We start from the raw sequence: 57,671 nt of genomic DNA on the forward strand, positions 1-57,671 counted from the left end.
GCCGCGGAGCAAGGCAAGGGCGTCGGAGCGCAGGTCGCGCTGGCCAGGCGGGAATCCCCCGCCAAAGGCTCCCGCCTCCTGGGCCTGGCGAAGGCGCTGGTGGTGGAGATGCCCCGGACCCTGGCCGCCCTGGACACCGGACAGCTCAACGAATGGCGCGCCACACTGCTGGTGAAGGAAACCGCCTGCCTCAGCGCGGAGGACCGGGCCGGTGTCGACGCCGAACTCGCCCCGGACACCGGAACCCTGCACGGCGCCGGAGACCGTGCCGTGACCGCCGCCGCACGGGCGGCCGCGTACCGGCGTGACCCGGGCACGGTCACCCGCCGCGCGGCCCGGGCCGTGACCGAGAGGCACGTCAGCCTGCGCCCGGCCCCGGACACCATGACGTACCTGACCGCGCTGCTGCCCGTGGCCCAGGGCGTGGCCGTGCACGCCGCCCTGACCCGGCACGCAGACACCCTGCGCGCCGGCGGGGAGACCCGCTCCCGCGGACAGGTCATGGCCGACACCCTCGTCGAACGCACCACCGGCACCCGGGCCGGGATCACCGGCATCGACCTCCACCTCGTCATGACCGACCGCACCCTCCTGCAAGGCGACAGCGAACCGGCACGGATCCCCGGCTACGGCATCGTCCCCGCCACCTGGGCCAGAACCCTCCTCACCACCAACCCCGGACCCACCAAAACCAACCCCGAACCCGAACACCCCGGCGACACCGGACCCGACGGAACCGGGTCTGATGCAGGAGGCGACACCGGACCCGACCATGGAGACGACCGTGGAGACAACGGAGCGGGCCACCGGACCGGAGCGGATCGACGCGACGGGCAAGGGCCCGGAGGAGCTAACGACCACCTCGGCGGAGACAGCCGATCCAGGCAGGCCCGGCCGGGCGGCCGATCCAGAAGGGACGAGCAGGAACCCGGTGCCGGCAAAAACGGACCGCAGCACGGAACCGGGCACGACGGCCAGCAACCCGGCACCGAAGCCGGGCAGGCCGGGCAAGCTCGCTGGGACAAGCACGAACCCGGCCCCGGACGAAGAAACCGGACCGGAACCGGGAAAGACGGTCCGGACCACCGGAGCAGACGCAGCCACCGGGCAGGCCAGCAACACAGCGCCGGTTACGGACACAGCGCCGGCCGGCAACGCGGCGCGGGGGCCGGGCACGCCGCGGTCGCCGGGGCGCGCCGCCCCGGGCCGGGTAACCACCAGCCCGGGGATGCAGAGTTCAGGGTCTGGTTGCGGCGGCTCTTCACCGCGCCCGGAAGCGGGGAACTCGTCGCCGCCGATTCGAAGGCCAGGCTCTTCCCGCCCGGGCTCAGGCGCCTCATCCAGGTCCGGGACAACACCTGCCGCACCCCCTACTGCGACGCGCCCATCCGGCACCTGGACCACATCCTGGCCTGGCACCTGGGCGGAACCACCAGCCAAACCAACGGCGCAGGACTCTGCGAAGCCTGCAACCACACCAAAGAACTCCCCGGCTGGAGAACCCGCACCCGAAAACCACACCCCGGACACCGGCATGCCTTCGAACTCCTCACCCCCACCGGGCACAGCTACCAATCAACAGCCCCGCCCCTGCCCGGCACACCCCACACCCCGGACACGGACCCGGACATCGAAATCTCACCCTTCGAAACCACCGCCCTCTACCACTGGGACGACCGGACCCACCAACACAAACCAAACCACCAACCACAACTCCGCAAACCCGCCTAAAAACAGCCGGCCCGCCTAAAAGAACAGAACAGCCGGCCAGAAAACAACCAGCACGCCCAAAAACAGCGTGCGCCGCACGCTCCCGCACTGCATCAAGCTGCCTGATAAGTGCTTTGGAAACAGCCGGCACAGTAGAAAGAACAGCCGGCCAGCTTAGAAAGCACGGACCCGCCTAGACATGCACGCGCCACGAACGCCGCCAGCGCCAAACCCGACAAACCCGACAAACCCGACAAACTCAAGCACCTCTGCACGCAGGGCAAGCACATCCAGGCTGCCCAACGAAAAAGGGCTGCTTCCCGAAAACCGGGAAGCAGCCCTTTTCATAAGTTTCTTGGTTTTTAGCTCTCGCCAGCCGAGTCGGAACGGCCGAGGACAGTCTGGGGGATCCAGAACGCGAGGGCGAACAGGCCCAGGCAAACCGCCATCGGCCAGGGGTTGTCCAGCGTCAGGAAGGCAAGCGAGTAGATGGCGCCGAGGAACAGGGCCATCATGATCACGAAGAGCAGGATGCTCGTGCCCAGGGGGTTCTCTTTCTCGACGACCTTGCTGTTGGCGTTCTGGGACATGCTTTCCTCCTTGGCCCCGGAGGGCTCAAAAACTAAGGCGGCTGCTGGCGCCCGTCAGTATTTCAGTACGCGGATGAACCCTGTTCACCCTTGACGATGGCAATTCCGGAGCTCGCACCAATACGTGTTGCACCAGCAGCAATCATAGCCTGTGCATCAGCCAAGGAGCGCACTCCGCCGGAAGCCTTGACCCCGAGGTCCGGGCCAACCGTTTTGCGCATGAGGGCCACATCCTCAACGGTGGCGCCACCACCATTGAAACCGGTGGAGGTCTTGACGAAATCCGCTCCAGCCTCGACGGCTGCCTGGCACGCCAGGACCTTCTGCTCATCGGTCAGGAGTGACGTTTCGATGATGACCTTCAGGATGGCTTCGCCGCCATGGACAGCTTCGGCAACCTTAGCTATGTCGTCCACGAGTGCGCCTTTGTCACCGGCGCGCGCTGCCGCGATATCGATCACCATGTCGATCTCGTCCGCGCCGTCCAGGACCGCGCCGCGAGCCTCGAAGGCTTTGACGTCGCTCGGCGTGGCACCCAAAGGGAACCCAACTACCGAACACGTGAGGACTCCGGACTGCTTGAGTGCCTTTTTCACGGTCTTGACCCAGATCGGGTTGACGCAGACCGACTTGAATTTGTAGTCGACAGCTTCTGCACAGACCCTCAGCACCTCGGCTTCGCTGGCCTCAGGCTTGAGGAGGGTGTGGTCGATGTAAGTCGCGATGCTTGCCGTGTTGTTGGCGGCAGCCGGGGCTTCGTTGCTCATTGCGGTCCTTCCGTGGCGGGCCGGTGGCTTTACGGCCGCGCTTCCGCGGCTCGTCAAATGACCATCTTGCCACACCGTCCGGGCAGTGCGGCGGCTGCCCGGACGGTGGCGAAGGACACGGAGCGGCACCGGTCAGACAGCGGTCAGGCTGCGGTGTCGGCTGCTTGTTCCGGCAGCATTTTCCCCACGATCCGGATCCTCGCGTCGTCCACGAGTCGGGTTGCACAAGAGGCCGCCGCGGCTTCCGAGGACAACACGAGGCCAAGGCGCAGGCCGTCACGTGAGGCGGCGTCGCCGATCGCCCAAATGCCCGGGACCGAGGTGGCGAAATCGCGCCCGACCCGAATGCCGCCGTCGGGAGCTGTCTGCACTCCGGCGGTGCCCGCGAGGCTGCCACGGGGAATCCGTTCTTCCGCGAGGACAATGAGGTCGGCGTTCATGGTGCTGCCGTCATCGAACACGATTCCTGTTGCCGGCAAGGCGGAACCCGCGACGGAGGGCATGACGGCGGCCGGGCGCAACGTGGTGCGGATCGGCCGGACACCGCGGGTACGCAACACCGCCTCGGCCTGCCCTGCCGCCGGTCCGGTCCCCACGAGTATGCCCAAGGGTCGACGACCAAGCTGCTTGGTGATGTCCGTCACCGCGGTGCCGATCTGTTCGGCGTCGTCGATTGTGGAATAGCTCAGGCCGCTGGAGGCGCCCTCGACCGGCGGGAGCACCGGAGCGGACCCCGTGGCGATCACCAATTGGTCATATGCGAACTCGAGGCCTTCATCAGTGGTCACTGTGCGGGCCTCCGCATCGATGAACGCTGCGGCCTGACCGAAACGGATGGACATGCCGGGGGTGGCTGCCAGGCTGAGGAGGGCTTCCGGGCAATCGTCCCGGTTGCTCAGGATGGTGATGGCGAACACCGGTTCGTGGACGCCGTGTGGTGCATCGGGCGCCGTAAGGCCTCGCATGGTGAATTGCCGGATGAGCGACTGGGCCGCGGGTCCGGCCCCGACGATGACGAGGTGGATTGGGTTCGCAGGCGGGGTGATGGGCATGATGTTCCCTTCGCTGAGGTAGTGCTGTTGCCCAGCGTAGGCCAACGGTTTTTCGGCCGTGTTTCCCCGTTGTTGCGGGACAGCGGGCGTCCGTTCCCTGCTGGTTACCCGGTGGTAATGAGTTGGATCACGTTAGACACGAATGCGGTAACCCCGCTTCACCACGGTTTCCACAAGTTTCCCGTCAGGCAACGAGGACCGCAGGCGGCTCACAGTCATGTCGAGGGCGTGGACGGATCCGCGCAGCTCCAGCAGGTCCGAAAGTGCCTCGCGCGACAATACCGCGCCACCCGCCCCGAGGAGGGCGCGCAGCAGGAGCAGCGGAGCAGGGGCCAGTTCCACCACGTTGCCGTCGATCCGCAGGCAACGGCCACGCAGTTCGATATTTCCTGCGGGCGTCTCAAGCCGGCGCACATGGTTCAGGGACAAATGTTCGGTGACCAGGCGGATCAAGGCACCCATACGGTACCGGTCCGGGATCAGCGGCGACAGTCCGGCGTCGACCAGCGGCTGGGCGGTAACGGGCCCGACGGCGGCAACCGTCACCTGGGTCTTGAGCGCCTCGATCAGTTGGCGGTACATGCCCATCTCGTGGGCCGTGCTCCACATGGCGTCCACCGCGGGCGCGCTCGTGAAGGTGAGCACATCCAAGTCTCCACTGCACACCGCCTCGATGAGGCGCGGAAGCTTGTCCTCGCCGTCGGGCTTGACCCAGCGGTACGGGGTGACGGTGAGGACGGTCGCGCCGGACATGCGGAGCCGCTCCAGCTGCCGCACGTCGGTGTACCCGTGGAGCTGCACGGCAACGGTCTTCCCCCGCACGCCTTCGTGGAGAAGCATGTCCACGAGCGTGGCGGTGGTCTCGTCGCTGCTGATCCCGACGTCGGCGAGGCCGGCCGCGCGGACGGCACCCCGGGCCTTCGGTCCCCGCACGAACATCCGGCAGGCTCCGAGGACCTCGAGGAGCTGTTCCCCGATGCCGAAGGAATCAGCCGCTTCGCACCAGCGACGCATGCCGTACGCCGTGGTGGCGACGCAGATATCCGGCTTGGCTTCGATGATTTTCCGGGTGTCCTCGATGAGCAGGAGGTCTTCCTGCACGGGAGCGATCTTCAGGGCGGGGGCATGCAGCACTGAGGCGCCGCGCCGTTCGAGCGCTTCAATGAGGTCGCTCGAACGTCGGTGGGAAGTCACGCCGATCCGGAAACCGTCAAGCGGCGCCTCTTCGTTGGGGCCGGGCGTGGCCGATGGCGAGCCGGCGTCGACTGGCTCAAGGGCATTCAGGGTGGGCATGGGGGTCCCTTCAGGCTTCAAGGAGCGAAGCCGCGAGGCGGTCTAGTTCTGCGGTGGATTCGGCTTGATTACGGTTGGCTTCAGCCACCCGGACCACCTCGCCGATGACCAAGACAGCCGGGTTGGAGCAGCCGGAGGCCGCGTTGACGATAGTACCGAGATCGGCGATGGTGGTGCGTTGCCCCGGGCGGTAACCGCGTTCGACGACGGCCATGGGCATCGCGGGGTCCATCCCGGCCCGGCTCAGGCCGGCAACCAATTGCGGGAGGGTGCCGATGCCCATAAGGACCACGATAGTGCCGCCGAGGCCCGCAAGATGCGTGTGTTCCTTCTCCGTCAAAGGCGCATGGCCGGAGACGACGGTGAACAGGTGGCTGACTTCGCGGTGGGTGACCGGGATGCCGGCGGCCGCGGGGACCGAGATGGCGCTCGTGACGCCGGAAATGACCTTCACGGGAACGTTGGCGGCCACGCAAGCGGCGACTTCCTCCCCGCCGCGGCCGAAGACATAAGGATCGCCGCCTTTGAGCCGCGCCACGTTCTTGCCCGCGAGGGCGGCGTCCACCATCAATTGTTCGATATCGCCTTGGGCGACCTTGTGGTGGCCGGGACGCTTGCCGACGTCGATGAGTTCCGCGGAGGTTAATGCAGGCAGCTCCTGGTAGGGGGCGAGGCGGTCGTAGAAGACGACGTCGGCATCGCGCAGTGCGGCAAGCGCCCCGGCCGTCAGGAGATCCGGAGTGCCAGGGCCGCCGCCGATGAGGGTGACGTGTCCTGCCGGCCCGGCGGCGGGTTCAGTGGCGACCGGTATTCCGGCGTCCCGGCAGCGCTGGAGCAGGGGCTCCCAGCCGGGCTGGCCGTCGTCGACGGCGGCAACCAGGAAGGGGTTCTCGGGCAACGGGCCGTCGGACTCAAGTCCCTCCGGGGAGCTCAAGCGGTAGACGACCGCGCCCGCGGCTTCATAGCGGCGGAGCGCTTGGCGGGCTGCCGTTGCCGAGCCGAGGACGAGGACATCGCGGCCCGTGAGGTCGATGGTGAGCTGCATGGTGGTCATTTCCCTTCACCTGCGGAGTCAAGGCCGGAACGGACGGGGATGGCGGCGGAGGAGATCAGGACGCTGCCTTTTTCCTCCCGGGTGGCAGGGCGGATCTGGCCGCGTTCGGGAACGAAGGCGATGGCATCGTCCTTCTGGTCGGGAGCGTTGACGAAGGAACGGAAGCGGCGGAGGCGCTCCGGATCCTTGAGGGTCTCCGCCCATTCGTCCTGGTACGTGTCGATGTGGCGAGCCATGGCGGCTTCGAGGTCCGCGGCGATGCCGAGGGAATCGTTGACCACCACGTCCTGCACATGCTGCAGGCCGCCGTCGAGCTCTTCCTGCCAGCGCGCGGTGCGCTGCAGCCGGTCGGCGGTGCGGATGTAGTACATCAGGTAACGGTCGATGTAGGCGATGAGGGTGTCGTCATCGAGGTCCTGGGCGAGGAGTTGGGCGTGGGCGGGCTGGAAGCCGCCATTGCCGCCCACGTAGAGGTTCCAGCCCTTGTCTGTGGCGATCACGCCGACGTCCTTGCCCCGGGCTTCGGCGCATTCGCGGGCGCAGCCGGAAACGCCCATCTTCAGCTTGTGCGGGCTCCGCAGCCCGCGGTACCGCAGCTCCAGGTTGATGGCCATCGCCACGGAATCCTGGACACCGTAGCGGCACCAGGTGGAACCGACGCAGGATTTCACCGTGCGCAGGCTCTTGCCGTATGCCTGGCCGGACTCGAACCCGGCATCGACCAATTCCTTCCAGATGTCCGGAAGTTGCTCCAGGCGGGCACCGAACATGTCGATGCGCTGACCACCCGTGATCTTCGTGTACAGCCCGTACTTTTCGGCCACCGCTGCAATCACGCCCAAACCCTTGGGGGTGATTTCACCGCCGGCGATGCGGGGGACCACCGAGTAGGTCCCGTCTTTTTGCATGTTGGCCAGGGCGCGGTCGTTGGTGTCCTGCAAGGTGCCGCGCCCGGCGCCGAGGACGTATTCGCTGTTCTGCGAAGCGAGGATGGAGGCGATGGTGGGTTTGCAGATGTCGCAGCCGGCACCGGTGCCGTATTTGGCCAGGATCTCTTCGAAGGAGTCCAGTTCCAGGACGCGGATGGCGTCGAAGAGTTCCTGGCGGGAGAGCGCGAAGTGTTCGCACAGGGCCTTGGAGACCTCGATGCCGGACTTCTTCAGTTCCCCTTCGAGGAGCTTCTTGAGCATCGGCACGCAGGACCCGCACTGGGTCCCGGCCCGGGAGCAGGCCTTCAGTTCGCCCAGTTCCCGCACCGGGGCGTTGCCCTCGCAGGACCCGCAGCCGTTGATCGCGTCCCGGATGGACCCGGCGGCGACGTTGTTGCACGAGCACAGGATCGCGTCGTCGGGCAGTTCGGTTTCGGGGGCGTCCCCGCCGCCGGCGGCGGTGAGGTACGCGCCGGGTTCGGCCGGGAGTTCCCGGCCCAGGAGCGGGCGCAGGCTCATGTACGGGGTGGCGTCGCCGACGAAGATGCCGCCCAGGAGGGTCTTGGCGTCGTCGGTGGTGACGATTTTCTGGTAGACGCCGCGGGCGGGGTCGGCGTAGACGATTTCCAGGGCGTGTTCGGTCTTGGCGAACGCGTCCCCGAAGCTGGCCACGTCCACGCCGGAGAGCTTGAGCTTGGTGGCGGTGTCAAAGCCCGGGAAGGTCGCTTCCCCGCCGTGCAGGCGGTCCGCGACGATCTCGGCCATCGTGTTCGCCGGGGCCACCAGGCCCAGGCACATCCCGCCGAAGTTCGCCACCTCACCAATCGCCCACACCCCGGGGACAGACGTCGCACAGTGGTCATTGATGACCACTCCGCCCTTTTCGCCCAGTTCGAACAGGGATACCTCGCCTTCCGGTGCGCGGAAGAGTTCATCGCGCGGACGGATGCCGATCGATGCGATGACCATGTCGGCCGGGATGGTCCGCCCGTCCTTCATCAGGACGCCGGTGACCTGGCCGTCGTCGTCGGAAAGCACTTCGGCAGGGTAGGTGCCGGTCAGGACCTCGAGCCCCTTCGCCCTGACGAGCCTGCCAAGCGCCTGGCCCGCGCCTTCGTCCAACTGGGCGTTCATGAGCCAGCGGGAGCCGTTGATGACCGCGGCTTCGGCGCCGAGTTCCACGGTGCCTGCCGCCGCTTCGAGGCCAAGGAGCCCGCCACCGATGGTGACCGTCTTCGCCGGACGACCGAGCCTTTCGGTGAGTTCGGCAACGGCTTTGTTGATGCCCCACACGTCTTCCAGCGTCCGGTACACATGGGCGAGTTCGCTGCCCGGGAAGGGAAGTTGCGCGGCGTCGGAACCCGTGGCGACGACCAGGTGGTCATAGGCGTAGCTGTTTCCAGCGGACGTTTCCACTGTCTTCTCACCAGTGTTGATCTTGGTGACGCGCTCACCGGTGCGCAGGTCCAGCGAAGCGTGGTCCCACATGGACATGTCGCCCAAAGTGAGGTCGTGGTCCGTCTGCGTGAGGGCCTTGCTCAACGCGACGCGGTCGTAGGGGAGGTGTGCCTCTTCCGTCAGGACCGTCACGTGCCAGCCCTCAAGACCGCGGGTGTGCATTGCGTCGGCAAAACGGTGGGCGGCTGGGCCTCCACCGGCGACGACAATACGGCGCTGGTTGTCTGGGATGGATGTGTGTCCGGTCACTGGTGGCCTTTCGCGTACGCCGCAGAACGTGCTCCGCAACTTGTCACTTCAGCGTACGAAGGGGCAGTTTCACCTCAGTTTCCCGTTTGTTTCGTGACTTTAACTTCTGGGTCACGATTAGATTTCCCAGCGTGTGAGGACTCTTTTACGAGCCGGACACATTGCTTTCAGAGCCCCAAAGCCTCGCGCACGTCGGCCAGGATGTGGTCCAGCGTGGTCCGCGCCGCACTCCGGGTTTCCGCGAGCTCGGCCGCGGAACCCACCGGTTTGATGACTTCGAGGTAGCACTTCAGCTTTGGCTCCGTGCCGCTCGGCCGGATGATGACGCGGCTCTGGTCCCGGGTCAAGTAGAGGAGCCCGTCCGTTGGCGGGAGGTGCCCGCTTCCCTCCGCCAGGTCGGTCACGGCCTCGATCGCGGACCCGCCGAAAGACTCGGGAGGATCTGCCCGGAGCCGGTTCATCATGGCGTCCAGCAAGCCAAGGTCCGCCACCCGGATGCTGAGTTGGTCGCTCGCGTGCAGGCCGTGCACGAGGTAGATCTCGTCCAGGGTGTCGAAGATCGTCTTCCCTTCGGCCTTGGCCGCAGCGGCGAGTTCGGCGATGAGCAAGGAAGCGGAGATGCCGTCTTTGTCCCTCACCAAGTCCGGGGCGACGCAGTATCCCAAGGCCTCTTCGTAACCGTAGACGAGTCCGGGAACCCGAGAAATCCACTTGAATCCGGTCAGGGTTTCCTCATGGGCAAAGCCGGCGCCCGCGGCAATGCGGGAGAGGAGCCTGGAGGAGACGATGGAATTGGCGAAAACACCCTTCCTGGGCGCGAGGCCCGGGGTTACATCGGTTTGGCCGGCTTCGCCGGCGGCGTGCCGGGCCACGGCATGCGCGCCAAGCAATGCTCCCACCTCGTCGCCGCGCAGCATCCGCCATGCCCCAGAATCGGGGTCCTGCGCCGCCACAGCCGCCCGGTCGGCGTCGGGGTCGTTGGCCAGCACGATGTCCGCACCTGTACGGGCGGCGGCTTCAAGGGCCAGGTCCAACGCACCGGGTTCTTCGGGGTTGGGGAAGCTGACGGTGGGAAAATCCGGATCCGGCGTTGCTTGTTCCTCCACCAAGGTGACGTCTTTGAAACCCGCGGCTTCCAGCACAGACACGGCCGTTTCGCCGCCCACGCCGTGCATGGGCGTCAGCACGATCTTCACGTCCCGCGCGGGGAATTTCGCGGTGTCGGCGAGGCCCGCGATGGCGGCCTCGTAGTCTTTCCTGATGGAATCGGAAAGCACGGTCCACCCCGATTCCGCAAGGGCGATGGACTCCAAAGGGCCCACTGCCGCGATGGCCGCGGCGATCCGGGCATCGTCGGGTGACACGATTTGGGAACCCTTCCCGCTTTCTTCCACTGCGCGGCCGCCCAGGTACACCTTGTATCCATTGTCTTGCGGAGGGTTGTGGCTCGCAGTCACCATGACGCCGCCGTCGCAATCGAGGGCGCGGACGGCGTAGGCGAGCAGCGGGGTGGGGAGTGCGGATGGCATCAGGAACGTCTCGATTCCGGCTGCCGTGAGGATGGCTGCCGATTCGTTCGCGAAAATGTCCGAGTTGTGCCTCGCATCAAAGCCGACGACGGCGCGTGGCCGGGTTCCGGGAGATGCCGCGCCTACTGCTTCGTTGAGGAACGCCGCCAAGCCGGCCGCCGCACGCCGCACCACCACGCGGTTCATCCTGTTGGGTCCGGGGCCGAGGGCGGCGCGCAGTCCCGCCGTGCCGAACTGGAGGGTTCCGTTGAAGCTGTCCTCAAGCTGTTGGCGCGCAGCCGCGACACCCCTGGAGGCGAGGCTGGTGAGTTCGGTAAGGGCCGCAGCCGTGACCGGATCCGGATCCTGGGCAGCCCATTCGGTGGCCTCTGCAATCAGCTTTTCAGTTTCGGCATCGCTTGATGTCATAGGGATAAAACTATCGTCATTGGGCATCGATGCCGAGTCGAGGACTGTGTCAGCCGTCACAGTCCTCGACCCGGTCATCCGGCTAACCCGGCCGGTCAGGTTGCCTGGTTGAGGCGCGCTCCGCGTCGTTTCATGGCACCGACAGCGGTGTCAAGGATCACGAACGCCAGGAGCGACCAGCCGAACACCGGCAGGAAGAAGCCAAGGACCACCATTGCCGTGATGGCCGCGAGGACGCCGGCCCAGTGCCCGCGAAGGAACGCGCCGCGCGGAGCCGGACGGCCGAAGGCCCACGCGCTCCCGCGGGTCGGACGGCGCCGCCACCACATCACATAGCCCCAAACCACCATCGCAGTGAGGCCCACTGCTACCGCGAGGAGGGCCAGTTGGTTAGGCAGCCCGAAGAGCAGGCCCATGTGCGCCGCGATCGTCCAGCGGGTCAGCTTCGCCGCGAGGCTGGTTTGGTTGAAGTCCGCGCGGCTGGTGACGGTGCCCGAGGCGGGATCGACGGCGACGGCGCTGGCGGTTCCAGGCCATTCCCGGCCCGCTTCAGTGACAGTCCAAGCCTTGCCCGGTTTGGCGGGAGGCTTGATATCGACCATGGGCGCCGAGATGATGTCCGCCCGGGCGATCTTCAGGACGGTGTCATACGCGGCAGGGTCGATGGCCGCGGACGAGGACGGCGAACCGCCATGGCCGGCGTGTTCACCCGAGGACACTGTTGGAGGACCGCTCAGCGCCGTGGAGACGGTAGGCGTGTCCCACCCCAAGGCCGTGCGCAGGGTGCCGATGTTGGCGCCCGCTTGTCCGGACCACGTCAGGCCCGTCGCTGAGAGGAACACGAACGCGGCGAGCAACACTGTGCCCACGGTTCCGTGAAGCCACACGGTCCTCGCCCGGCGCGACTCCGGCCTCTTCGGCGCCTTGCCGGCCCGCCGCCGTCGTACCCTGTCCACCCACAGGACCAAGCCGCCCAAGGCGACTACCCAGAGCCAGGACGCCGCGAGTTCGCTGTAAATGCGGCCCGGCTCGCCGAGGTTCAGGGAGCGGTGGAGGTTGTCGATGAAGGTCCGCAGCGGCATGGCGCCGCTGCTTCCGTAGGTGGGGAGGTCGCCGCGGATCTCGCCAGTCCCGGGGTCGACGAACAGCGTCCGATATTGGGACTCGCCCAGGGTGGGATCGGCGAAGAGCACCCGGGTGGTGTCTTCCGGGCCGGGCGCCGGCCGGACCGACACCGGCGTGGCCCCGCCGACGCGGCTTGTCGCAGCCTGGACCTGGGACGAGAGCGGTAGTGGATGCGCGACAGCGGGAACGTGTAGTTCGTGGTCGTAGATCACTTGTTCCAGTTGCGGTGTCATGGCGTACAAGCCGCCGGTCACCGCTGCGACGAGCAGGAACGGAGCGGCAAGGATGCCGGCGTAGAAATGCACCCGGAGCAAGAAGGCGCGGAACCAGCCAGTGGCAGCCGTCGACGGCGAATCGGGACGTAGTGATGGAGGTCCGTCCTGCCCTTGCGCAGGACGGTCAGTCAAGAGAGTCATCGTTGATCTTTCACAGTAAAGGGCAGCCTCAACCGCCTCGCGGGAGGCTGCAGGGTAGGCCAAAGGGACCCACGCCGAATCGACGGCGTGGGCTCCTGTGAAATGGAAGAGGTTGGTCCTCGCGGCTACTTGGCCGACGGTTCCTTGGGGGCGGCGTTGGGCGCAGCGGTTCCAGCGTTCGCTCCGGCCTTTCCGGCGGCCGGTCGCGTGCGAGCCAAGGCGGTCACGCCCGCGGCGAGGCCCACCAGGCCGGCTGCGAGTCCGAACCAGCCCGCCGTCGAGCCGGCGTCATTCGACGACGAGGCTGCCGGGGCGGCCGCGGGAGCCGCGGTGGCGCTCGGAGAATCCGACGTCGGAGCGTCCTCCGCGGTGGTCACGAAGGAGGGCGCGGGGTGCTCGGGCTCGGGCTGGCCATCGACTGCCTTCTCGTCCCACTTGACGACGGTGCCGTCCGTGTACGTCTGGGTGGCCGGCATGGAGATGGTGGTGCCTTCCTTCGGGAGGACGCCCACCGAGATGGAGAACGATTGGTATTGGTTCTGGCCGATTTCGTGGGCCGCGTCGGCGGTCCAGACTACGGAGGTCACGGCCTTCGTGACGGTGGCTCCGTTGACCGTGACCGGCTTGGGGAGCGTCGTGGTGACAAGCTCGGACGTCCAGCCCTCGATGGGCTTGACGGACACCGAGTTGAAGGGTGAATCCGCCGGCAGGGATACCTCGAGCTTGTTGCTCTTGGCCGTGGCGGACTCGTTGGGCATGTTGAAGGTCAGGTGCGTGTATCCACCGGCTGCTGGGTCATCGGGGTCGACGGTCACGTGGGCCGAGGCGGCAGAGACGCCGAACGCGAGCATGCCGGCGGCCATGAGGGCGGCTGAGGTGGTCTTGAGGGTACGGCTGGTTACGGTTTTCATGGCAGGAGTGCCTTTCACAAAATGGGGACTGTCAAGGGCGGGAGCGCGTAGCGCACCCGTGAGGCGTGATGGCCGCCCGTCTTGGTCCCGAGTCAGGTGAAAGGGGCTGCGTTCAGGCGGCGGCGATCATCGCCGGAGGTCCCCGGCGGGAAGGCAGCTGCAACCCCAACCGGCTGGCGGGGATGATGTACGAAGCCAGGAAAACGGCACGGCGTTCGACCGGGCCAAGGCGGCACGGCTCGGGAAGTTGCACCAGCGGCCGTAACCAATGGGCCACGGCCCACAGGGCGCGTTCGCCCCGGGCCAGCACCAAAGCCGTGCCGAGCGTTGCGGCGGCGTGTGCCGCCAACATGAGGCCGCCGTCGTCCACTCCATGGGATGGGAACACTGCTTCAAGCGAACCTGCGATGAGGGACGCCGACGTGTGCCCGCCGTGCACCGAAGCCGCGGCCATGGTGGCTGATGACGGCATCGACATGGTGGAAAAGGCGTCGAAGGACCAGTGAAGCCAGGCCTGCCCGGCTCCAAGCAAGGCCAGGAGGACGGGAAACGACAAGCGGAACCGGGTGAGGACGGCCACGGGAACCATCGTCAACGCGCAAAGTGCTGCGAGCACCGCGGGCTCGGGCAAGCGACCGCCCGCGGCGAGGTGGCCACCGGCGGACAAGCCGAGGACAACGGCGCCGATCAACCCGGTCCGGAACAGCCGAAAAGAAGCACGCGTCTTCATCGGCGATCCTTTCCAGGTAGTCGGGCTAGTGTCGGGCGTCACATCATGTGGCTTGCAGCGATGGTACCAGCGGTGCAGGGCGATATTCGGAGGAACTCAAAATATGGCCAAAGGTTACCTCAGAGCTTAGCGATGATATCCGCCAAGAGCCGCGAAATGCGTGCGCTTGCCGCCTCGCCCGCCTCGATGACTTCCTGGTGGCTCAGCGGGACCGGGCTGATGCCGGCGGCGAGGTTGGTCACGAGGGAAATCCCGAAGACCTCCATGCCCGCGTGCCTGGCGGCGATCGCCTCCAACGCGGTGGACATGCCCACGAGGTCGGCACCGATGCGCTTGGCGTACTGGATCTCGGCGGGGGTCTCGTAATGCGGTCCCGTGAACTGTGCGTAGACACCTTCGTCGAGCGTCGGATCCACCTCGCGGGCCAAGCCGCGGATGCGCGAAGAATACAAATCGGTGAGGTCGACGAACGTGGCGCCTTCGAGCGGCGACGTCGCCGTCAGGTTGATGTGGTCGCTGATCAATACCGGGGTGCCCGGGCTCCAAGCCTCGTTCAGGCCGCCACAACCATTGGTCACCACCAGGGTCTTGCATCCCGCCGCGGCTGCCGTGCGTACTCCATGGACCACGGCTCGCACGCCTTTTCCTTCGTAATAGTGGGTGCGTGCGCCAAGGACCAGGGCACGCTTCCCCTCCGTCGTCAGCACGGAGCGGATGGTTCCCACGTGGCCCTCGACTGCCGGGGCGGAGAAGCCGGGGACTTCCGCAGCGGTGAGTGTCGCCGTCGTGCTGCCGATGAGGTCCGCCGCGGCACCCCAGCCGGAACCGAGCACAAGGGCGACGTCGTGGGATTCGACGCCGGTTTCGGCGGCAATGTAGTCGGCGGCAGTCCGGGCTGCTTCGAAGGGGTCTTTGTTGATCAGCTCAGCGTTACTCACTAGTACAAGCTATCGTGCCAAGACCTCCTCAGGTGGGGCTTAGTGGCAGCGTTTGCGGCATTAAGTAACAATTGATCATTGTGACCACGCATCCTGACTTCAGCTCCCCCCGAATCGCGATCCTGGGCGGAGGTCCAGGCGGATACGAAGCGGCCATGGTCGCGGCCTCCCTGGGCGCGCGGGTCACCATCATCGAGCGGGCCGGACTCGGCGGCTCAGCCGTCCTCACCGACGTCGTCCCGTCCAAAACCCTGATCGCGACGGCGGACCTCATGACCCGTGTGGGCGAGGCGGGGGAGCTGGGAGTCAAGTTCGCCGTCGGCGGCTCCGATGTGGCGCCGGGCATGCGCGCGGACCTCGGCCACATCAACGACCGCGTCCTGCACCTTGCCCGGGAACAGTCCGACGATATCCGGGTGGGCCTCGAACACCTCGGCGTCGAGATCCTCATGGGTTCCGGCAAGCTCCTGGACAACCACACCATCGAAGTGCTCACCTCCGACGGCATCAAGACCGTTACCGCGGACGCCATCCTCCTTGCCGTCGGCGCGCACCCCCGCGAGCTGCCCACCGCCAAGCCCGACGGCGAACGCATCCTCAACTGGGCACAGCTTTACAACCTCGAAGAGCTTCCCGAAGAGCTGATCGTTGTGGGTTCCGGCGTCACGGGCGCCGAGTTCGCTTCTGCCTACAACGGCCTTGGCTCCAACGTCACCCTGATCTCGAGCCGCGACCAGGTGCTGCCGGGCGAGGACACCGATGCTGCGCAGGTCCTTGAAGGCGTCTTCAAACGCCGTGGGGTCCGGGTGCTGTCCCGCTCGCGTGCCCAGGCGGTGGAACGCACCGAAACCGGGGTCATGGTCACGTTGGGCGACGGAACCACGGTCACAGGCAGCCACTGCCTCGTGTGCGTGGGCTCCATCCCCAACACCGCAGGCATCGGGCTGGAGGAAGCCGGCGTCGCGGTGTCCGAGTCCGGGCACATCAAGGTGGACGGCGTCTCCCGCACCACCGCTCCCAACATCTACGCGGCCGGCGACTGCACGGGCGTCCTGGCCTTGGCCTCGGTGGCAGCCATGCAGGGCCGCATCGCGGTCGCCCACTTCCTCGGCGACGGCGTCATGCCGCTCAAGCTGCACCAAGTCGCTTCCAACATCTTCACTTCACCCGAGATTGCGTCGGTCGGCGTGTCCGAGGCGGACCTCGAATCGGGCAAGTACCAGGGCGATGTGGTGATGTTGTCCCTGCTCAGCAATGCCCGCGCCAAGATGCGCAACAGCAAGGACGGCTTCGTCAAGATCATCGCCCGCAAAGGCTCCGGCACGGTGATCGGCGGCGTCGTGGTCGGCCCCAACGCTTCGGAGCTCATCTTCCCCATTTCCGTTGCCGTCACGCAGAAACTGCACGTCGACGACGTCGCGAGCACTTTCACCGTGTACCCTTCGCTGACCGGATCCATCTCCGAAGCGGCGCGCCGCCTGCACGTGCACATGTAGCTTCCCTGCGGGGTTGGTGACGCGGGTCTTGGCCTGCGACGCAGAAAATGACTTTCGACCTAGGTATTCCTGGCGCGAAAGGCATTCTCCGCGTCGTGAGGCCGGATGCGCGTCACCAGCGAGCCAGCAAGCCTCGCCCCAGCCCCTACGCAGCTACCCCTTGAAAGTGCTTTTCGATCAGCGCTTTGATGTCGCTGTGGCAGCCCCCGCAGCCGGTCCCCGCCCGTGTGGCCTTGGAAACCTCGGGTACGGAAGAGCAGCCATCCAGCACGGCTTCCTCGATGCTCCCACCGCTGACACCCGCGCAGCGGCACACTGTCCGCTGAGGATCATCCTGTGCTCCAGGGGAATCCAGTTGGTCCGGACCGTCGAGGCGCAGGAGCAGGGAACGGTCGGCGGGCAGTTCGGATCCGCGCTCGAACAGCATCACAAGCTCTGCCGCCGTTCGGGGCATGCCCACGGTCACGAGTCCTTCCAGCGCACCACCGCGGGTGGTCATCTTGACGTAGCGGCCGTGCTCGGGATCGGCCCACTGGGCAACCTGGCGGCGCGGCTTCCCTTCGGAAACGCCAGCGGTGAGCACTTCCTCATCCCACGGTTCTGCGGCATTGTCTCCGGCGACGGCCAGGTTGATGCCGCGTGCTTTCAAGACCACCACGCCGGGCTTCTCCTGCGGCAGGGGAACATGCGCATCCGCTGCATCCTGTCCGCCCTCGGCAAGGAGCACCAAGTATTCGGCGAGCCATTCGGCTTGCCTCCACCCCGGGCCAACCAGGCCGGAGGGTCCCGGAGCGTGCGGGCATTCAAGGCAGTCGACGTCGGCACACCGGACTTCGGCACAGTCTCCGATCGCGAACATGTGCGGCTCGTGGTACGTGCGCAGGCGGTGGTCCACCAGGATTCCGGTGGCAGCCGGGAGGCCACAGCCCTCGGCCAGTTCGATCCGGGGCCGCACACCGCACGACAGGACCAACAGGTCGCCTTCAATCCGCGATCCGTCACTCAGCACGAGCGCGGAAAACGCGCCGTCGGGCCCGTTGTGCTCCACGGCCGTGGAGCGGGCGTTCCCCACCATTCTGATGCCGGCGCTTCGCAGGTTCGCCGCGAGAACGGCTCCGCCGCCGCGGTCGATGTTGCGGCCCAGGGGAAACGAACCGTTGTGTACCACGGTGGTCCGGGCACCCTCTTCGGCGGCGGCCAGTGCGGTCTCAAGGCCAAGAACGCCGCCGCCCAGGACAATGACTCGTTTTCCGGCAGTCACCGCGGCGCGTAGTTGCGCGGCATCGCGAAGATCCCGGAGGGCGGTGACACCGGCAGGAAGCACGGGATGGGCGGGGTCCGGGTTGATGCCCGTGAGGTTGGGGATGACCGGCCGGGAGCCGGTGGCGAACACCAGGCGGTCGTAGCCGGGCCTGGTCCCGTCGGAGAGCACCACTTCCTGCCGGGCCCGGTCGATCCGCTTGACTGTGACTCCCAGCCTGACCTCGACGCCCGCCGCGGCGAGCCCGTCCATGTCCGCCATGGCGAGGGCCTCGGCGGTGGTTCGTCCAACCCCGAGTTCGGCGACCATGACGCGGTTGTACGCGGCTTCGGTTTCCTGCCCGACGACGAGCAGCTGGACGAGTCCGCTACGCACTGCCGGCACCAATTCCTCGACGAGCCGGGCCGCCACGGGACCAAACCCCACCACCACAATGCGCTCGCTCACGAGGCCTCCTTGATTGCTATTGCCTTCCGCACCCGGACCTTGCTGGATTTGAATTCCGGCATGCCCGAGACAGGATCCGTTGCCGCTTCCGTGAGCCGGTTGGCGCTGCCCGCTCCGGGGAAATGGAAGGGCAGGAAGACGGTGTCGGTTCGAATGGTGTTGCTCAGCTCAACCTTGCAGAGGACTTCGCCGCGATCATTGGAAATCACCGCGAAGTCGCCTCGCGAGATGCCCCTCGCGGCCGCCGTCGACGGATGGATCTGCAGGAGCGCTTCCGGCTGGGCCGCGTCGAGCTCGGCCACCCGCCTCGTCTGGGCGCCGGACTGGTAGTGCTCCAGCAAGCGTCCCGTCACCAGCGTCAACGGTTGCGCATCGGAGAGTACGACGGCGGAGCCCGCCGGGCGTTTGCCCGGAACCACCGGAACCATCACCGCGCGGCGGTCGGCGTGGGCGAAACCTTCCAGGAAGAGGCGCGGGGTTCCCGAACTTCCGGCCGGGTAGGGCCAGTATGCGGCGTCTCCGCGGTCGAGCATGGCGTAGTCGATGCCCGAATAGTCGGCCAGGCCGCCGGACGAGGCCAGCCGTAGTTCTTCAAAGACCGTCTCGGGATCGTCGCTGAAGGTCGAGGGGGCGTCGAGCAATTCCGCGAGTCGTGCCATGAGCCACAATTCGCTACGGACGCCGGCCGGGGGAGTGAGGGCCTTCCGGCGGCGGAGGACCCTGCCCTCAAGGTTGGTGAGCGTGCCTTCCTCCTCGGCCCATTGCGTGACCGGGAGGACAAGGTCTGCTTCGAGCGCCGTTTCGGACAGGAAAAAGTCGCACACTACCAGGAAGTCCAGGCTGCGCAGTCCGGCGATCACGGCGTTGGCGTCGGGTGCCGAGACCGCCACATTGGCGCCGTGCACGAAAAGGCAACGGACGCCGTCGGGCTTTCCCAACGACTTCAACAGTTCCACCGCCGGAAGTCCGGGACCCGGGATGAGGCTTTCGTCGACGCCCCACACCGCGGCAACATGGGCGCGGGCGGCGGGGTCGGTGATTTTGCGGTAGCCGGGCAGCTGGTCTGCCTTTTGGCCGTGCTCGCGGCCGCCCTGGCCGTTTCCTTGGCCCGTCAGGGTGCCGTAGCCGCTGCGGGAGGATCCTGGAAGGCCGAGGAGGAGGCTGAGGTTGATGGCCGCCGTGGCGGTGTCCGTGCCGTCCACGTGCTGTTCGACGCCCCTGCCGGTCAGGATGTAGCTTCCGCCGTTGCGGGCACCGTGGGCGAGGCGGCGTGCCGTTTCGCGGATGAGGGTGGCGGGGACGCCCGTGATCGACTGGACTCGCTCGGGCCAGAACCCGGCCAGGCTGCGGACGATCGCCGTGTAACCGCTGGTGCGTTCCTCGAGGTAGCTGAGGTCGGCAAGTCCTTCGTGGACCACCACGTGCGAGATGCCGAGGATCAAGGCAAGGTCTGTGCCAGGGGTGGGCTGCAGGTGGATGCCGCCGCCGTCGCCGGTGAACGCCGCGGTTGCTGAACGTCGTGGATCGGCAACGATCAACCCGCCCGAATCGCGGGCGCCCTTGAGGTGTTGCACGAACGGCGGCATGGTCTCGGCCACGTTTGAGCCGAGGAGGAAAATCACGCTGGCCGTGTCGAGGTCCTCGACAGGGAACGGGAGCCCGCGGTCCACGCCGAACGCCCGGTTCCCGGCTGCCGCGGCCGAGGACATGCAGAACCGGCCGTTGTAGTCGATCCGCGAGGTCCCGAGCGCAAGCCGGGCGAATTTGCCCAACTGGTAGGCCTTTTCATTGGTCAGTCCGCCGCCGCCGAACACGCCGACAGCGTCGGGCCCGTACTTCTCGCGGGTCTGCTTGACGGCTCCCGTGACCAGCATGAGGGCCTGGTCCCAGCTGACCGGCCGGTGGACGCCGTCGGATCCCTTGAGCAGGGGTTCGGTGACGCGTCCTGTGTGGTTCAACAACGACGCCGATGTCCAGCCCTTGCGGCACAGCCCGCCCCGGTTGGTGGGGAAGTCGCGCCCGGATACTTCCAGGACGGGAAGTGCCTTGGCTGCGGGCGCGGGGCCGGACCCCGGCTGCGCGGAGGCAGCCGGGGTCAGGCTCATGGCGCACTGCAGCGCGCAATACGGGCAGTGGGTGTTGGCGCCATTGGGCATATTAGATGTGTCCCATCGCTTGACGGTTGGCCTTGCGGAGGTAGAAGCCCCAGCAGACGAGCAGCATCACCACGTAGGCGCAGACGAAACCGTAGAAAGCGGGGGTGTAGGAGCCGGAAGCGCTGGAGGCGTTCAGGACCTGGGGGATGACGAATCCGCCGTAGGCGCCGATCGCTGAGATCAGTCCGAGGGAGGAAGCGGCAAGCCGCGCGGTCTCCGCCGGCTTTGCCCCGGAACGTGCGGCGCGGCTGGACGTCGCGAAGATGACCGGGATCATGCGGTACGTTGCGCCGTTTCCAAAGCCACTCGCCGTGAAGAGCATCAGGAACAGGACCAGGAAGAGCCAGAAGTTCTTGAGCGGAAGGGTCCAGATCATGGTGAGGGTGATGACGGCCATGGATGCGAAGGCGGTGACGGTCATCCGGGCACCGCCCATGCGGTCCGCCATCCGTCCGCCGTAGGGGCGGGCCAAAGAGCCGACCAGCGGGCCGAGGAACGCGAGTGAGAGGGCCACCGCGCCGACGTGGAAGGCGGAGAACGCCGGGAAGTAGTCCTTGATGAGCTTGGGGAAGACGCCGGAGAAACCGATGAACGAACCGAAGGTGCCGATGTAGAGGAAGGCCATGATCCACAAGTGCGGTTCCTTGAGCGCGGCGATGGAGCCCGCCACGTCACCCTTGGCGCTGGTGAGGTTGTTCATGTACTTGAAGGCGCCGAAGGCGGCGACGAGGATGAGCGGAATCCAGATGAGGCCCGCCATCGGCAGGTTGACGGTACCGGCGGCCAAGAGGGTGACGGCGATCGGGACGACCAACTGCGCGACGGCGGCACCGAGGTTTCCGCCGGCCGCGTTGAGTCCCAGCGCCCAACCCTTTTCGCGGGCTGGGTAGAAGAAGGTGATGTTCGCCATCGAGCTGGCGAAGTTGCCGCCGCCGAAGCCTGCCAGCGCCGCTACCAGCAGCATGAGGCCGAACGGCGTTGCAGGGTTCGAGACGCAATACGCAAGGCCCGACGTCGGGATCAGCAGCAACAGCGCGGAGACGATGGTCCAGTTGCGGCCGCCGAAGCGGGGAACCATGAACGTGTAGGGGATACGCAGGGTGGCGCCGACAAGGCTGGGGATGGAGATGAGCCAGAAAATCTGGTTAGTGTCGAACTTGAAGCCTGCGGCAGGAAGCTGGACGACCACAATCGACCAGAGCTGCCAGACGACGAAGCCGAGGAATTCGGCGAAGATGGACCAGTACAGGTTGCGCTTGGCGATGGAGCGGCCGGCGGCCTCCCACTGTTCCTTGTTCTCTGCATCCCAGTTGGCGATCCAGCGGCCAGGGCGGTGTTCGAGCTCGGGGACGAGAGCAGTGGGGGCCTGCTCGGTGGTGAGGATTTCGGTGCCTCGATCAGCTGTCACGGACTGCCTCCTTGGTGGGGACGATGTACTTACACGGTATGGACAGCTCGTTTCGAGGACCGGCGCTGTTTGTAAACGTGCTGTGACATTTGCCTATCGGTGCACGTCACCGGTGCGTGAGGCGATGGTGGGCTGGAGTGAGCCGGCGAACTTTGGGTGTGGCCTGGACCACAGGATGAGACATTTTGAAGTGTCCATATACTGGAACCGATTGTCCAATTGCTGGATAAGCACAATTATTATTGAACTATCAATTATTTTTTGCCGGCAGGCTCAGCTACGCCGGGCCGGCGTGAACGAAAGCACTCTCTTACATGTCTTCCATCGCTGAATCCAAGGAAAGCGAGTCAATCAAGCCGGTGAACTCGCGGGGACGGGTGATCTTCGCCAGCCTCATTGGCACGTCGATCGAGTTCTACGATTTCTACGTCTACGCCACCGCGGCCGTACTCGTCTTTCCCAAGCTCTTCTTCCCCTCGGCGGACGAGACCACCCAGCTGTTGAGCTCCTTCGCAGTGTTCGGCGTGGCATTCATCGCCCGCCCTCTTGGCTCGATCATCTTCGGCCACTTCGGTGACAAGTTCGGCCGCAAGGGGACGCTGGTCGCCTCATTGCTGACCATGGGCATTGCCACCTTCCTCATCGGCTGCCTTCCCACGGCCCAAGTCGCCGGCTGGACGTTCCTCGCTCCCACGCTCCTGGTGGTCCTGCGCTTCGCGCAAGGCCTGGCACTTGGCGGCGAGTGGAGCGGCGCTGCCTTGCTGGCAACGGAGAACGCCCCCGCCAACAAGCGCGCCATCTACGGCACTTTCCCGCAGTTGGGCGCCCCCATCGGCTTCATCCTGGCCAACATCATCTTCCTGGTTTTCAGCTACACCTTGACACCTGAAGCCTTCCAGGCGTGGGGCTGGCGCGTGCCGTTCCTGCTGAGCGCCGTCATGGTCATCCTTGGCCTCTACGTGCGGCTCAAGCTCATCGAAACTCCCGCGTTCACGAAGGTGATCGAATCCAACGAAGTGGCCAAGCTGCCCATCGGCCGCGTCTTCAAGACCAGCTGGCGCCCGCTGATCCTCGGCACCTTCATCATGCTGGCCACCTACGTGCTGTTCTACCTGATGACCACCTTCACTTTGACTTACGGGACCAAGCCGACGCTCGCAGGTGCACAGGCCGCTGCTGCGAAGGCCGGCAAGCCGATGACCGACGCAGCCGCCGCTGCGTTCGTTCCCGGCCTTGGCTACACCCGCAACGACTTCCTCTGGATGCTGATTGTCGGCGTCGTGTTCTTCGGCATCTTCACGCTCGCCGCCGGTCCGCTCGCGGAAAAATTCGGCCGCCGCAAGATGCTCCTCGCCGTGACTGCCGGAATCCTGGTGTTCGGTCTGCTGTTCGTCCCGCTGTTCGGCGGCGGATTCGCCGGAACCATGGCCCTGCTGATCATCGGCTTCACCCTGATGGGCCTCACGTTCGGCCCCATGGGAGCGCTCCTTCCCGAACTGTTCCCCACCAACGTGCGCTACACCGGTTCTGCCGTGAGCTACAACCTTTCCAGCATCCTCGGCGCGGCCGTGGCTCCGTTCATCGCAGTCTGGCTGTGGGAAGCGGCCAAGGGCAGCACGGTACTCGTTGGTGTCTACCTCAGCGCCATGGCAGTGCTGACGCTCGTCGCCTTGTTCCTGACCAAGGAAACCAAGGACGCCGATTACGCGAACAACGTGGCCTGACCCTGTAATAACAGGTTCGCGTTAAATGGCTCCGGCCCCGCACCACTGTTGCGGGGCCGGAGCCATTTGAGTCTGCCTAGTCCTCGATCGTCGCGATCACGGCGCCGGCAGAAACGGTTTCGCCCGGGTTGGCTAGCAGGCCATGGACGGTACCCGCTTTGTGCGCGGTCAGGGGTTGCTCCATCTTCATGGCCTCGAGCACTACGATCAGGTCGCCTTCGGCAACCACGTCGCCGTCGGACACTGCCACCTTGACGATCGTGCCCTGCATGGGCGACGTCAACGCGTTGCCGCCCGCCGTGGCGGCGGCGGCACCTGCCGAGCGGGAGCGCTTCTTGGTCTTGGCTCCGCCCTTCGAGGCTGAGCCTCCGCCCACGGAAACCGTTCCGAGCGTCGCGGGAAGCACGACTTCCAGCCGCTTGCCGCCGACCTCGACGACAACGCGTTGCCGCTCTCCGGCGTCGGGAGCCTCCGGTGCGGTTCCGTTGGGCGTCCACGCGGGGATGACCGTGGTGAATTCGGTTTCGATCCAGCGGGTGTGCACCTTGAACGGACCCTCCGCGGGAGCGAAAGCGGGATCGCTCACGACGGCGAGGTCGAACGGAATGACGGTGGGGATGCCCTCGACCACCATCTCCTCCAGGGCCCGCCGCGAACGCTGCAAGGCCTGCTCACGGCTCGCGCCGGTGACGATCAGCTTGGACAGCATCGAGTCGAAGTTCCCGCTGATGACGTCACCCTGTTCAACACCCGAGTCGATGCGGACGCCCGGACCGGTGGGGTTCTTCAAAGTGGTGATGGTGCCCGGTGCCGGCATGAAGTTCCGTCCCGGGTCTTCGCCGGTAATACGGAACTCGAAGGAGTGCCCGCGGACCTCGGGGTCGCCGTAACCGAGTTCCTCGCCGCGGGCGACGCGGAACTGTTCACGGACGAGGTCGATGCCCGTGACTTCCTCGGACACACAGTGCTCCACCTGGAGGCGCGTGTTGACCTCGAGGAAGGAAATGATGCCGTCCTGGCCCACCAGGAACTCACACGTACCGGCGCCCAGGTAGCCGGCTTCCTTCAAGATGGCCTTGGAGGACTCGTAGAGGCGCTGGTTCTGCTCTGCGGTCAGGAATGGAGCCGGAGCCTCTTCCACGAGCTTCTGGTTCCGGCGCTGGAGCGAGCAGTCGCGGGTGGAAACAACAACCACGTTGCCGTAGGCGTCGGCCAGGCACTGGGTCTCGACGTGCCGCGGGGAGTCGAGGAAGCGTTCGATGAAGCACTCGCCGCGGCCAAAGGCGGCAACAGCTTCGCGCACTGCGGACTCGAAAAGTTCAGGAATTTCCTCGATTGTCCGGGCTACCTTGATGCCACGCCCGCCGCCGCCGTAAGCGGCCTTGATAGCGATGGGAAGGCCGTGCTCCTTGGCGAAAGCGAGGATCTCGTCGGCCGACTCCACGGGATCCGCGGTGCCGGGAACCAGGGGAGCGCCGACCTTCTCCGCGATATGGCGGGCCTGCACTTTGTCGCCCAGGGCGGAAATGGCCTCCGGCGAGGGACCGATCCAGGTGATGCCGGCGTCGATGACCTTCGCCGCGAACTCTGCGTTTTCGGCGAGGAAGCCGTAACCGGGGTGGATGGCGTCAGCGCCCGACTGCTTGGCGACCTCGATCAACTTGTCCATCACGAGGTACGACTCCGCGGCCGTATTGCCCCCCAGCGCGTACGCTTCGTCCGCCAATTTCACGTGCAGGGCGTCGCGGTCCGGGTCCGCGTAGACGGCCACGGAGGCGATGCCTTCGTCCCTGGCCGCGCGGATGATGCGGACCGCGATCTCGCCTCGGTTGGCGACCAAGACCTTGGTGAGGGGGCTGGAAATGGGCTGCGCCGGATTAGCTGACAAGTTGACTCCTTCTGTCCTTCAGGGAGCCTAGCGCGATTTTGAGGGTTCCGCCCATATTGATGGGGGATTCCGTGTGTGAGGCGCCCTGTCTTTGTAGGGTTGCTACAACTCGTCAGCCAATGCGGCGTCACTCCGCCGCGGCGTCGGCCTTCCAGAGCTCGGTGATCCCCACGTTCGCTTGGCCGAGCAACTCGCGCAGGGTCGAAATGGAGAGCCCGACGACGGCGTGGGGGTCGCCGTCGACCTTGCGGATGAACGCCCCGCCCAAGCCGTCGATCGTGAACGAACCCGCGCAGTGCAGCGGCTCGCCAGTGGCGATGTAGGCGTCGATATCCTGTTCGCTCATCTCCGTAAAGTGGACTTCGGCACTCGACACCGCGCCGACCGTAGCGCCGGTGCCGTCGGCGATCTCGTCGTCGTCGACGTCGGCCGCGGTTTCTCGGCAGTCCACCAGCCAGTGACCGGTGTGGAGGACGCCCTTGGAACCGCTCATCCGGACCATCCGTTCCTTGGCGACCTCCACGGTGTACGGCTTGCCGTGCGATTCGCCGTCGAACTCGAACACCGAATCGCAGCCGATCACCAAGGCACCCTCGGCATCGGGCAAGGAGGCAACCGCTTCGGCCTTTGCGCGGGCCAGGAGCAGCGCGGTGTCGTGCGGGTCGGTCACGCCGTAGCGTGCCTGGACGGCGTCCTCGTCGACGTCGGAGACGAGGATTTCGTGGCGGATGCCGGCCTCAGTGAGGAGCTTGGTGCGAGCGGGGGACTGGGATGCCAAGATCAATCGGGTCACGGATCCAGCGTAATACCCACGCTCGCACGTCGCTTCAGCACCCCGGCGTCAGTGGACCAGTTCCTTGGCGCCGCCGGCCGCCGTCGTGCGCTCCAGGCTCGCGCCTTCGACGTCGACGTCCGGAAGGATGCGGGAGAGCCATCGCGGGAGCCACCACGCCTTCTCGCCCAACAGGAACATGACGGCCGGAACAATGGTCATCCGCACGACGAACGCGTCCACGAGCACGCCGAACGCCATGGCGAATCCCAGCGGCCGGACCATGGTGAGGTGGCTGAAAATGAAACCTGAGAACACGCTGACCATGATGATCGCGGCGGCGGTGACCACGGCAGAGGCGTGGCTGAAGCCGCTTCGCACGGCCTGCTTGGCGTTCTCCCCGTGCATGAACGATTCGCGCATGCCGGACGTGATGAACACTTGGTAGTCCATCGCCAGCCCGAACAGCACGCCAATGAGGATGATCGGCAGGAAGCTCAACACCGCTCCCGGGTTGGCGACGTCGAACACCGTACCCAGCCAGCCCCACTGATAAACGGCCACGACGGCGCCGAAAGCTGCCGCGAGCGAGAGCAGGAATCCGCCCGTGGCGAGCAGCGGGACCACGATCGAGCGGAACACCAGCAGGAGCAGGACCAGCGAGAGCCCGACGACGATCGCCAAGTAGGGCGGCAAGGCTGCGCCGAGCTTCGTGGAGACGTCGATGTTGCCGGCCGTCTGTCCTGTGAGGCCGATCGTGGCGCCTGTCGCCTGCTGGATATCGGAGCCTTTGGCGCGCAGTTCGGAGACCACCTGGACGGTGCTGGCACTCGCAGGGCCGTCCTTCGGGATGACTTGGAAGACGGCGGTGCGATGGTCGTCACTGAGCGCCACCGGAACGGCGGCAACAACGTTCGCCACGCCGCGCAGCTGGTCCGCAACATCGTATTGCTTCGTCTTCGCTTGCTCTTCGCTGAGCCCGGCGGGGAACGTGCCGACCACCACGATCGGTCCGGTCATTCCTTCGCCGAAGCTCGTCCGGGTAAGGTCGTAGGCTTTGAACGCCTGGGAATCGACCGGTTCCGATCCGCCGTCGGGCAGGGCGAGGCGCAATTGCGAGGCCGGCAGTGCAAGCACGCCCAGCAACACCACGCCGGCCAGCAGGGACGCGACGGGGTGACGCGTCACGAGGCCGCCCCAGCCCCGGCTGCTGCGGCGCAGTTCCTGCACGCGGTCGGCCGAGGCCTTGCCCGGTTCCGCGTTGTGGCGCGCGGCGCGAGCCCACGCGCGCCTCGAGATGAGCCTGCGGCCCACGAGCGAAAGGATGGCGGGAGTCAGGGTCAAGGAAACGACGACGGCGACTGCCACCGTCGCGGCGGCCGACAGGCCCATGATGGCGAGGAACGGGAGCCCGGGAACCACGAGTGCTGCCAAAGCGATGACTACCGTCAGGCCGGCGAACAGGACGGCATTGCCTGAAGTGCCCGTGGCGAGGGCTACTGATTCTTCGGCGTCCATTCCAGCCAGCATTTGGCCCCGGTGGCGGTTGACGATGAACAGGGAGTAGTCGATGCCGACGGCGAGTCCCAGCATGAGGGCGAGCATGGGGGAGATGGAACTCATGTCGATCACGCCGGTGAGGGCGAAGGTCCCGCCCACGCCGACCGCCACGCCGACGATCGCCATGAGGAGGGGCAGGCCGGCTGCCACGAGGGTCCCCAGCATGACGATCAGGGCAATGGCGGCAACAGCGATGCCGATGACTTCCGCAACTCCGAAGATCTCGGAGACGTCCTCGGTGATCTCCTTGCTGGCAAGGGCGGTCACGCCCGCGGAGGAGACGCTGTGGACGATGTCCTGGACCTGCTGCCGGACAGCCGGGGTCAAACCATTGATGGAGGTTTTGAATTGGACCTGGGCGATTGCCGCCTTGCCGTCCTCGGAGACAAACCGCATGCCTTGGGAGGCGGCGGCCTGGCGCTTTGCCAAGGCGAGCTGGGCGGATCCGTCGGCGGCCTGCTTCTCACCGGCTTCATATTGCTGGCGGCCGGCCGCCAGTTCGGCCTTCTTGGAGGCGAGCTGGGCTTGCACCTGGGCTGCGGGCATGCCGGCGGCAAGCATTTGCTGCTCGGCTGCTTTGACCTGCGCGTCGCCGGCGTCGAGCTTTGCCTTGGCCTGGTCAAGTTGTGCCTGTCCGGCGGCGGCTTTCTGTTCGCCGGCAGCTACCTGTGCGGGTGCTTGGTCCAATTGCGCCTGGGTGGTGAAGGGATTGACCGTGGATTGCACATCCGGGAGCTTTTCCAGGTTTGCGAGGGCAGTGGCGACTGCGTCCTTGCCTGCTTGGGTGAATCCGGAATCGCCGGCCTCGAAAACGATCCCCGCGCTGCCACCGGAGGATGCGGGCAGTTCCTTTTTGAGCTTGTCCAGCATTTGCTGGGTCTCTGTGCCAGGGATTTGGAAGTTGTTGGACATTGTGCCGTGGAAGGCTGCCGCGGAGCCGCCGACGGCCATGAGCACAACAAGCCAGAGGGAAATCACCAGCCAGCGGTGGCGATAGGAAAACTTACCAAGACGGTAGAGCAGGAGTGCCATGAGGGAACCGATCTGTCGGTGTGTGGTTAGCCGAAGGTAGTGGGCGCTAGCCGCGGTTTTGGCGTGGGGGAGCGCCGGGGGCCGGGGGCGGCGAGGTGTCCGCCGTCGTGGTGAATCCTGAACCGAGCAGGCCGATGGCGTTGATCAGGTGCTGCCGCAAGGCGGCGAGGGATTCAGCGGAAAGGTCCGGGCCGCGCTCTTCGAACCAGACGCTCATGGCGGCCTTGCCGCATGATACGACGGACCCGGCGAGGGCCCGCAGATAAAGCTCATCGGCCTCCGGACCCAGGCGATGCCGGGCCGCGTCGATGATCTGCGTGGTGCAGTGGTCCCAGGCTTCGAGTTCGGAGCGCGCCAGGGAGCGGTTGTCCTGGGTGAGGCTGAAGAGTTCGGCCATCGGGGCGACCGTCATGGGGTCCGCGAGGGCCATGAGTGCGGCCCGGGCGGATTCGAGGATGGGTTCGTTGTTGGGGCGGAGGCGGAACTGCTCTAGCGCGTTGTCCAGGAATCCCTCGGTGACGGCCGCCAAGGCAGCTTCGAGGCTGGGGAAATAGTTGAAGAAGGTGCGACGGGATACGCCGGCCTCCTCGGCGATGTCCTCGACCGTGAAATTGCCGATGCCCTTGCTGCGCAGCAGGGCAAGCGCGGCGTCCGCGATCGCTTGGCGGGTGGCCAGTTTGTTCTGTTCGCGGCGCGACGGAACGACGGTTTCGGAAGTACTCACATGGTTACACTAAGTGCAACTTTGCACTCTGGGCAAGTTAACTTCCCTTGCTGTTGCTATCTTTCCCAGCGGTGCTGCTCAGGTAGATCGATTGCCCCGTGGCACCCGGTTCGCCTTCCGCGAGGGGGATGGCGAACACGGCGGTGCCGTAGGCGCACACCTCGGTCCAATTGCCGCCCATTTCCGAGGTGTCGAAGCGCATGGCCACGATCGCGTTGGCACCGCGCTGCTGCGCTTCGTTGACCATCCGGGCCATGACTTCCTGGCGGCTTTCGTAGAGCGCCTTGGTCATTTCGGGAAGCTCGCCGCCGCCAAGCGAACGGAACCCGGCGAGTACTTGCGAGCCGATATCGCGTGATCGGACAGTGAGGCCCATGACTTCGCCGAAGACGGCATCGATCTTGTGGCCCGGGATCTCGTTTGAGGTGACGATGAGCATGGACAGAGCCTACCCATCGCCCGCTGGATCCTGTGGAGCGACCCGGGAACTGGAGCGACCCGGGAACGCAAGAATCCCCGGAGTGTCCTCCGGGGATTCTTGCGTGCGCTGCTAAGGGTTGGCGGGCTGTTGCTACGCCGTGGCATCCGCGAGTTCGCGAGCCTCGCCGGCCGGCACGGAAACGGCGTCCTCATCGGCCGCGAACGCAACACCCTTGCGGGGCGCGTTGTAGAGGGCTTCGTCGAGGATTCCCTGGCGTTTCGCCACGATTGTGGGGACGAGCGCCTGGCCTGCAACGTTCACGGCGGTCCGTCCCATGTCCAGGATGGGGTCGATCGCCAAGAGGAGTCCGACGCCGGCGAGCGGCAGTCCCAGCGTGGACAGGGTCAGGGTGAGCATGACGACGGCGCCGGTTGTTCCCGCGGTTGCCGCTGAACCGAGGACTGAAACCAGGACGATCAGCAGGTACTGGCTGAAATCGAGGTTGATGCCGAAGAACTGGGCCACGAAGATCGCGGCGACTGCCGGGTAGATGGCGGCGCAACCGTCCATCTTGGTGGTGGCACCCAGCGGCACGGCAAAGGAAGCGTAGCCCTGCGGCACCCCGAAGTTGCGCTCGGCGACGCGCTGCGTGAGCGGAAGCGTGCCGATCGAGGAACGGGACACGAAGCCCAACTGGACAGCCGGCCACACGCCCGAGTAGTACTGCTTGATGGACAGGCCGTGGGTCTTCACCAGGATGGGGTAAACCACGAACAGGACCAGGACAAGGCCGGCGTAGATAGCCACGGCGAACTTACCGAGGGAGCCGATGGTATCCCAACCGTAGACGGCCACGGCGTTGCCGATCAGGCCGATCGTGCCGAGTGGGGCCACGCGGATGATCCACCAAAGGACCTTCTGGATGACTGCGAGGGCGGAAGCGTTGAGGTTCAGGAACGGTTCGGCCTGCTTGCCGACCTTGAGCGCGGCGACCCCGACGGCGATGGCGATCACCAGGATCTGCAGCACGTTGAAGCTGACGGACGTGCTGGCGACGCCGTCGGTGACCGTGGTGCTGGCCCCGAGGCCGAGGAAGTTGTGCGGGAAGAGGCCGGTGAGGAAGGCCCACCAGTCGCCGGTCTTGCCTGCGTACTCGGCCTTCTTGGTGATGCCCGTGCCGGCGCCCGGCTGGAAGAGCACGCCCAGGCCGATGCCGATCATCACGGCGATGAGCGAGGTGATGGCGAACCAGAGCAAGGTATTCCACGCGAGTTTCGCCGCGTTGGATACCTGGCGAAGGTTCGCGATGGAGCTCACGACGGCCGTGAAGATCAAGGGCACGACGGCCGTCTGCAGCAGCGACACGTAGCTGGAGCCGATCGTCTGCAGGGTGGCACCGAGGCCGTTGGGAGCCTTCGCGGTGCTGCCCGTGGCCTTCGCAATGAGGCCGAGCACAAGGCCGACCACCAGCGCGGCGATGATCTGGACACCGAAGGACGTGGCCCACTTGGGAAGCCGGGCGACGTTCTTCCCGGCGGAAGTCGAAATGTTGGATGAATTGCTCACCGGAACAACCTAGGCCTCCGCGAATACCATGAAAAGCCAACGTTGAGAAATGTTACGCGCGAAATTTCGCCCAATTCACCCACGCACCCCGGAATCCAGCGCCACGCCGCCCTTTTATGAAGTTATTCCCGCCCGAAGTGTGGGAAATGTCTCTTGTATACCAGCGGGGGCTAGCTGCCCAGCAAGGCCCTCCGCAGCGTGTCCAGGCCGACGGATCCGATGTTGAGGGCGTTCGTGTGGAAGGACTTGAGGTCGAAGCCGCCGCGGCGCTCGAGTTCGGTGCGGATCTCTTCCCAGAGGCGCTGCCCCACTTTGTAGGACGGTGCCTGCCCTGGCCAGCCGAGGTAGCGGTTGAATTCGAACTGCAGTTGCCCGGGGCTGATGGGGAGGTTGGCTTTGAGGAAGTCGAAGCCTTTCTCCGGTGTCCATGTGCCGCTGCCCCAACGTTCGGGTACTTCCAGTTCGAGGTGCACCCCGATGTCGAACACCACGCGGGCCGCGCGCATCCGTTGCATGTCCAGCATGCCCATGTGGTCGCCGGGGTCTTTGAGGTATCCGAGTTCGAGCATGAGTTTCTCGGCGTAGAGGGCCCAGCCTTCACCTTGTCCGGAAACCCAGCAGATGTTGCGCCGCCAGTTGTTGAGCAGCTCCCGGCGGTACACGGCGGTCGCCACTTGGAGGTGGTGTCCGGGGACGCCTTCGTGGAACACGGTGGTGGTTTCGGCCCACGTGGTGAACGTGTCCTCGCCGGCGGGGACGGACCACCACATGCGGCCGGGGCGGGAGAAATCGTCGGACGGGCCGGTGTAGTAGATGCCGCCTTCGTCCGTTGGCGCGATGCGGCATTCGAGCGTCTTCATGACGTCGGGGATGTCGAAGTGGACGTCGGCGAGGTCGGCGACGGCTTGGTCGGACAGTTCCTGCATCCAGGCTTTGAGGGCGTCGGTGCCCTTGATCTGCCGCTGGGAGTCGTTGTTGAGTGCCGACTTGGCTCCTTCGATGGACGCGCCCGGCTTGATTTCGGCGGCAACCCGTTCCTGCTCGGCGATGATCCTTTCGAGTTCCCGCACGCCCCAGGCGTAGGTCTCTTCGAGGTCGACGGCGGCGCCGAGGAACGAGCGGGAAGCCAAGGCGTAGCGTTCGCGGCCGACGGCGTCCTTTTCGGGTGCAGCCGGGAGGAGTTCGGTTTCGAGGAAGGAAGCCAGGCGATCGTAAGCGGCGCGCGCGACGGCGGTACCGGCGTCGAGCTTTTCCTGCACCTCGCGAGGGAGCGGGCCGCCGTCGATGGACGCTTCGGCGGCGAGCTTGGCGAAGAAGCCGTCTTCGGCGGCGTACTTGCCGGCCTGCTCGACGACGATCCTGACTTGGCGGGCCGCGGAGACCTTTCCGGCGTCCTTGGCCGAGCGGAGCGATTCGATGTAGCCCTCGATCGCTCCGTGCACGTTGGCCGCCCTGCCGGCGATGTGTTCCCAGTGCTCCGCTGTGTCGGTGGGCATGAGGTCGAAGATCGCCCGGATGGTCTGGGCCGGTGACTCGATGTTGTTCAGGTCCGCGGCGTCCCAGCCCGACTCGTGGATCTCAAGGGCAAGCCCGAGCCGTTCGCGCATCGCGTCAAGGGTGATGACGTCGGAAGCGTCCGCGGGTTCAAGCGTAGACAGTTCCTCGAGGGTGTCCTGGGCTGCTTTGGCGAAGGCTGCCGCGCCGGCGGGCGAGAAGTCCGGGTACTCGGTCTCGTGTCCGGGCAGGCCAAGGGTGGTGGCGAGGCTCGGATTGAGCGCGAGGTACCTGTCCGTGTAGGCATCGGCAGCGGCGTCGATGGCAGTGTGGAGGCGTGCCGGAGTCGTGTTAGGAGTAGTCACACCCTGAGCCTAGCGGCGGGGCGGCCCTTATGAAAGGGTTGTTGAATACTATCCCCGGCTGCGCCGCCAGGCGCCCGGACCCGGGGTGGGGTCGAGGCGCAATTGTTGCCGCCGCAGCCAGTGCCGGGTGGGGGTCGGCTGCTCCGCTTCGGCTTCCGCCGGGGTGCCCAGGGAGGCGACGACGGCGGTCAGCGCGGCGAGCTCTTCCGGCGTCGGCTCGCCCTTGACCACCGAAAGCAACGGCGCGTCCGGCACTGTCTCCGACCCCGCGGACGCCGGGGCGTTCTGTTCGATGCTCACAGCGGGATGTTTCCGTGCTTCTTGGTGGGCAGGCTGGCGCGCTTGTCGCGGAGCGCCCGAAGGCCCTTGATGATCTGGATGCGGGTATCGGACGGTGCGATGACGGCGTCCACATAACCGAGCTCGGCTGCCTGGTAGGGGTTGAGGAGTTCTTCCTCGTACTGCCGGATGATGTCCGCACGCTTGGCTTCGACGTCTCCACCAGCCTCGCCCACGGCGGCGAGGTCGCGGCGGTAGAGGATGTTGACGGCGCCCTGGGCACCCATGACGCCGATCTGGGCAGTGGGCCATGCGAGGTTGAGGTCGGCGCCGAGCTTCTTGGAGCCCATCACGATGTACGCTCCGCCATACGCCTTGCGGGTGATGACGGTCAGCTTGGGCACCGTGGCTTCTGCGTAGGCGTAAAGGAGCTTCGCGCCGCGGCGGATGATGCCCTGGAATTCCTGGTCCTTGCCGGGCAGGAAGCCGGGAACGTCCACCAGCGTGATGATGGGGATGTTGAAGGCATCGCAGTGGCGCACGAAGCGGGCAGCCTTTTCGGAAGCGGAAATGTCCAGCGTTCCGGCGAACTGCATGGGCTGGTTGGCGACGATGCCGACCGTATGGCCTTCGACCCTGCCGTAGCCGATGATGACGTTCGGCGCATAGAGCGACTGCATCTCAAGGAAGTGGGCGTCATCGACGATCTGCTCGATCACCTTGCGCATGTCGTACGGCTGGTTCGCGGAGTCCGGGATGAGGGCGTCGAGCGCGAGGTCGTCCTCGTCGGTCTCAAGTTCCTGCTCGTGTTCCAGGACGGGGGCTTCGGACAGGTTGTTCGACGGGAGGAAGTCGAGGAGTTCGCGCACGAACTCGATCGCGTCGGCCTCATCACTGGCGAGGTAGGTGGAAGTTCCGGTGGTGGCGTTGTGCTGGCGGGCGCCGCCGAGGGTTTCCATGTCCACGTCCTCGCCGGTGACGGTCTTGATGACGTCCGGTCCGGTGATGAACATGTGGGAGGTCTTGTCCACCATCACGACGTAGTCGGTGAGGGCGGGGGAGTAGGCGGCGCCGCCGGCGCACGGACCCATGATCAGGGAAATCTGCGGGATGACGCCGGAGGAGTGGACGTTGTTGCGGAAGATGTCCGCGAACATTGCCAGCGAAGCGACGCCTTCCTGGATGCGTGCGCCGCCGCCGTCGTTGATGCCGATCATCGGGCAGCCATTGCGCAGCGCGAATTCCTGGACCTTGACGATTTTCTCGCCGTTGACCTGGCTGAGGGAGCCGCCGTAGACGCTGAACTCCTGGCTGTAGATCGCCACCAAGCGGCCGTCGACGGTGCCGTAGCCGGAAACGACGCCGTCGCCGAGGGGCTTCTTCTTTTCCATGCCGAAGGCCGTCGAACGGTGGACGGCCAAGGCGTCGAATTCGACGAAGGAGCCTTCGTCGAGGAGGAGGTCGATGCGCTCGCGGGCGGTGTTCTTGCCGCGGGCGTGCTGCTTCTCGATGGCTTCGGGGCCGGACGGTTGTTCTGCACGGGCCTGGCGGTCGCGGAAGTCGGCAATCTTTCCCGCTGTCGTTGTCAGATCGTGGCTCATCAAAATGTCTCCGGCTCTGTAGCTGATTTACGCTGGCACTGCTTCAAAGGCATGGGCCGTTAAGTAGCATGTGCACAAAACGCGGGCCCTGCTGGCTAGTCTAGTGACGCAAAAGCCACAGACCGCTGTAGAAACCCTACAATTTTCCGACTTCAAGTCGAGCATCGAAGTTTGTTACTCGTCAGTAACAATTCTGGGCTAGAGTTTCTCCATGACCCCAAGCAACGACGCTTCCAACGCCCCCGGCTTCCCCTATCAAGCACGTGGATCGCTGCGGGACCGGACGCTCCTTGTTTCCGGCGGCAGCCGCGGCATCGGCCTTGCCATCGCCGCCCGGGCGGCCCGCGACGGCGCCAACATCGTCCTCATGGCAAAAACGGGCGAACCGCACCCCAGGTTGCAGGGAACAGTCTTTACCGCCGCCGAACAATTGGAAGCGGGCGGCGGCCGCGCGTTGCCGCTTGTGGGGGATGTCCGCAACGACGGCGACGTTGCCGCGGCCGTCGCCGCGGCCGTCGAACGCTTCGGCGGGATCGACGTCGTCGTCAACAACGCGTCGGCGATCGACCTCGCCCGCACTGATGAAGTCGACATGAAGCGTTACGACCTCATGCAGGACATCAACGTCCGCGGCACATTCCTCTTGTCAAAGCTAGCCCTGCCCGCCCTGCGCGAATCGGTCCGGAAAGGCCACCGCGCCCACATCCTCACCCTTTCCCCGCCGCTCAACCTCGATCCGAAATGGGCCGGCAAGCACTTGGCCTACACGATGGCCAAATACGGCATGAGCCTCACCACCCTGGGCCTCGCCGAAGAATTGAAGGACGACGGCGTGGCGGTCAACTCCCTGTGGCCCCGTACCTTGATCGACACTGCTGCCATCCGCAACATGCCTGGCGGCGAGCAGATGGCCTGCGCCGCGCGTCGCCCGGAGATCATGGCCGATGCTGCGCACGCCATCCTGACCGGGGCGAACCTGGGCAGCGGCTCCAGCAACACCGGCAATTTCTATACTGACGAGGAAGTCCTACGGAGCGCGGGCGTTACCGACTTCGCGCCCTACAGCCTGGGAGCCCCCGAGGAAAAGCTGGCCGCGGATATCTTTCTCTGAGCGGACACTTCTTCCAGGGCGAACGCGGCTCGATAGGATTCTGTGTATGGATGCCGAAAAGCCCGCCAGCAGCGAACCACGTGCCTTGCGCTCGAGCCTGGACCGCGACGCCCTGATCCACCAGGACTTCCTTGGCGCGACCGGTATTTCGCGTGTGGTGGTTGTGGAATCCACCGGCTCCACCAATGCGGACTTGCTGCGCGCCGTCACCATGGAGCCGAAAGAGTGGGCAGACCTCGCCGTCCTCACGGCCGAACACCAGACGGCAGGCCGCGGACGGCTTGACCGGCATTGGGAGTCGCCGGAACGGTCAGCGATCTCCGTCTCGATCGTGCTGCGCCCGGTCAACGCCCAAGGATTGCCGGTCCCGACTCAAAGCTACTCGTGGCTGTCCCTCCTGGGGGCCATTGCCTTGCGGGAAACCCTGCTGGAAACCACCGGTGTGCCGGCCGACATCAAATGGCCCAACGACGTCCTGGTCCGCGGCAAGAAGATTGCCGGCATCCTCGCGCAGATGGGGCCGATGGCGGACGGCCCGGTTCCGGCGGTCATCCTGGGCACAGGCCTCAACGTCACGCTTTCCGAGGACGAGTTGCCCGTGCCGACTGCGACGTCGCTCCAGTTGGAAGGCGCCACCACCGTGGACCGCACGATGATCCTGCGGAACTACCTCTCCCGTTTCGCCGCCCTCTACCGCGGCTTCTGCAATGCCGACGGCGACCCCTCGGCCGGATTGGCGGGCGGCCCCTCGCTGCACAAGCGGGTGGAAGCGGTCATGGTCACCTTGGGCCGGGAAGTGAAGGCCCACCTCCCGGGCGACCACGAATTGGTAGGGCATGCGTCCCGGCTCGATGAGTATGGCTCCCTCCTGGTGGTGGACCACGGCGGACGCGAACATGTGGTGACCGCGGGAGACGTGGTCCACTTGCGGACCACCGAAGGTGGTTATGCGTAAACAGCTCCTGCCCGGGGAGCAAGTCATTGTGATGACGCGGCAGCAACCCAGGATGCTCTTCGGTCCAGTCCTGGCAGTCATCCTTGTTCCAGCGATCGCCGGCTTCGCCTGTGCGTGGATTGTCAAGGGCGGCCCGGGCAAGCTGCTTCCGGTCATCACTGCGGACTGGACCCAAGGGCTCGTGGCCGGGTGCCTGGCGATTGCGGGGATCGTCCTGCTCGTCTACGGCCTTCCCCGCTTCATCCGCTGGCGCGGAGTGCAGTATGTGCTGACCAGCAGGCGGATAGTTGCCCGGTTCGGAATGCTTCGACGCGGAGACTGGCAACTTCCGCTCGCTTCCGTCCGTGGTGTAGGCATCAAACAATCGATGATCCAACGGATATTGCGCTCCGGGAATATATCCTTGGATACCGGGCACTCCGGCGACGCGATTCTCGCCGATGTTCCGGAGGCCGGCTTGTTCCGCAGCTTCGTCCTTGAGGCGATGGCGGAGCTTCCGGCGAGTGCCGGGCCGGTCGACGACGGCCAATTCGGCGGATTCGATGGCCCGGGTTGGGCAGTCCCATGGGGCGTGAGAGAAGGTGGAAGAGATGAGCATTGACGAGCAAGAGCCTGAGTACACGGACAACGAGCCAGGCGCCGTGGCCGGATCTTCCGCTGAGCCCCAAATTTCCACTTCCGCAGACCATTCGCACAGCGGGAGCATTCCCGCCGTATCGCCGCCCACCGGTACCCTGTCCGTGGAACGGCTGGCCATCAAGGCCCTTGAGGCCCGCTTGCTCGGTGGCGAACGCACCCTGCGTCGGCGCGAAGTGGCCGCCGCGGCCGGCGTCTCCCTGCTTTCCGCGCGCAAGTTGTGGCGGGCGCTGGGCTTTCCCAATTTCGGTGACCAGGACGTTGCCTTTACCGAGCGTGACCTCGCTGCCCTGTCGACGATCCTTGACTTGGTCCGTGCGGGGAAACTCACAGAGGAAGCCGCCATTTCAGTGACGCGGGCGATCGGCCAGATGACCGACCGCATGGTGGTCTGGCAAGTCGAGGCCCTCATCGAAGACATGGTGGTGCAGCAGGGTATCCCGGACCCCGTGGCCCGCAAGCAGTTGGTCAGCGAACTGCCCAACCTGGTGGACGCCATGGAGGAAATCCTCGTCTATTCGTGGCGCCGGCAGATGAATGCCGGAGTCCAGCGCCTGGCGGTCCGGGCCGAAGCCGGGCTGCAAGCGAGCGAAGCAGGACGCGAAGGCGACGAAGACGATGCTCCGTTGCCCTTGGCACGCGCGGTAGGCTTCGCCGACCTCGTTTCCTACACGAGCTTGTCCCGGCGCATGAACGAGAAGACGCTCGCCCAATTGGTCCAGCGCTTCGAGAACAAATGCGCCGAGATCATTTCGATCGGCGGCGGCCGCCTGGTGAAGACCGTCGGCGACGAAGTCCTCTATATTGCCGAGACCCCGGCCGCGGGAGCCGAGATTTCCCTCGCTCTTTCGCAGGCCTTTACGGAGGACGAAATCCTGCCCGAAGCCCGCGTGGCCATGGTGTGGGGCCGCATCCTTTCCCGGCTTGGAGATATCTACGGACCAACGGTCAACCTCGCGGCCCGGCTCACGGCGCTGGCGGAACCCGGCACGGTCCTCGTGGACGCCATGACGGCGGCGGCGCTGGGGCAGGACGAACGCTTTGTCTTCGAGCCGCAAACGGCGGAGAACGTCCGCGGTTTCGGCGAGATCCTTCCGGTCCGCCTTTCGCGCGGACTCGGCAGGGGCCTCGTCCTCGACTGATTCGGCCGACTATCCGGTCCGCAGCCCGGATCCCGCTTGCGCAGAGCACGAACCAAGTGATGCCGGTAGGATCGCGATAGTGCCCGCACGGGCTCTTCTCAAGGGCCGCGATTTCCGTCAGGGCCGGCAGTTCGGTCAGGTACAGCAGTCTCGGTCAGGTATGGGGGGAGAAAAACCGTGAACGCAGATCCATCAGATACAGCTCCGACTTCGCTCGGGCCCGGATTCGCTTTGCGCTATGGCTTTGGTACGGATCGTGGTCTCAAGCGGGAACTTAATGAGGACTCCTTTATCGCCTCGGACCCGGTTTTCGCTGTCGCTGATGGAATGGGCGGCCACGAATCCGGCGAGATCGCCAGCGCTGTCTGCATCCGAACGCTTGCCGGCCTGCCGCAACTGGCCAGCCGGACCCGGTCGACCACCGCGGTCGAACTCCAGGATTGCATTCTTGCCGCAGATACCCGGATTCGCGAAGCCACCGGCGCGCGCGCCGGAACCACCCTGTCCGGAGTCGTCGTCGTCGAACAGATGGGCGTTCCTTACTGGTTGGTCATGAACGTCGGAGATTCCCGGACATATCGGCTGAGCAAGGGCGGCTTGGAGCAGGTCAGCGTGGACCATTCGGAAGTCCAGGAACTTGTCGACGCCGGGAGCATCACCGCTGAAGAAGCCATGGTGCATCCGCGCCGCCATGTGGTGACCCGGGCCTTGGGCACGGGGGATGAAAACGAGGCGGACTTCTGGCTGCTCCCCATCCAGGAGGGAGACCGGATGCTCATCTGCTCGGACGGCCTTAATGGGGAACTGGACGACGCGCACATTGCCCGAATCCTCCGCACAACGGGCCAGCCACAGGACGCCGTGGATGCGCTGATCGAGGCCGCTCTGCGCAGCGGAGGACGGGACAATGTCACCGCAATCGTCGTTGACGCGGAGAAAGCGCAAGCCCAGCAAGTGCATAACCATTGATGCAGCGGGATTTGCGACACGCCCGGACTATGTAGGAAGATTCCGGTCAATACCACCCCAACTCCGGGCGGCATGTGCCGTCCTGCAGAGGTAATAATGACCCAACGCCCTTCCGGGCGCGTTGGCGGCACTACCCGTGCCGCTGTGCGACGCCCGTTTTCCGTTGCCCTCGCGGGCATTGCCATGGCTGTGGCGATGTGTGCCTTCCCCCTCCTTTCGGCCCACGCCGAGACCGCGGCCCCGGGGCAGGGACAGCCGACGCACTCGCCGACCGCCCCCGCTCCGATCCACACTCCGGCCCCCGCCGACCCGAACCCGGCACAGCCCACGGTGGACCCGGTCCCGGCCAAGCCGCCCGTCGTCGAGCCTGCCGTTCCGGTAGCGCCCGCCCCGGTGGCTCCCGCCCCGGTACAGGCTCCGGCCCCGGAGTTGGCACCCGCGCCGGTCACGCAGCCCAGCGACGATGCCGTCCCCACCGATATGCCGTCGTCGGCTCCGGTACCCACGGCTACGGCGACGGCGTCAGCGGTCCCGAGCGCGTCGCCGTCGGCGTCGTCCAATTGGGACACCCCGATCCAAAGCGGGTTGACGGCCAACCAAGCAGCTTCGGTCAGTGACGCCAAGGGACCCGGTGCCGATTGGTTCGCTGTGATCGCGGTCATGGGCGGCGTCCTCCTGGTGGCAGGAGGCGGCATCGCCTTCGCCTTGTGGAGCCGCAACCGCTTCTCCGGGCACTAAGGCTCGAGGGGCACTGCTGCGGTGATCCGTGATCCCGGCCAGGCGCTTTCCCGGACGCTGAATTGTCCGAGCTTTGCGGCAAGATAGGTACGTGAGCACAGCAGAGAGCGAAACCGCAGTTCCAGCCGATTCCGTCCGGGAAGAGTACGAAAACCTTGCGGACCTCGTCCGCAAGTACCGCTATGCGTACTACCAGGAAGATGCGCCCACGGTTTCGGACGCCGAGTTCGACGCCCTGTACCGGCGCCTCGAAGAACTCGAGGCGCTGCATCCGGAACTTGTCTCCAACGATTCCCCCACGCAGGAGGTCGGCGGAGAGGTGTCGGCAGCGTTTGCCGCCGTCGCGCACCTTCAGAGGATGTACAGCCTGGAGGACGTCTTCTCGCTGGAAGAGCTGGAAGCCTGGGTCCGCAAAGCCGAAGCGTCCGTGGAGAAGCTCGGCAACGGCGTACCGGCCATCGCTTGGCTGACGGAGCTGAAGATCGACGGCCTGGCCGTGAACCTGCTGTATCGCGACGGCAAGCTGGTGCGTGCGGCCACGCGTGGCGACGGGACCACCGGTGAGGACATCACCCACAATGTGCTCACCATCAAGGAGATTCCGCGGCAACTCAGCGGAAGCGGGTACCCCTCCGAGGTGGAGATCCGCGGCGAAGTCTTCATTCCGTCCAAGGCCTTCGCCGAATTCAACGAAGCCCTGATCGAAGCCGGGAAGGCGCCGCTCGCGAATCCCCGCAATGCCGCGGCCGGTTCCTTGCGCCAGAAGGATCCCGCGGAGACGGCCAAGCGACCCTTGCGGATGTTCGTCCACGGCATCGGAGCGCGCGAAGGCCTCAGCGCCACAAGCCAGTCGGACACGTACAAGCTGCTGGAGGAGTGGGGCCTCCCGGTCAGCCCCTACTTGAAGGTCCTGGGTTCCTTCGACGAAGTCCTGGAGTTCATCAGGCATTTCGGTGAGCACCGCCACGACCTCCTGCACGAGATCGACGGCATCGTTGTCAAGATCGACGACTTCGGCACCCAGCGCGCCCTTGGCTACACCTCGCGCGTGCCCCGCTGGGCTGTGGCCTACAAGTACCCGCCGGAAGAAGTCCACACCAAGCTCCTGGACATCCAGGTCAACGTCGGCCGCACCGGCCGCGTCACTCCCTATGGCGTGATGGAACCGGTCAAGGTTGCCGGCTCAACGGTGGAAATGGCCACGTTGCACAACCAGGACGTCGTCAAGGCCAAGGGGGTCATGATCGGCGACGTCGTGGTGCTCCGGAAGGCGGGCGACGTCATCCCCGAGATCGTGGGCCCTGTCCTGGCCTTGCGCGATCAGCAGGATCCTCCTGTGCGCGAATTCGTGATGCCCACGGAGTGCCCTTCGTGTGGCACGCCCCTGGCGCCATCGAAGGAAGGCGATGTGGACATCCGCTGCCCCAACGCGAAGTCCTGCCCTTCGCAATTGCGGGAGCGGGTCTTCCACGTAGCCAGCCGTGGCGCTTTCGATATCGAGGCCCTCGGCTGGGAAGCGGCGATCGCGCTCACGCAGCCAACAGAGCCCGAAACTCCGCCGCTGCGAAGCGAGGCGACCCTCTTCAGCTTGACCCGCGAGGACCTTGCGGATGTCCGCATCCGCCGGGAAAAGCGATCCAAGGGTGTGGGCACCGGCACCTTTGAACTGGTGCCGTACTTCTATACGAAGGCCACCGCGAAGACTCCTTCCAAACCCACCGCCACCACCGAAAAGCTGTTCGCTGAACTCGAGAAGGCCAAGACGCAGCCCCTCTGGAGGGTCTTGGTTGCGTTGTCCATCCGGCATGTGGGGCCGACGGCATCCCGTGCCTTGGCGACGGCCTTCGGCAGCATGGAGGCCATCCGGGCCGCCTCCGAGGAAGACCTGGCGAATGTCGACGGCGTGGGGCCCACCATTGCGGCGGCGCTCAAGGAATGGTTCGCTGTCGATTGGCACCGGGAGATCGTGGACAGCTGGGCCACCGCAGGGGTTCGGATGGTGGACGAACGCGACGCCGCAATCGAACGGAACCTCGAAGGCCTGACCATCGTGGTCACTGGCACGTTGCCCAACCTCAGCCGGGATGAGGCGAAGGAGGCCATCATCATCAGGGGCGGCAAGGCTGCCGGATCGGTCTCCAAGAACACCAGCTACGTCGTGGCAGGGGAGAACGCGGGGTCCAAACTGGACAAGGCCGAGCAACTGGGTATCCGCGTCTTGGACGAGGATGGCTTCCGGGCACTGCTTGATGGTGTGCTTGAATCCGCCGAGGAAGATGCCGTGGCCGAGGACGACGCTGCGGCTTTTGAGGCCCAAAAAACCGTTGAGGCGGCGAACGCGTCCGCCGGTGAAGTGGAGGATTCCGAATGACAGCCGATGTCCTGGAGCTGCTCGCCGTTGCCCAAGCGGCTGCCGCGGCAGGTGCGGAAGTACTTTCCGGCCGCCCGTCAGGCACGAATATCGCGGGGAACCTCGGTGTGGTGAACAAGGGCGACGCCGGAGACTGGGTGACGGCTTTCGACGTCGCCGCGGAGAATGCAGTCCGCGAGGCGATCATGGCGTCCCGCCCTGACGACACCATCACGGGTGAGGAGCACGGCACCACCCGCTCCGAACAGCCCACCGGCTACCGCTGGTCCATCGACCCGCTGGACGGCACCACCAACTTCATCCGCAATATCGTCTACTACGCCACGTCGGTGGCCGTAGCGGATGCCGACGGCGTGTGGCTCGCCGGAGTGGTCAACGCCCCGGCATTGGGCCGCGTCTACTCCGCTGCGCGGGGCCAGGGCGCGTGGCTCGAAGAGGGCGGACATCGCACCCAGTTGAACGGACCCGTCCTGGGCCGCACCGGGCTGATCGTCGCCTCGGGATTCAGCTACGATCCCGCAACGCGGGCAGAGCAATTCGCCGGGCTCGGGGGCCTCATGGACGGATTCGCCGATCTCCGCCGTCTCGGTTCCGCTGCCCTGGACCTTTGCATGGTGGCCGATGGAACGTGCGACGCGTTCGGTGAGCGTGGCCTCAACGAACACGACTACGCCGCTGGAGCCTTGATCGCGGAGGAAGCAGGCTGCTGGGTCCGCCGCCCACGGCTGACCAGTCCCGTGGACGGCGGTCCCAGCGATGCCGACCGCTTGCAAGCGTGGACCTGCGCCGGAACCCTCGAGCTTTCCGGCAAATTCCCGCTGTAGCGCGCCTTTACGAGGCCGCGCTGTCGATAAGCGCGGCCTCGACCTGGTGGTTGGCTGGACGTTCCAAGCCGTAGTGGTCCCGCAGCGTGCTGCCGCTATATTCGGTCCGGAACAGACCCCGCCGTCGCAATACCGGAACCACGCTGTCAACGAAGGTTTCGAGCCCGGACGGAAGCACGGCGGGCATGATGTTGAAGCCGTCGGCGGCGCCGTTCTCGAACCACGATTGGATGGCGTCGGCCACTTGGTCCGGGGTTCCCGCGAACGTGAGGTGTCCGCGGCCACCGCCGAGCCTGCCGATCAGTTGGCGTACCGTGAGCTTTTCGCGGCGGGCGAGTTCCACTATGAGCGTGTACCGGCTCTTGGCTCCCTCAATCGAGTCCTCGTCCGGCAGTTCGGCTGGCAATTGGCGGTCCAAGGGAAGGTCTTCCGGGGCTACCCGGAGGGTTTTGGCAAGCTCCACGCGGGCATACTCGGGCCGGATCAGTTCATCGAGTTCACGCTCGAGGCGAAGGGCTTCAGCTTCGGTCGACGCGATCACCGGAACGATTCCCGGCAGGATCTTGACGCTCTCGGCCCGGCGGCCAAGCGCCACAGCCCGGGACTTCAAGTCGGCGTAGAACGACTGGGCCCCCGCCAGGGTTTGCTGCGCGGTGAACACGGCTTCGGCGTATTTCGCGGCAAGGCCTTTTCCGTTTTCCGAGGAACCGGCCTGCACAATGACCGGCCGGCCTTGCGGGGAACGCGGCACATTGAGCGGTCCACGGACACGGAAATGCTTCCCGTCGTGGTCGATCGGCCGGACCTTGGCCGAGTCGGCCCAGATACCTGCTTCCTTGTCGGCGAGCACGGCGTCGTCCTGCCAGCTGTCCCAAAGCTTCGCTGCGACATCCAGGAATTCCGCTGCCCGCTCGTAGCGCGTGGCGTGCGCCGGCTGGTCGTCGATGCCGAAGTTCCGCGCGGCCTCCGGTCCAGCCGTTGTCACCACATTCCAGCCGGCCCTTCCGCCGCTGACCCAGTCCACGGACGCGAAACGCCGTGCCAGGTTGAAGGGATCGTTGTACGTTGTGGACGCCGTGGCGATCAGGCCGATCTTTTCTGTCGCCGCGGCTATAGCGGTGAGGAGCACGGTCGGTTCGAGCTTTCCGGCTGGACGGCGTCCGACGTCCCCGAAGATCACGGGAGAGTCGGCGAAGAAGATCGAGTCGAACGTGCCCCGCTCGGCGATCCGTGCGAGGTTTTGGTAATGGGTGATGTCCGTGCTGGCGCGCGGGTTGCTTTCCGGGAGTCGCCAGGAGGCCTCGTGGTGGCCTGTGCTCATGAGGAAGGCGTTCAGGTGCAGGGTTCGTTGGGGCGTGCTCATTCGTGGTCCTTTCGTGGGTACTTGGCCGCCAATAAACCACGCAACAACCCGCCGTCGCCAGCACTCCGACACTTAGCCGCAACAGCAGGAAACCGGGCTTAACGGCCGGACACCGGACTCAACCTGGCGCCACGCAAAGCAACCTTCCAGGCCCTCCCGAACCCTGCCGTTACGAAAAGCAACCGGTGATAGTTCAATCACGGAAACCGCCTTTTGGTGGGGCAGGACGCCCGGCCGCCACTACCATGGATCAGTGCATTCGCAGATTACTGTCCGTCCCGCCCTGCCCGAAGACTACGACGCCGTTGCCCGGATTACGATGTCGTCCTACCTGGGCGCGGGCTACTATGGCAGCCCGGACCACCCGTATCTGCTGAAGCTCCGGGACGTCGCCGAACGCGCCCGGCATGCCGAGGTCTTCGTCGCGGAGCGCGACGGCGAGGTGATCGGATCGGTCACGTCGGCCAAGGCCGGCGGCGGCTTTTCGGACATCGGATTGCCCGACGAACTCGAAATGCGCACCCTGGTGGTTGATCCGGAAGTGCAGCGTTCCGGTGCAGGCCGGGCCCTCGTCCAAGCCGTGGTGGACCAAGCCCGCTCGACTGAAGGCATCAACGCTGTCTCCCTGACCACCGGAGCCACTTGGGAAAGCGCCAACGCACTCTACGCGAATACCGGTTTCGAGCGGAAACCGGAACGGGACTGGTTCGTTCCCGGAACCGACATAAAGCTGTTCGTTTACCGGCGGGATGTCCGCCAGCCATAAAGTTTCCTCGTAAACCCCGGCCGCAAGGACCGGGTGCGGAAACTGAGAAAGGCGCGGCATGCGCAAGACATACGGCACGGGTTCGGTCTGGGAACAGACCCTTGGCTACTCCCGCGCGGTCCAAGTGGACAACACGCTCTTCATTTCGGCGACGGCGGCGTCAGGCCCCGAGGGAATCGTCGGGGATGACTTCTACTCCCAGACCAAATACATCCTCGAAAAGCTTGGCGCGGTCCTGGCTGACGCCGGCTTCTCCTACGAGGACGTGGTGCAGTCCAAGCTGTACTTGACCGACATCAGCAAGTGGGAAGACGCCGGCCGCGCCCACGGCGAGGTCTTCGGCGAGATCCGCCCCACCCTCTCCCTCGTCCACGTCCTGCCGTTCCTCGACCCGCAGATGCTCGTGGAAATCGAATTGGTCGCCCAGAAGAGCGCATAGCTCAGACGGATTTTGACGTTGGTGCCGTCAAGGGTTCTTGACGGCACCAACTGTGCTTTCACGGGCCGAGCGCAGCTAGCGCGCAACGCCGTAGCGGTGTTCCGGCCGGCCCGTGGTGCCGTAGCGGAGTTGGATCTCGACGGCGCCGTCGTCGGCGAGCGAGGACAGGTACCTTTGCGCAGTGGCCCGCGAGACCCCGACGCGCTCCGCCACTTCCGACGCAGAGTATTGCTCGCCCGGGGCCAAGGACTCGAGCACCGTTGCTTCGGTGGCTGACCGCGGCTTTCCGGAGGGCTCGGCGTCGCCGGAAATGAGCGCCCGTTTCGCCCGCTCGATGGTGTCCTGATTGACTGCATGCTGCACGTTGAGGATGCGGCGATACCGGGCGTAGGAACGCAATTGCTGGGACAAGGACTCGGCTGTGAACGGCTTGAGGAGGTACGCCAGGGCTCCGCGGCGCATGGCCGTCCTGATGGAGGCGGCATCGGAAGCCGCACTGAGCATCATGGCATCCACGTCGAGCTGGCCCAGGAGGTCCAGGCCTGAGCCGTCCGGCAAATAGACGTCGAGAAGCACCAGGTCCGGCCTTAAACTGTGCACGGCCTGCAATGCCTGGGCGGTGGAACCCGCGGGCGTCAGCGCAAGGAATCCGGCCACTGAATCCACATAGGCCGCGTGGAGCTTGGCGACGTGGAAATCGTCGTCCACAATCAGCACCCTGAGGTCTTCGCTCATGGTCGTCCTTCCGTCGGTTCAACTACGTTGGGGCGGTCGCCGGCCTCGGATGGCCCCGTCACGCCGGGCAAGGTCGCCATGAAGACGGCGCCTGGTCCACCGGCGGACCCTGGCTCCAGGATGCGCACATCGCCGCCGCGACGCCGGGCGAGCTGGTGGACGAGCGCAAGCCCAAGTCCTTGCCCGCCTGCGGTGGAGGTTCCGCGCCCGCCCGGTTCCGCCGTCGTGAACCCTTCGACGAAAACCTGGTCGGCGCCGAAGCTGCCGAGCCCGTCGCCGGAGTCCCCGACGACGATATGGAGAGTGCCGCCGTCGGGCCCTGGCTCGTCGAGCAGCTCAATTTCAACCCAGCGCTGCGGCGAAGAGCCGGCGACGGCGGCGTTCACGGCGTTGTCGATGAGGTTGCCGAGGACGGTGGTGACGTCTTGCGGTTCGGTGACATGGCCGCGCACGAGGGTTTCGGGGCCGATGCGCAGCGCCACGCCGCGTTCGTCGGCTTCCACGCCTTTCGCGCCGACGAACGCCTGCAGGTAGGGGTCTTGCAGGAGCTGGGCCTGCTCCACGGGGAACTTCAGGGGTCCCGTGGCCGAAATCCGGGCGAGGTAGTCCTTGGCTTGTTCGTGTTGGCCGATGCTCATGAAGCCGGCGATCGTATGTAGTTGGTTCGCGAACTCGTGCCGCTGGGCGCGCAAAGCGGCCGACATGGTGCCGACGGCGTCGAGCTGCCGGGTGAGTTCCTGGAGCTCGGTGCGATCCCGCAGCATGACCACCCAACCGAGGTCTTCTTTCCGGTGCAAAGCCTTGCGGGCATTGGCAACAAGGACGCGGCCGCCAGCCACGATTTCCACGGCTTCCGCGTCGTGGGCGGATGGCCGGGTGAGGGCTTTCAGCTGCTCGGGCACGGCAGCGTCGGCCCAACTGGTGCCGGTGAGGATACCGCTCGCACCCGGCATGCCGAGGAGACGCTTCGCCGCTGCGTTGAAGACTGTGATCCGGCCGTCCGCGGAAATGCCGATGACGCCGTCGTCGACTCCCTGGAGCACCGCCACTTGATCGTGGACCAGGGTGCTGATCTCTTCGGGTTCGAGGCCCAAAGTGAGCCGCTGCAGGCGGCTGCGCAAGAGGAATGACGCCAGGACGCCGGCGAGCAAGGCGCCCGCGGCGGTCAGCGCGATGGGGCCGATGTCCTCAGCCAGGCTTTGGCTGAGCGATTCCATCGAGTAGCCGACGCTGACTTCGCCCACCACGGTCGCGGCCGCCCCTGGCGCGTAGACCGGAACCTTGGCTCCCGCGGACGGACCGAGCGTGCCGGTGTTCCTCGTGGTGACTTCCTTGCCCGAAAGCGCGTCCGAGGGGTCCGTGCTCACCCGTTCACCGAGCCTCGCGAGGTCCGGGTGCGCGAGCCGAAGCCCGGTTTCGTCGGTGACCACCACGAAAAGGGCGCCCGTGCGGGTCCGCGCGGCCTCCGCGGCGGCTTGGATCGGTCCGGCCGCGAGTACGGCGGGAGGCGGGGTTCCCGCTTCCTTGCTGATGGTCTGGACTTCCGAACGGATCAAGGGATCGGACGCCACGGTGCGGGCCAGGGTCAATGCCTGGTTTTCCGCTTCGGCGCCGATCCGGCCGTAGACAAGCCACGCGTGGACGGTTCCGCTGAGCAGCACCACGAGGAGGACGACGCCGAGCTGGAGGAGCAGTGTCTGCGTCGAGAAGCGCAGTGCGAGCCTAGGCATGCTGCCTCCTCTCGGCGGGGAAGCCGCCTGCTTTCGATGCCGGGGCGGCGCTGTTTTTCGGGGACCCTACCTCCATTGAAGCATTGAGCAGAATGAGCAAAATGCTCTCAATCAGCAGTATTTCCATCAATTCCCGCAAACGGCCCGTTGTGAGCGCCGCCACCTTACGGTCTTTACTGCGCATCACGCCGATGTGATGCCGTTCACTGTATTAAGGAGCCGGCTGTGCTGGTATTGCTTGGATTCGCAATGATTGCGGTGTTCATGGTCCTGATCATGACAAAGAAGTTGACGCCGGTCCTGGCGCTGATCATCGTTCCCACCATCTTCGGGCTGTTCGCCGGCGCGGGCCTTGGCATCGGAAGCATGGTCATGGATTCCATGAAGTCCATGACGTCCACCGCAGCCCTGCTCATGTTCGCGATTGTGTACTTCGGCCTCATGATCGACGTGGGACTGTTCGACCCCCTGGTCAAGTTCATCCTGCGCAAACTGGGGAACGACCCCGCCAAGGTCGTGGTGGGCACGGCCATCCTTGCTGCCGCGGTATCGCTCGACGGCGATGGTTCCACCACCTTCATCCTCACCACCGCGGCAATGCTGCCCGTCTACCTCCGCTTGAAGATGAGCCCGGTGGTCTTGACGTGCGTCGCCGGCCTGGCCAACGGCACCATGAATATCCTGCCGTGGGGTGGCCCCACCGCCCGCGCCGCCACCGCCCTCAAGATCGACGTCAACGAGGTCTTCGTCCCGATGGTCCCGTCCCTCATCGTGGGTCTCCTCGTGGTCCTGGTCTTCTCCTGGCTCCTCGGCCTCCAGGAACGCAACCGGCTTCGCGTGGTCGCGCCGGAGATCTGGGGCGATCTCGCGGACCCCGCTGAAGCGTTCGACGGCGGCACGGGCCGCGGCGGTTCGGTCGCCACGGGTTCTGGTCGGGGTGGTTCGGGCTCATCCCGCACCGCGGGTAAGCCGGGCACCGGCGGGGGCTCCGCCGTCGTGATCCTTGAACGGGACGAAACCCTGGACAATGAGCAGGACGCCACCCTCACCGGCACCGCACTCGATCCAAACCGCGCAACCCTGCGCCCCAGGCTTTTCTGGTTCAACCTCGGCCTGACTGTTGCGGTCATGGTGATGCTCGTGGCCAACCTGGTTCCGCTGCCGTACGTCTTCATGGTGGGTTCCGCGATCGCGCTGCTGGTGAACTTTCCCAAGGTCAAGGAGCAAGGCGGGCAACTCGTGGCCCACGCTCCGTCCATCGTGGCCGTGGTCAGCATGGTCATGGCGGCGGCCGTCCTGACAGGCGTCCTCAACGGCACCGGCATGGTCAAGGAAATGTCCGCGTGGCTCGTCCACATCATTCCCGCCGAATTCGGCCCGTTCATGGCCGTCATCACGGGCCTGCTCAGTATCCCCATGACGTTCTTCATGAGCAACGACGCGTTCTACTTTGGCGTCCTCCCGGTGCTGAGCGAGACGGCCGCGCACTACGGCATCAGCGGTGCCGAGATGGCGCGCGCCTCCATCACCGGCCAGCCGTTCCACCTGCAAAGCCCCTTGGTTCCCGCGATCCTGCTCCTTGTTTCCATGGCCAAAGTGGAGCTCGGCGACCACCACAAGAAGGTCCTGTGGCGCACCGCGGTCATCTCCCTCGTCATGCTCGCGGTGGGCATGCTGACCGGAGCCATCGGCATCGGCTAGGCCCACTAACCAAACAAGCGAGACAGCAGAGTGCGAATGGTCCGCCTCTGCTGTCTTGTTGTGTTGGGATGCCAAAGGTGCGACGGGGCACATCGGCGGCGGAGCCGGACATCCTGCCGGCTGCGTCTAAGGGAGGAACGACCGAGCAGCCAAAGGATCTGTCCGGTCCGCCGCCGGGAGGCGACCCGCTCCGGCGGGCTGCCCAACCAACGTAGACTAGTTCGGAAAACCATTTGAACTTGCAGGGGAGATCCATGGCTGCGATCAACCGTGACGACGTCGCGCATCTTGCGCGTCTGGCTCACATTGAAATGAGTCCCGAAGAGCTGGACAGGATGGCCGGCGAACTTGCCGTCATCGTGGATTCGGTGAAGTCCGTCAGCGAGGCCGCCGGGGCGGATGTTCCGGCGACGTCCCACCCGATCCCGTTGAGCAATGTGTTCCGGGAAGACGTAGTGGGCCACACATTCGCGGCCGAGCAGGCGCTGTCCGGCGCTCCGGATTCCTTCGAGGGCCGTTTCAAGGTTCCGGCAATCCTGGATGAGGAGTAAGGGAATGGGCGAATTGAACAACTCCGGACTCATCCGCCTGTCCGCGGCGCAACTCGCGGCGAAGCTGGCTGCGCGCGAAGTCACGTCGGTCGAGGTCACCCAGGCTTACTTGGACCGTATTGCCGAAGTTGACGGCCAGGTCAACGCCTTCCTGCACGTCAACGGCGAAGAAGCCCTCGCCGTCGCAGCCGAGGTGGACGCAATCCGCGCCGCTGGTGGCGCGGAAGCCGAAGCGCTGCACGAACTCGCCGGCGTTCCGATCGCCGTCAAGGACCTCATCGTCACCATCGGCCAGCCGACGACGGCAGGATCGAAGATCCTCGAAGGCTGGCACAGCCCTTACGACGCCACCGTCATCAAGAAGCTGCGCGCCGCCAAGATGCCCATCCTGGGCAAGACCAACCTGGACGAATTCGCGATGGGCTCCTCGACGGAGCACTCGGCGTATGGCCCAACCCGCAACCCGTGGGACCTGGACCGCATTCCGGGCGGTTCGGGCGGTGGTTCCGCGGCCGCCGTCGCAGCTTTCGAGGCTCCGCTGGCGCTCGGCACGGACACCGGCGGGTCGATCCGCCAGCCCGGAGCGGTGACCGGAACAGTGGGCATGAAGCCCACGTACGGCGCGGTTTCCCGTTACGGCGCCATCGCGATGGCCTCCTCGCTCGACCAGATCGGCCCGGTCTCCCGGACCGTGCTGGACTCGGCGTTGCTGCAGGAAGTCATCGGCGGCCACGATCCTTTCGACTCGACGTCGCTCACGGATTCCTTCGACAACCTCGTGGCGGCCGCCAAGACGGGCAACGTCGAGGGCATGAAGATCGGCATCATCAAGGAGCTTCACGGCGAGGGCTACCAGGCCGGCGTCGAGAACCGCTTCAACGACTCCCTTGAGCTGCTCAAGGAAGCCGGAGCGGAAATCGTGGAGGTTTCCTGCCCCAACTTCAAGTACGCCCTGGGCGCCTACTACCTCATCATGCCGTCCGAGGTATCAAGCAACCTGGCCAAGTTCGACGGCGTCCGCTACGGCTTGCGCGTCCTGCCGAAGGACGGTCCCATGACGATCGAACGCGTCATGGGTGCCACGCGCGCAGCGGGCTTCGGCGACGAAGTGAAGCGCCGCATCATCCTGGGCACCTACGCGTTGAGCGCCGGCTACTACGACGCCTACTACGGTTCCGCCCAGAAGGTGCGCACGCTCATCCAGCGCGACTTCGACGCCGCGTTCGCCCAGGCCGATGTGCTTATTTCGCCCACCGCTCCCACTACGGCCTTCAAGCTGGGGGAGAAACTGGACGATCCCCTGGCCATGTACCTCAACGACGTCGCGACCATTCCCGCGAACATGGCCGGCGTCCCCGGCTTGTCGCTCCCGGGCGGCCTGGCTGACGAGGACGGCCTTCCGGTAGGCATCCAGTTGCTGGCGCCTGCCCGCGAGGACGCCCGCTTGTACCGTGTGGGCGCTGTCCTTGAGTCCTTGCTCGAAGCGAAATGGGGCGGACCGTTGCTCGACCGCGCCCCCTCGCTGCAGGCCGCCCTCGATTCCAGCTCCACCACCGCCGGAGGTTCCAACTGATGTCTGCCGACGCCATCCTCAGCTTCGAAGAGGCCATGGAGAAGTATGATCCCGTCCTTGGCTTCGAGGTCCACGTGGAGCTCAACACCAAGACGAAGATGTTCTCCTCCGCCCCGAACGTCTTCGGCGACGAGCCGAACACCAACGTCAACGAGGTGGACCTGGGCATGCCGGGCGTACTGCCCGTGGTGAACAAGGCGGCCGTGGAATCCTCCATCAAGATCGGCCTTGCCCTCAACTGCAAGATCGCCGAGTCGTGCCGCTTCGCCCGGAAGAACTACTTCTACCCGGACACCCCCAAGAACTTCCAGACGTCCCAGTACGACGAGCCGATCGCCTATGACGGCTACCTGGACATCGAACTGGAAGACGGCACTGTGTTCCGCGTCGAGATTGAACGGGCTCACATGGAGGAAGACGCCGGCAAGCTCACCCACATGGGTGGCGCCACCGGGCGTATCCAGGGTGCCGACTATTCGCTCGTGGACTACAACCGTGCGGGCGTTCCGCTCGTGGAAATCGTCACCAAGCCGATCGAGGGGGCGGGCAGCCGCGCGCCCGAGCTCGCCAAGGCCTACGTCGCCGCAATCCGCGAGATCGTCAAGAACCTCGGGGTGTCCGACGCGCGCATGGAACGCGGAAACGTCCGTTGCGACGCCAACGTTTCGCTGCGCCCGCATGGCCGCGAACGGTTCGGCATCCGTTCGGAAACGAAGAACGTCAACTCGCTGCGCGCCGTCGAGCACGCCGTCCGTTACGAAATCCAGCGCCATGCCGCCGTCCTCGACTCCGGCGAGCCGGTCATCCAGGAAACGCGCCACTGGCACGAGGACACGCGCACGACGACGTCGGGCCGGGAAAAGTCCGACGCCGACGACTACCGCTACTTCCCGGAGCCGGACCTCGTTCCGGTCAACGCGTCCCGCGAATGGGTCGAGGAGCTGCGGGCTACCCTTCCCGAGCCTCCGGCAGCGCGTCGCAAGCGGCTGCAGGCCGACTGGGGCTACTCGGACCTCGAGTTCCGTGACGTCGTGAACGCCGGGGTCATGGACTCCATCGAGGAAACCATCGCGGCCGGCGCGAGCGCGTCAGTGGCGCGCAAGTGGTGGATGGGCGAGATCGTTGGCCGCGCCAAGACGGCCGACGTCGAACCGTCCGAACTCGGCGTCGCCCCGGCCACCATCGTGGAGCTCAACCAGCTCGTCGAAGACGGCAAGATCAACAACAAGATGGCGTCCCAGGTGCTGGACGGCGTGCTCGCCGGCGAAGGTACCCCTGCCGAAATCGTCGAGAAGCGCGGCCTCGCCGTGGTGTCCGACGACGGCCCCCTCCTTGAGGCGATCGACGCCGCGCTGGCGGCCCAGCCGGATGTCGCGGAGAAGATCCGTGGCGGCAAAGTCCAGGCCATCGGAGCGATTGTCGGCGGCGTCATGAAGGCCACGCGCGGCCAGGCCGACGCGGGGCGCGTCCGCGAACTGATCCTGGAGAAGCTCGGCGTCGAGGGCTGACAACCTCCAGCGTGATCCCCGATCGGGCCGCAGCCGGCGTCGTTTGAATCATCAAAACGATTGCCGGGTGCGGCCCGATCGTGTTTGGATCCACAGCCTGGACACAGCTTCGGGGAACATCATGGAGTCATCAGTTCTTTGCTGCCCGCCCCTACCGGTCCGGGGAGGAGCGGAGAAAGGAAACGGCCATGTCCTCCATGACTCAGGGGTTGCGCACGGCCCTCATAGCGGGCGGTATCGCCGTCGTCGTGGGCGGCGGTGGAGTGGCGGCGGTCTGGGCAACGGACCAAATCATTCCTACTGTCACAAGTCCCTCAGCCACAAGCACGGCGTCGCCCAGCCAGTCGTCGCCCGGACAAACTTCGCCCGGCAAACCCGATCGCGTCCCCCTGCTGCGGAGGGCTTTCGGAGGCGCGGCGGTCCATGGCGAGTTCACGGTCAAGAACAAGGATGGTTCCTACTCCACGATCGTGGCCCAACGCGGTACCGTGCAGTCGGTGAGTGATTCGAACATCACCGTCAAGAGCGACGACGGTTTCACGCAGGCCTATGCCATCAACTCATCGACCACCATCGTCAAGGTCACTACGGGAACCGGAAACCAAGGCAGGCGGCTTTCGCTTCAAACAATCAAGGCCTCGGACCTGAAGTCCGGCGATACTGTGGGCGTTTCGGGAACGAAGAACGGCACCACCGTGACGGCGAACCGCATCGTATCGGGTACCTTGCCGGCTGCACCCAACAACCATGGACGGGGGATGGGTTACGGCAGCGTCTCTTCCTGACCCTGTCCCTTCCTGACCCTGGTGGCGCCCGTTCGTCTGGCTATGATGCTACTACCGCCGAACCAAGCCCGTGGTTCGGCGGCTTAGCCTAGAAGGAGACGAATGCGCCCCACGATCAAGTCAGTGGCGGCGGCGGCCGGGGTTTCCACGGCAACTGTGTCCTACGTGCTCTCGGGCAGGAGCGGCAAAGAAGGTGGCAAGAGCGGGTCCGGCGTCGCGCCAGCTACGGTGCTGCGGGTCCAACAGGCCGCCTTGGCGCTCGGATATCGCCCCAACCAATCGGCGCGGGCGGTCCGCACGGGAAGAACGAACCTGCTCATGTTGTCGTTGACCATGATCTCGGATCCGTGGGCGCTGGATGTCAGCCGCGCCGTGGGTACGGCCGCCGCCCAACGAGGTATCACACCCATGATTTTGGCCGACACGGACTGGCGGGTGGCGCTCAAGAGGCAGAACGCGGACGTGACGTTCATCGACGCCGCCGACGAACCCGGGGACGCCGAACTCTTGGCCCAGGCTGCCAAACTGCAGCGCTTGGTGGTTTTCAGCGACACCATGGATCCCGATGGTTTCGACGTGGTGCGGCCCGTGGCGGGTGCCTCGTGCGAGCGGGCTGTGGCACACCTCACGAGCAGGCACGAAAGAGTGGCTTGCTTGACCGCTGCGCCCCGTGCAGGCAACCCCATTTCCACCCGCCACAGGGCATACATCGAGGGCCTTGCCGACGCCGGTCTGGACTACCGGGACGACTACGTTGAGCGGTTTGCCCTGGACAGCCAGAGCGCTTTCGACGCGGCCCTTCGCCTGTTGCAGCGGAAAGACCGCCCGACGGCGATCTACGCTACGACGGACTTCGCGGCTATTGCGGCCATACACGCAGCCCAAAGCCTCCAACTGAGGGTTCCAGAGGATGTAGAAGTGCTCGGTATCGGCAACACCACAGAGGGCGAGTACATGGCGCCGTCGTTGACGACGGTCGGTCCCGAAGGATTCTTCGACGGCGTGGCCGGCTTCCTTCTCGACCGCGCGGAAAACCCGGATGCGCCCACGCAGGTACTGGAATTTCCGTGGAAACTCATCGTGAGGGACTCGGCGCCCTGCGACCCTGTCTCCGGGGTCTGAACCGGCGGCCTGAAACCGGGCCGCCAGGGTTGTCCGGTTTGTGTCCGATGCAGTGCGATCATTTGATTTGCACTTTTGTGACGTTTTGAGCCACGAAAAGTCAAGGAAAGATCACCTTCGATCTTGCTTTTAAACGATTAACATGATGTGATCGACTGCACAATCACCAGTGGGGCTGGCGCTTAGCCGAATGCAGGCACACCCCAGAAGGACCGTCGGTCTTCTGACCAGGACATCGGAGATTTTCATGAACCACAACGTGACTCGCAGGTCATTCCTTTCCTTCGCGGCTGCCGGCGCCGCTGTCGTCTCGCTGGCTGCCTGCGGTGGAAACAGTGCCGCTGGGGGTAGCGCAGCCAAGGCCGCCTACGCTGCCCCCGCGAAGGACCTGAGCACTGAGCTGAGCTACGCGATTTGGGATGCGGCGCAGAAGCCCGCAATGCAGAAAATCGTGAACGAATTCAACAAGCAATACCCCAACATCAAAGTGACCATCGACGTCACGCCGTCGAAGGGCTCGGCCTACTGGACGAAGATCCAAACCCAGGCAAGCAGCAACACCCTGCCGGACGTTTTCTGGATGAACGGCCCGCACATCAAGCTCTACGCGCAAAACAACCAGCTGCTCGCCTTGGACGGCCTGGTTTCCGGCAAGGCTGTGGATACAGCCAACTACCCGAAGGCGCTGGTGGATCTGTACACCGTCAACGGGACGTTCTACGGAGTGCCCAAGGACTTCGATACCAGCGCACTCTTCTACAACAAGGCCCTCTTCAAGGAAGCCGGAGTGCCTGAACCGAGCTCCAGCTGGACCTGGGACGACGTGAAATCCGCGGGCGCCAAGCTGTCCAAGTTCTATCAAGGCAAGGGTATCTACGGGTATGCCGGTGACCTTACGGGTGGCCAGACCAGCTACTACAACACGATGGTCGAAGCCGGTGGGACCATCATTTCGAGCGATGGGAAGAAGTCCGGATACGACTCGTCCGGTTCCATCGCCGGCCTGCAGTTCTGGCGGGACCTGATCGTATCCGGCATTTCACCCTCCATGCAGCAGCTGACGGACACCGCCTCCAGCGACATGTTCACGTCGAGGAAGCTGGCCATGACGATGGACGGCTCCTGGACCGTTGGCCCCGCACAGAAGGCCCTGGGCGACGACCTGGGCATCGTCAGCCTGCCCAAGGGACCGACGAGCAACCAAAGCGTGATCCACGGCCTGGCGAACGTGATTCCTGCGAATGCCAAGAACCCGGCCGCGGCGCAGGCATTCGTGGCCTTCCTGGGAACACAGGACGC

At 65.5% G+C, this 57,671-nt stretch carries 46 protein-coding genes (2 of these 46 only partly in view); 20 read left to right on the forward strand and 26 right to left on the reverse strand.

Features of this window, described 5'->3' with window-relative positions; translation table 11 throughout:
* Nucleotides 1-1,731, forward strand: partial view of a DUF222 domain-containing protein gene (locus ABCW42_RS06435; protein ID WP_423184064.1) — the 3' portion only. It extends 513 nt beyond the left edge of the window; only the last 1,731 of its 2,244 coding nucleotides appear in the window; its start codon lies off the left edge, out of view; its stop codon occupies nt 1,729-1,731.
* A 341-nt stretch (nt 1,732-2,072) separates the two neighbouring features.
* On the opposite strand, the gene ABCW42_RS06440 is transcribed toward ABCW42_RS06435, so the two are convergent.
* From ABCW42_RS06440 to ABCW42_RS06490, 11 genes are all read right to left on the reverse strand, one after another.
* Nucleotides 2,073-2,300, reverse strand: a complete 228-nt coding sequence (locus ABCW42_RS06440; RefSeq protein WP_423184065.1) for a hypothetical protein — start codon at nt 2,298-2,300, stop codon at nt 2,073-2,075.
* Between the two features lie 62 nt (nt 2,301-2,362).
* Nucleotides 2,363-3,067 carry a deoxyribose-phosphate aldolase gene (gene deoC / locus ABCW42_RS06445; RefSeq protein ID WP_423184066.1) on the reverse strand — a complete coding sequence of 235 codons (705 nt, stop codon included), beginning with the start codon at nt 3,065-3,067 and terminating at the stop codon, nt 2,363-2,365.
* A gap of 143 nt (nt 3,068-3,210) precedes the next feature.
* Nucleotides 3,211-4,119: an FAD-dependent oxidoreductase gene (locus tag ABCW42_RS06450; RefSeq protein ID WP_423184067.1), complete on the reverse strand. Its 909-nt coding sequence runs from the start codon at nt 4,117-4,119 to the stop codon at nt 3,211-3,213.
* A gap of 132 nt (nt 4,120-4,251) precedes the next feature.
* Nucleotides 4,252-5,412: a uroporphyrinogen-III synthase gene (locus ABCW42_RS06455; RefSeq protein ID WP_423184068.1), complete on the reverse strand. Its 1,161-nt coding sequence runs from the start codon at nt 5,410-5,412 to the stop codon at nt 4,252-4,254.
* Between the two features lie 10 nt (nt 5,413-5,422).
* Nucleotides 5,423-6,457, reverse strand: coding sequence for a uroporphyrinogen-III C-methyltransferase (gene cobA / locus ABCW42_RS06460; RefSeq protein ID WP_423184826.1), 1,035 nt, complete (start codon nt 6,455-6,457; stop codon nt 5,423-5,425).
* Between the two features lie 5 nt (nt 6,458-6,462).
* Entirely contained in the window at nt 6,463-9,102 is a 2,640-nt protein-coding gene (gene nirB / locus ABCW42_RS06465; RefSeq protein ID WP_423184069.1) for a nitrite reductase large subunit NirB, read from the reverse strand.
* Between the two features lie 167 nt (nt 9,103-9,269).
* Complete coding sequence (locus ABCW42_RS06470; protein ID WP_423184070.1) at nt 9,270-11,039, reverse strand: phospho-sugar mutase; 1,770 nt, start codon at nt 11,037-11,039, stop codon at nt 9,270-9,272.
* 95 nt (nt 11,040-11,134) lie between these two features.
* Nucleotides 11,135-12,580 carry a PepSY-associated TM helix domain-containing protein gene (locus ABCW42_RS06475; protein ID WP_423184071.1) on the reverse strand — a complete coding sequence of 482 codons (1,446 nt, stop codon included), beginning with the start codon at nt 12,578-12,580 and terminating at the stop codon, nt 11,135-11,137.
* A gap of 125 nt (nt 12,581-12,705) precedes the next feature.
* Entirely contained in the window at nt 12,706-13,491 is a 786-nt protein-coding gene (locus ABCW42_RS06480) for a YcnI family protein (RefSeq protein WP_423184072.1), read from the reverse strand.
* 112 nt (nt 13,492-13,603) lie between these two features.
* A complete protein-coding gene (locus ABCW42_RS06485; RefSeq protein WP_423184073.1) occupies nt 13,604-14,221 on the reverse strand; it encodes a hypothetical protein in 618 nt (205 codons plus the stop codon).
* A gap of 119 nt (nt 14,222-14,340) precedes the next feature.
* Complete coding sequence (locus ABCW42_RS06490) at nt 14,341-15,141, reverse strand: purine-nucleoside phosphorylase (RefSeq protein ID WP_423184827.1); 801 nt, start codon at nt 15,139-15,141, stop codon at nt 14,341-14,343.
* 98 nt (nt 15,142-15,239) lie between these two features.
* On the opposite strand from ABCW42_RS06490, the gene ABCW42_RS06495 reads away from it, so the two are divergent.
* On the forward strand, nt 15,240-16,655 hold the full coding sequence (locus tag ABCW42_RS06495; protein WP_423184074.1) for an NAD(P)H-quinone dehydrogenase: 1,416 nt from the start codon (nt 15,240-15,242) through the stop codon (nt 16,653-16,655).
* 145 nt (nt 16,656-16,800) lie between these two features.
* On the opposite strand, the gene ABCW42_RS06500 is transcribed toward ABCW42_RS06495, so the two are convergent.
* The 3 genes from ABCW42_RS06500 to ABCW42_RS06510 are packed head-to-tail and all read right to left on the reverse strand — an operon-like array spanning nt 16,801 to nt 21,927.
* Nucleotides 16,801-18,363, reverse strand: coding sequence for an FAD-dependent oxidoreductase (locus ABCW42_RS06500; RefSeq protein WP_423184075.1), 1,563 nt, complete (start codon nt 18,361-18,363; stop codon nt 16,801-16,803).
* Nucleotides 18,360-20,519, reverse strand: a complete 2,160-nt coding sequence (locus ABCW42_RS06505; RefSeq protein WP_423184076.1) for a molybdopterin oxidoreductase family protein — start codon at nt 20,517-20,519, stop codon at nt 18,360-18,362. Before ABCW42_RS06505 ends, ABCW42_RS06500 begins: the two co-directional genes overlap by 4 nt.
* A gap of 1 nt (nt 20,520) precedes the next feature.
* On the reverse strand, nt 20,521-21,927 hold the full coding sequence (locus ABCW42_RS06510) for an MFS transporter (RefSeq protein ID WP_423184077.1): 1,407 nt from the start codon (nt 21,925-21,927) through the stop codon (nt 20,521-20,523).
* A 314-nt stretch (nt 21,928-22,241) separates the two neighbouring features.
* Here ABCW42_RS06510 and ABCW42_RS06515 point away from each other — a divergent pair, with 314 nt between their 5' ends.
* Nucleotides 22,242-23,651, forward strand: coding sequence for an MFS transporter (locus ABCW42_RS06515; protein WP_423184078.1), 1,410 nt, complete (start codon nt 22,242-22,244; stop codon nt 23,649-23,651).
* 76 nt (nt 23,652-23,727) lie between these two features.
* On the opposite strand, the gene ABCW42_RS06520 is transcribed toward ABCW42_RS06515, so the two are convergent.
* From ABCW42_RS06520 to ABCW42_RS06560, 9 genes are all read right to left on the reverse strand, one after another.
* A complete protein-coding gene (locus ABCW42_RS06520) occupies nt 23,728-25,539 on the reverse strand; it encodes an acetyl/propionyl/methylcrotonyl-CoA carboxylase subunit alpha (protein WP_423184079.1) in 1,812 nt (603 codons plus the stop codon).
* A 127-nt stretch (nt 25,540-25,666) separates the two neighbouring features.
* A complete protein-coding gene (locus ABCW42_RS06525) occupies nt 25,667-26,332 on the reverse strand; it encodes a Maf family protein (RefSeq protein ID WP_423184080.1) in 666 nt (221 codons plus the stop codon).
* A gap of 48 nt (nt 26,333-26,380) precedes the next feature.
* A complete protein-coding gene (locus tag ABCW42_RS06530; protein ID WP_423184081.1) occupies nt 26,381-28,903 on the reverse strand; it encodes an MMPL family transporter in 2,523 nt (840 codons plus the stop codon).
* A gap of 46 nt (nt 28,904-28,949) precedes the next feature.
* Nucleotides 28,950-29,627, reverse strand: a complete 678-nt coding sequence (locus tag ABCW42_RS06535) for a TetR family transcriptional regulator (RefSeq protein WP_423184082.1) — start codon at nt 29,625-29,627, stop codon at nt 28,950-28,952.
* A gap of 37 nt (nt 29,628-29,664) precedes the next feature.
* On the reverse strand, nt 29,665-30,066 hold the full coding sequence (locus tag ABCW42_RS06540) for a YbjQ family protein (RefSeq protein ID WP_423184083.1): 402 nt from the start codon (nt 30,064-30,066) through the stop codon (nt 29,665-29,667).
* A gap of 132 nt (nt 30,067-30,198) precedes the next feature.
* Nucleotides 30,199-31,614: a dicarboxylate/amino acid:cation symporter gene (locus tag ABCW42_RS06545; protein WP_423184084.1), complete on the reverse strand. Its 1,416-nt coding sequence runs from the start codon at nt 31,612-31,614 to the stop codon at nt 30,199-30,201.
* 170 nt (nt 31,615-31,784) lie between these two features.
* Nucleotides 31,785-33,473, reverse strand: coding sequence for a DUF885 domain-containing protein (locus ABCW42_RS06550; protein WP_423184085.1), 1,689 nt, complete (start codon nt 33,471-33,473; stop codon nt 31,785-31,787).
* A gap of 48 nt (nt 33,474-33,521) precedes the next feature.
* Nucleotides 33,522-33,767 (reverse strand): acyl-CoA carboxylase subunit epsilon, encoded by a 246-nt coding sequence (locus tag ABCW42_RS06555; RefSeq protein ID WP_423184828.1) that lies wholly within the window; start codon nt 33,765-33,767, stop codon nt 33,522-33,524.
* 2 nt (nt 33,768-33,769) lie between these two features.
* Nucleotides 33,770-35,353, reverse strand: coding sequence for an acyl-CoA carboxylase subunit beta (locus ABCW42_RS06560; RefSeq protein ID WP_423184086.1), 1,584 nt, complete (start codon nt 35,351-35,353; stop codon nt 33,770-33,772).
* 211 nt (nt 35,354-35,564) lie between these two features.
* On the opposite strand from ABCW42_RS06560, the gene ABCW42_RS06565 reads away from it, so the two are divergent.
* The 8 genes from ABCW42_RS06565 to ABCW42_RS06600 all read left to right on the forward strand — a co-directional run bounded on the left by ABCW42_RS06565 (nt 35,565) and on the right by ABCW42_RS06600 (nt 44,099).
* Nucleotides 35,565-36,464: an SDR family oxidoreductase gene (locus ABCW42_RS06565; protein WP_423184087.1), complete on the forward strand. Its 900-nt coding sequence runs from the start codon at nt 35,565-35,567 to the stop codon at nt 36,462-36,464.
* A gap of 46 nt (nt 36,465-36,510) precedes the next feature.
* On the forward strand, nt 36,511-37,419 hold the full coding sequence (locus ABCW42_RS06570) for a biotin--[acetyl-CoA-carboxylase] ligase (RefSeq protein WP_423184088.1): 909 nt from the start codon (nt 36,511-36,513) through the stop codon (nt 37,417-37,419).
* Entirely contained in the window at nt 37,412-38,020 is a 609-nt protein-coding gene (locus tag ABCW42_RS06575) for a PH domain-containing protein (protein WP_423184089.1), read from the forward strand. Before ABCW42_RS06570 ends, ABCW42_RS06575 begins: the two co-directional genes overlap by 8 nt.
* Complete coding sequence (locus tag ABCW42_RS06580) at nt 38,010-39,197, forward strand: adenylate/guanylate cyclase domain-containing protein (RefSeq protein ID WP_423184090.1); 1,188 nt, start codon at nt 38,010-38,012, stop codon at nt 39,195-39,197. The genes ABCW42_RS06575 and ABCW42_RS06580 overlap by 11 nt, the downstream gene beginning before the upstream one ends.
* 177 nt (nt 39,198-39,374) lie before the next feature.
* Nucleotides 39,375-40,166, forward strand: a complete 792-nt coding sequence (locus ABCW42_RS06585; protein WP_423184091.1) for a PP2C family protein-serine/threonine phosphatase — start codon at nt 39,375-39,377, stop codon at nt 40,164-40,166.
* Nucleotides 40,167-40,262: 96 nt separating this feature from the next.
* A complete protein-coding gene (locus tag ABCW42_RS06590) occupies nt 40,263-40,904 on the forward strand; it encodes a hypothetical protein (protein WP_423184092.1) in 642 nt (213 codons plus the stop codon).
* A 73-nt stretch (nt 40,905-40,977) separates the two neighbouring features.
* On the forward strand, nt 40,978-43,275 hold the full coding sequence (gene ligA / locus ABCW42_RS06595; protein WP_423184093.1) for an NAD-dependent DNA ligase LigA: 2,298 nt from the start codon (nt 40,978-40,980) through the stop codon (nt 43,273-43,275).
* Nucleotides 43,272-44,099, forward strand: coding sequence for an inositol monophosphatase family protein (locus ABCW42_RS06600; protein ID WP_423184094.1), 828 nt, complete (start codon nt 43,272-43,274; stop codon nt 44,097-44,099). The genes ligA and ABCW42_RS06600 overlap by 4 nt, the downstream gene beginning before the upstream one ends.
* Before the next feature lie 7 nt (nt 44,100-44,106).
* Here ABCW42_RS06600 and ABCW42_RS06605 read toward each other — a convergent pair whose 3' ends face one another.
* The gene (locus ABCW42_RS06605; RefSeq protein WP_423184095.1) at nt 44,107-45,462 is read right to left on the reverse strand and encodes an LLM class flavin-dependent oxidoreductase; all 1,356 of its coding nucleotides are present in this window, start codon (nt 45,460-45,462) and stop codon (nt 44,107-44,109) included.
* A 253-nt stretch (nt 45,463-45,715) separates the two neighbouring features.
* Here ABCW42_RS06605 and ABCW42_RS06610 point away from each other — a divergent pair, with 253 nt between their 5' ends.
* Both ABCW42_RS06610 and ABCW42_RS06615 read left to right on the forward strand, forming a co-directional pair.
* Entirely contained in the window at nt 45,716-46,228 is a 513-nt protein-coding gene (locus ABCW42_RS06610; RefSeq protein WP_423184096.1) for a GNAT family N-acetyltransferase, read from the forward strand.
* Nucleotides 46,229-46,286: 58 nt separating this feature from the next.
* Nucleotides 46,287-46,667, forward strand: coding sequence for a RidA family protein (locus tag ABCW42_RS06615; RefSeq protein ID WP_133202780.1), 381 nt, complete (start codon nt 46,287-46,289; stop codon nt 46,665-46,667).
* A gap of 75 nt (nt 46,668-46,742) precedes the next feature.
* On the opposite strand, the gene ABCW42_RS06620 is transcribed toward ABCW42_RS06615, so the two are convergent.
* Complete coding sequence (locus tag ABCW42_RS06620) at nt 46,743-47,402, reverse strand: response regulator (protein ID WP_423184097.1); 660 nt, start codon at nt 47,400-47,402, stop codon at nt 46,743-46,745.
* Complete coding sequence (locus ABCW42_RS06625; RefSeq protein ID WP_423184098.1) at nt 47,399-49,132, reverse strand: ATP-binding protein; 1,734 nt, start codon at nt 49,130-49,132, stop codon at nt 47,399-47,401. The genes ABCW42_RS06620 and ABCW42_RS06625 overlap by 4 nt, the downstream gene beginning before the upstream one ends.
* A 225-nt stretch (nt 49,133-49,357) precedes the next feature.
* Between ABCW42_RS06625 and ABCW42_RS06630 the strand changes: the two genes are divergently transcribed.
* The 7 genes from ABCW42_RS06630 to ABCW42_RS06660 all read left to right on the forward strand — a co-directional run.
* Nucleotides 49,358-50,833 carry a CitMHS family transporter gene (locus ABCW42_RS06630; protein WP_423184099.1) on the forward strand — a complete coding sequence of 492 codons (1,476 nt, stop codon included), beginning with the start codon at nt 49,358-49,360 and terminating at the stop codon, nt 50,831-50,833.
* A 254-nt stretch (nt 50,834-51,087) separates the two neighbouring features.
* Complete coding sequence (gene gatC, locus ABCW42_RS06635; protein ID WP_133202783.1) at nt 51,088-51,384, forward strand: Asp-tRNA(Asn)/Glu-tRNA(Gln) amidotransferase subunit GatC; 297 nt, start codon at nt 51,088-51,090, stop codon at nt 51,382-51,384.
* 4 nt (nt 51,385-51,388) lie between these two features.
* On the forward strand, nt 51,389-52,957 hold the full coding sequence (gene gatA / locus ABCW42_RS06640; protein WP_423184100.1) for an Asp-tRNA(Asn)/Glu-tRNA(Gln) amidotransferase subunit GatA: 1,569 nt from the start codon (nt 51,389-51,391) through the stop codon (nt 52,955-52,957).
* The gene (gatB, locus tag ABCW42_RS06645; RefSeq protein ID WP_423184101.1) at nt 52,957-54,465 is read left to right on the forward strand and encodes an Asp-tRNA(Asn)/Glu-tRNA(Gln) amidotransferase subunit GatB; all 1,509 of its coding nucleotides are present in this window, start codon (nt 52,957-52,959) and stop codon (nt 54,463-54,465) included. Before gatA ends, gatB begins: the two co-directional genes overlap by 1 nt.
* A 188-nt stretch (nt 54,466-54,653) precedes the next feature.
* Entirely contained in the window at nt 54,654-55,250 is a 597-nt protein-coding gene (locus ABCW42_RS06650; RefSeq protein ID WP_423184102.1) for a hypothetical protein, read from the forward strand.
* A gap of 102 nt (nt 55,251-55,352) precedes the next feature.
* Nucleotides 55,353-56,372: a LacI family DNA-binding transcriptional regulator gene (locus ABCW42_RS06655; RefSeq protein WP_423184103.1), complete on the forward strand. Its 1,020-nt coding sequence runs from the start codon at nt 55,353-55,355 to the stop codon at nt 56,370-56,372.
* Nucleotides 56,373-56,619: 247 nt separating this feature from the next.
* Nucleotides 56,620-57,671: the 5' portion of an extracellular solute-binding protein gene (locus tag ABCW42_RS06660; RefSeq protein ID WP_423184104.1), read on the forward strand. 271 nt of this gene lie beyond the right edge of the window; the window shows 1,052 of its 1,323 coding nt (coding positions 1-1,052); its start codon is at nt 56,620-56,622; its stop codon lies off the right edge, out of view.

This window comes from Arthrobacter sp. NyZ413 (assembly GCF_049390645.1).
Lineage (GTDB): Bacteria > Actinomycetota > Actinomycetes > Actinomycetales > Micrococcaceae > Arthrobacter.

What these genes read in the sequence shown, in the direction of transcription:
- ABCW42_RS06620 (WP_423184097.1), bottom strand. Translation starts at nt 47,402, where the DNA reads ATGAGCGAAGACCTCAGGGTGCTGATTGTGGACGACGATTTCCACGTC.
- ABCW42_RS06570 (WP_423184088.1), top strand. Translation starts at nt 36,511, where the DNA reads ATGGATGCCGAAAAGCCCGCCAGCAGCGAACCACGTGCCTTGCGCTCG.
- ABCW42_RS06565 (WP_423184087.1), top strand. Translation starts at nt 35,565, where the DNA reads ATGACCCCAAGCAACGACGCTTCCAACGCCCCCGGCTTCCCCTATCAA.
- ABCW42_RS06515 (WP_423184078.1), top strand. Translation starts at nt 22,242, where the DNA reads ATGTCTTCCATCGCTGAATCCAAGGAAAGCGAGTCAATCAAGCCGGTG.
- ABCW42_RS06450 (WP_423184067.1), bottom strand. Translation starts at nt 4,119, where the DNA reads ATGCCCATCACCCCGCCTGCGAACCCAATCCACCTCGTCATCGTCGGG.
- ABCW42_RS06590 (WP_423184092.1), top strand. Translation starts at nt 40,263, where the DNA reads ATGACCCAACGCCCTTCCGGGCGCGTTGGCGGCACTACCCGTGCCGCT.
- ABCW42_RS06440 (WP_423184065.1), bottom strand. Translation starts at nt 2,300, where the DNA reads ATGTCCCAGAACGCCAACAGCAAGGTCGTCGAGAAAGAGAACCCCCTG.
- ABCW42_RS06580 (WP_423184090.1), top strand. Translation starts at nt 38,010, where the DNA reads ATGAGCATTGACGAGCAAGAGCCTGAGTACACGGACAACGAGCCAGGC.
- ABCW42_RS06560 (WP_423184086.1), bottom strand. Translation starts at nt 35,353, where the DNA reads ATGAGCCACGATCTGACAACGACAGCGGGAAAGATTGCCGACTTCCGC.
- gatC (WP_133202783.1), top strand. Translation starts at nt 51,088, where the DNA reads ATGGCTGCGATCAACCGTGACGACGTCGCGCATCTTGCGCGTCTGGCT.
- ABCW42_RS06470 (WP_423184070.1), bottom strand. Translation starts at nt 11,039, where the DNA reads ATGACATCAAGCGATGCCGAAACTGAAAAGCTGATTGCAGAGGCCACC.
- gatA (WP_423184100.1), top strand. Translation starts at nt 51,389, where the DNA reads ATGGGCGAATTGAACAACTCCGGACTCATCCGCCTGTCCGCGGCGCAA.
- gatB (WP_423184101.1), top strand. Translation starts at nt 52,957, where the DNA reads ATGTCTGCCGACGCCATCCTCAGCTTCGAAGAGGCCATGGAGAAGTAT.
- ABCW42_RS06625 (WP_423184098.1), bottom strand. Translation starts at nt 49,132, where the DNA reads ATGCCTAGGCTCGCACTGCGCTTCTCGACGCAGACACTGCTCCTCCAG.
- ABCW42_RS06615 (WP_133202780.1), top strand. Translation starts at nt 46,287, where the DNA reads ATGCGCAAGACATACGGCACGGGTTCGGTCTGGGAACAGACCCTTGGC.
- ABCW42_RS06455 (WP_423184068.1), bottom strand. Translation starts at nt 5,412, where the DNA reads ATGCCCACCCTGAATGCCCTTGAGCCAGTCGACGCCGGCTCGCCATCG.
- ABCW42_RS06540 (WP_423184083.1), bottom strand. Translation starts at nt 30,066, where the DNA reads ATGCTCATCGTCACCTCAAACGAGATCCCGGGCCACAAGATCGATGCC.
- cobA (WP_423184826.1), bottom strand. Translation starts at nt 6,457, where the DNA reads ATGCAGCTCACCATCGACCTCACGGGCCGCGATGTCCTCGTCCTCGGC.
- ABCW42_RS06505 (WP_423184076.1), bottom strand. Translation starts at nt 20,519, where the DNA reads ATGCCCAATGGCGCCAACACCCACTGCCCGTATTGCGCGCTGCAGTGC.
- ABCW42_RS06530 (WP_423184081.1), bottom strand. Translation starts at nt 28,903, where the DNA reads ATGGCACTCCTGCTCTACCGTCTTGGTAAGTTTTCCTATCGCCACCGC.
- ABCW42_RS06485 (WP_423184073.1), bottom strand. Translation starts at nt 14,221, where the DNA reads ATGAAGACGCGTGCTTCTTTTCGGCTGTTCCGGACCGGGTTGATCGGC.
- ABCW42_RS06605 (WP_423184095.1), bottom strand. Translation starts at nt 45,462, where the DNA reads ATGAGCACGCCCCAACGAACCCTGCACCTGAACGCCTTCCTCATGAGC.
- ABCW42_RS06575 (WP_423184089.1), top strand. Translation starts at nt 37,412, where the DNA reads ATGCGTAAACAGCTCCTGCCCGGGGAGCAAGTCATTGTGATGACGCGG.
- ABCW42_RS06475 (WP_423184071.1), bottom strand. Translation starts at nt 12,580, where the DNA reads ATGACTCTCTTGACTGACCGTCCTGCGCAAGGGCAGGACGGACCTCCA.
- ABCW42_RS06650 (WP_423184102.1), top strand. Translation starts at nt 54,654, where the DNA reads ATGTCCTCCATGACTCAGGGGTTGCGCACGGCCCTCATAGCGGGCGGT.
- deoC (WP_423184066.1), bottom strand. Translation starts at nt 3,067, where the DNA reads ATGAGCAACGAAGCCCCGGCTGCCGCCAACAACACGGCAAGCATCGCG.
- ABCW42_RS06655 (WP_423184103.1), top strand. Translation starts at nt 55,353, where the DNA reads ATGCGCCCCACGATCAAGTCAGTGGCGGCGGCGGCCGGGGTTTCCACG.
- ABCW42_RS06480 (WP_423184072.1), bottom strand. Translation starts at nt 13,491, where the DNA reads ATGAAAACCGTAACCAGCCGTACCCTCAAGACCACCTCAGCCGCCCTC.
- ABCW42_RS06600 (WP_423184094.1), top strand. Translation starts at nt 43,272, where the DNA reads ATGACAGCCGATGTCCTGGAGCTGCTCGCCGTTGCCCAAGCGGCTGCC.